The organism is Eoetvoesiella sp., from assembly GCF_035555955.1.
Lineage (GTDB): Bacteria > Pseudomonadota > Gammaproteobacteria > Burkholderiales > Burkholderiaceae_B > Eoetvoesia.
In genome coordinates, this window is the sequence record NZ_DATMGA010000067.1 from 1 (window position 1) to 57,383 (window position 57,383).

49 protein-coding genes and 1 tRNA gene (1 of these 50 running past the window's edge) are annotated in these 57,383 nt (G+C 63.5%); 40 read left to right on the plus strand and 10 right to left on the minus strand.

Translation table 11 applies throughout. The features are described 5' to 3' along the window. The 4 genes from sucB to VNT00_RS16320 form a co-directional block, all read left to right on the plus strand. The coding region (gene sucB, locus VNT00_RS16305; protein ID WP_325589388.1) for a dihydrolipoyllysine-residue succinyltransferase at positions 1–690 on the plus strand (690 nt) is incomplete at its 5' end. Positions 691–879: 189 nt separating this feature from the next. After that, complete coding sequence (lpdA, locus tag VNT00_RS16310; protein ID WP_325589390.1) at positions 880–2,307, plus strand: dihydrolipoyl dehydrogenase; 1,428 nt, start codon at positions 880–882, stop codon at positions 2,305–2,307. A 113-nt stretch (positions 2,308–2,420) separates the two neighbouring features. Beyond that, positions 2,421–3,512 carry a cell division protein ZapE gene (gene zapE, locus VNT00_RS16315; RefSeq protein WP_325589392.1) on the plus strand — a complete coding sequence of 364 codons (1,092 nt, stop codon included), beginning with the start codon at positions 2,421–2,423 and terminating at the stop codon, positions 3,510–3,512. A gap of 61 nt (positions 3,513–3,573) precedes the next feature. Then, positions 3,574–4,905 (plus strand): tryptophan--tRNA ligase, encoded by a 1,332-nt coding sequence (locus VNT00_RS16320; RefSeq protein WP_325589394.1) that lies wholly within the window; start codon positions 3,574–3,576, stop codon positions 4,903–4,905. Between the two features lie 140 nt (positions 4,906–5,045). Here the strand turns inward: VNT00_RS16320 and VNT00_RS16325 are convergent, their stop codons facing one another. After that, entirely contained in the window at positions 5,046–5,567 is a 522-nt protein-coding gene (locus VNT00_RS16325; RefSeq protein ID WP_325589396.1) for a hypothetical protein, read from the minus strand. Positions 5,568–5,572: 5 nt separating this feature from the next. After that, complete coding sequence (locus VNT00_RS16330) at positions 5,573–7,930, minus strand: Tex family protein (RefSeq protein WP_325589398.1); 2,358 nt, start codon at positions 7,928–7,930, stop codon at positions 5,573–5,575. Between the two features lie 119 nt (positions 7,931–8,049). Between VNT00_RS16330 and yoaA the strand changes: the two genes are divergently transcribed. Continuing rightward, complete coding sequence (gene yoaA / locus VNT00_RS16335; protein WP_325589551.1) at positions 8,050–10,131, plus strand: DNA repair helicase YoaA; 2,082 nt, start codon at positions 8,050–8,052, stop codon at positions 10,129–10,131. A 70-nt stretch (positions 10,132–10,201) separates the two neighbouring features. Here yoaA and VNT00_RS16340 read toward each other — a convergent pair whose 3' ends face one another. Continuing rightward, positions 10,202–10,996 carry an outer membrane protein assembly factor BamD gene (locus tag VNT00_RS16340; protein WP_325589553.1) on the minus strand — a complete coding sequence of 265 codons (795 nt, stop codon included), beginning with the start codon at positions 10,994–10,996 and terminating at the stop codon, positions 10,202–10,204. A 101-nt stretch (positions 10,997–11,097) separates the two neighbouring features. On the opposite strand from VNT00_RS16340, the gene VNT00_RS16345 reads away from it, so the two are divergent. The 9 genes from VNT00_RS16345 (at position 11,098) to VNT00_RS16385 (ending at position 19,691) form a co-directional block, all read left to right on the plus strand. Continuing rightward, on the plus strand, positions 11,098–12,060 hold the full coding sequence (locus VNT00_RS16345; RefSeq protein WP_325589400.1) for an RluA family pseudouridine synthase: 963 nt from the start codon (positions 11,098–11,100) through the stop codon (positions 12,058–12,060). Next, positions 12,057–12,869: a peptidoglycan editing factor PgeF gene (gene pgeF, locus VNT00_RS16350; RefSeq protein ID WP_325589402.1), complete on the plus strand. Its 813-nt coding sequence runs from the start codon at positions 12,057–12,059 to the stop codon at positions 12,867–12,869. Before VNT00_RS16345 ends, pgeF begins: the two co-directional genes overlap by 4 nt. Before the next feature lie 170 nt (positions 12,870–13,039). Beyond that, positions 13,040–14,674 (plus strand): class I poly(R)-hydroxyalkanoic acid synthase, encoded by a 1,635-nt coding sequence (gene phaC, locus VNT00_RS16355; protein ID WP_325589404.1) that lies wholly within the window; start codon positions 13,040–13,042, stop codon positions 14,672–14,674. Between the two features lie 69 nt (positions 14,675–14,743). Further along, positions 14,744–15,481, plus strand: coding sequence for an acetoacetyl-CoA reductase (phbB, locus tag VNT00_RS16360; protein WP_325589405.1), 738 nt, complete (start codon positions 14,744–14,746; stop codon positions 15,479–15,481). Positions 15,482–15,734: 253 nt separating this feature from the next. Continuing rightward, positions 15,735–16,304, plus strand: coding sequence for a polyhydroxyalkanoate synthesis repressor PhaR (phaR, locus tag VNT00_RS16365; protein WP_325589407.1), 570 nt, complete (start codon positions 15,735–15,737; stop codon positions 16,302–16,304). Between the two features lie 218 nt (positions 16,305–16,522). After that, positions 16,523–17,062 (plus strand): iron transporter, encoded by a 540-nt coding sequence (locus tag VNT00_RS16370; protein ID WP_325589409.1) that lies wholly within the window; start codon positions 16,523–16,525, stop codon positions 17,060–17,062. Continuing rightward, positions 17,062–17,406 (plus strand): cupredoxin domain-containing protein, encoded by a 345-nt coding sequence (locus VNT00_RS16375; protein WP_325589411.1) that lies wholly within the window; start codon positions 17,062–17,064, stop codon positions 17,404–17,406. The genes VNT00_RS16370 and VNT00_RS16375 overlap by 1 nt, the downstream gene beginning before the upstream one ends. Positions 17,407–17,419: 13 nt before the next feature. After that, positions 17,420–18,274, plus strand: a complete 855-nt coding sequence (locus VNT00_RS16380; RefSeq protein ID WP_325589413.1) for an FTR1 family iron permease — start codon at positions 17,420–17,422, stop codon at positions 18,272–18,274. A gap of 4 nt (positions 18,275–18,278) precedes the next feature. Next, entirely contained in the window at positions 18,279–19,691 is a 1,413-nt protein-coding gene (locus VNT00_RS16385; RefSeq protein ID WP_325589415.1) for a 4Fe-4S binding protein, read from the plus strand. A 39-nt stretch (positions 19,692–19,730) separates the two neighbouring features. Here the strand turns inward: VNT00_RS16385 and VNT00_RS16390 are convergent, their stop codons facing one another. Continuing rightward, a complete protein-coding gene (locus VNT00_RS16390; protein WP_325589417.1) occupies positions 19,731–20,888 on the minus strand; it encodes a GNAT family N-acetyltransferase in 1,158 nt (385 codons plus the stop codon). A gap of 131 nt (positions 20,889–21,019) precedes the next feature. Between VNT00_RS16390 and VNT00_RS16395 the strand changes: the two genes are divergently transcribed. Then, positions 21,020–22,117, plus strand: coding sequence for a CobW family GTP-binding protein (locus VNT00_RS16395; RefSeq protein WP_325589419.1), 1,098 nt, complete (start codon positions 21,020–21,022; stop codon positions 22,115–22,117). Between the two features lie 1,126 nt (positions 22,118–23,243). On the opposite strand, the gene VNT00_RS16400 is transcribed toward VNT00_RS16395, so the two are convergent. Then, a tRNA-Met gene (locus VNT00_RS16400) sits at positions 23,244–23,320 on the minus strand. Positions 23,321–23,387: 67 nt separating this feature from the next. On the opposite strand from VNT00_RS16400, the gene scpB reads away from it, so the two are divergent. The 10 genes from scpB to VNT00_RS16450 all read left to right on the plus strand — a co-directional run bounded on the left by scpB (position 23,388) and on the right by VNT00_RS16450 (position 36,980). Beyond that, positions 23,388–24,332, plus strand: coding sequence for an SMC-Scp complex subunit ScpB (gene scpB, locus VNT00_RS16405; protein WP_325589421.1), 945 nt, complete (start codon positions 23,388–23,390; stop codon positions 24,330–24,332). A 45-nt stretch (positions 24,333–24,377) separates the two neighbouring features. Beyond that, positions 24,378–26,108: a pseudouridine synthase gene (locus VNT00_RS16410; protein WP_325589423.1), complete on the plus strand. Its 1,731-nt coding sequence runs from the start codon at positions 24,378–24,380 to the stop codon at positions 26,106–26,108. A 363-nt stretch (positions 26,109–26,471) separates the two neighbouring features. Then, positions 26,472–26,969 carry a ribosome maturation factor RimP gene (gene rimP, locus VNT00_RS16415; RefSeq protein ID WP_325589425.1) on the plus strand — a complete coding sequence of 166 codons (498 nt, stop codon included), beginning with the start codon at positions 26,472–26,474 and terminating at the stop codon, positions 26,967–26,969. After that, positions 26,966–28,450: a transcription termination factor NusA gene (gene nusA, locus VNT00_RS16420; protein ID WP_325589427.1), complete on the plus strand. Its 1,485-nt coding sequence runs from the start codon at positions 26,966–26,968 to the stop codon at positions 28,448–28,450. Before rimP ends, nusA begins: the two co-directional genes overlap by 4 nt. Positions 28,451–28,515: 65 nt before the next feature. Then, positions 28,516–31,452 (plus strand): translation initiation factor IF-2, encoded by a 2,937-nt coding sequence (gene infB / locus VNT00_RS16425; RefSeq protein WP_325589429.1) that lies wholly within the window; start codon positions 28,516–28,518, stop codon positions 31,450–31,452. Between the two features lie 2 nt (positions 31,453–31,454). After that, a complete protein-coding gene (gene rbfA / locus VNT00_RS16430; protein ID WP_325589431.1) occupies positions 31,455–31,859 on the plus strand; it encodes a 30S ribosome-binding factor RbfA in 405 nt (134 codons plus the stop codon). Positions 31,860–31,896: 37 nt separating this feature from the next. Then, positions 31,897–32,652 carry a tRNA pseudouridine(55) synthase TruB gene (gene truB, locus VNT00_RS16435; RefSeq protein WP_325589433.1) on the plus strand — a complete coding sequence of 252 codons (756 nt, stop codon included), beginning with the start codon at positions 31,897–31,899 and terminating at the stop codon, positions 32,650–32,652. After that, positions 32,649–34,469 carry a translational GTPase TypA gene (typA, locus tag VNT00_RS16440; protein WP_325589435.1) on the plus strand — a complete coding sequence of 607 codons (1,821 nt, stop codon included), beginning with the start codon at positions 32,649–32,651 and terminating at the stop codon, positions 34,467–34,469. Before truB ends, typA begins: the two co-directional genes overlap by 4 nt. 182 nt (positions 34,470–34,651) lie before the next feature. Continuing rightward, complete coding sequence (locus VNT00_RS16445) at positions 34,652–35,440, plus strand: SDR family oxidoreductase (RefSeq protein ID WP_325589436.1); 789 nt, start codon at positions 34,652–34,654, stop codon at positions 35,438–35,440. A gap of 16 nt (positions 35,441–35,456) precedes the next feature. Then, complete coding sequence (locus VNT00_RS16450; protein WP_325589438.1) at positions 35,457–36,980, plus strand: flavin-containing monooxygenase; 1,524 nt, start codon at positions 35,457–35,459, stop codon at positions 36,978–36,980. A 70-nt stretch (positions 36,981–37,050) separates the two neighbouring features. Here VNT00_RS16450 and VNT00_RS16455 read toward each other — a convergent pair whose 3' ends face one another. Next, positions 37,051–38,052, minus strand: coding sequence for an AraC family transcriptional regulator (locus VNT00_RS16455; protein WP_325589440.1), 1,002 nt, complete (start codon positions 38,050–38,052; stop codon positions 37,051–37,053). 207 nt (positions 38,053–38,259) lie between these two features. On the opposite strand from VNT00_RS16455, the gene VNT00_RS16460 reads away from it, so the two are divergent. Together VNT00_RS16460 and VNT00_RS16465 are read left to right on the plus strand one after the other, a co-directional pair. Continuing rightward, complete coding sequence (locus tag VNT00_RS16460) at positions 38,260–39,042, plus strand: cyclase family protein (RefSeq protein ID WP_325589442.1); 783 nt, start codon at positions 38,260–38,262, stop codon at positions 39,040–39,042. 37 nt (positions 39,043–39,079) lie between these two features. After that, entirely contained in the window at positions 39,080–40,669 is a 1,590-nt protein-coding gene (locus tag VNT00_RS16465; protein ID WP_414650947.1) for a phytoene desaturase family protein, read from the plus strand. A 64-nt stretch (positions 40,670–40,733) separates the two neighbouring features. Here VNT00_RS16465 and VNT00_RS16470 read toward each other — a convergent pair whose 3' ends face one another. Further along, entirely contained in the window at positions 40,734–42,212 is a 1,479-nt protein-coding gene (locus tag VNT00_RS16470) for an NAD-dependent succinate-semialdehyde dehydrogenase (RefSeq protein WP_325589446.1), read from the minus strand. A gap of 55 nt (positions 42,213–42,267) precedes the next feature. After that, a complete protein-coding gene (locus VNT00_RS16475) occupies positions 42,268–42,894 on the minus strand; it encodes an LOG family protein (RefSeq protein ID WP_325589555.1) in 627 nt (208 codons plus the stop codon). Between the two features lie 55 nt (positions 42,895–42,949). Here VNT00_RS16475 and polA point away from each other — a divergent pair, with 55 nt between their 5' ends. Further along, positions 42,950–45,667, plus strand: coding sequence for a DNA polymerase I (polA, locus tag VNT00_RS16480; protein WP_325589448.1), 2,718 nt, complete (start codon positions 42,950–42,952; stop codon positions 45,665–45,667). A gap of 110 nt (positions 45,668–45,777) precedes the next feature. Next, the gene (locus VNT00_RS16485; protein ID WP_325589450.1) at positions 45,778–46,566 is read left to right on the plus strand and encodes a dienelactone hydrolase family protein; all 789 of its coding nucleotides are present in this window, start codon (positions 45,778–45,780) and stop codon (positions 46,564–46,566) included. Positions 46,567–46,572: 6 nt separating this feature from the next. Here VNT00_RS16485 and htpX read toward each other — a convergent pair whose 3' ends face one another. Then, complete coding sequence (gene htpX / locus VNT00_RS16490; RefSeq protein ID WP_325589452.1) at positions 46,573–47,457, minus strand: protease HtpX; 885 nt, start codon at positions 47,455–47,457, stop codon at positions 46,573–46,575. A 157-nt stretch (positions 47,458–47,614) separates the two neighbouring features. Between htpX and VNT00_RS16495 the strand changes: the two genes are divergently transcribed. Together VNT00_RS16495 and VNT00_RS16500 are read left to right on the plus strand one after the other, a co-directional pair. Beyond that, entirely contained in the window at positions 47,615–48,499 is an 885-nt protein-coding gene (locus VNT00_RS16495; RefSeq protein ID WP_325589454.1) for a DMT family transporter, read from the plus strand. A 90-nt stretch (positions 48,500–48,589) separates the two neighbouring features. Continuing rightward, a complete protein-coding gene (locus VNT00_RS16500; protein ID WP_325589456.1) occupies positions 48,590–49,459 on the plus strand; it encodes a sulfurtransferase in 870 nt (289 codons plus the stop codon). Positions 49,460–49,485: 26 nt separating this feature from the next. Here the strand turns inward: VNT00_RS16500 and VNT00_RS16505 are convergent, their stop codons facing one another. Beyond that, entirely contained in the window at positions 49,486–50,613 is a 1,128-nt protein-coding gene (locus VNT00_RS16505) for an aromatic ring-hydroxylating oxygenase subunit alpha (protein WP_325589458.1), read from the minus strand. 285 nt (positions 50,614–50,898) lie between these two features. Here VNT00_RS16505 and VNT00_RS16510 point away from each other — a divergent pair, with 285 nt between their 5' ends. The 9 genes from VNT00_RS16510 to VNT00_RS16550 form a co-directional block, all read left to right on the plus strand. Then, the gene (locus VNT00_RS16510; protein WP_325589460.1) at positions 50,899–51,198 is read left to right on the plus strand and encodes an exodeoxyribonuclease VII small subunit; all 300 of its coding nucleotides are present in this window, start codon (positions 50,899–50,901) and stop codon (positions 51,196–51,198) included. Between the two features lie 5 nt (positions 51,199–51,203). Then, complete coding sequence (locus tag VNT00_RS16515) at positions 51,204–52,121, plus strand: polyprenyl synthetase family protein (protein ID WP_325589462.1); 918 nt, start codon at positions 51,204–51,206, stop codon at positions 52,119–52,121. A gap of 5 nt (positions 52,122–52,126) precedes the next feature. Continuing rightward, the gene (gene dxs / locus VNT00_RS16520; protein WP_325589464.1) at positions 52,127–54,004 is read left to right on the plus strand and encodes a 1-deoxy-D-xylulose-5-phosphate synthase; all 1,878 of its coding nucleotides are present in this window, start codon (positions 52,127–52,129) and stop codon (positions 54,002–54,004) included. Positions 54,005–54,104: 100 nt separating this feature from the next. Continuing rightward, positions 54,105–54,911 (plus strand): GTP cyclohydrolase FolE2, encoded by an 807-nt coding sequence (gene folE2, locus VNT00_RS16525; protein ID WP_325589466.1) that lies wholly within the window; start codon positions 54,105–54,107, stop codon positions 54,909–54,911. A gap of 320 nt (positions 54,912–55,231) precedes the next feature. Continuing rightward, entirely contained in the window at positions 55,232–55,615 is a 384-nt protein-coding gene (rpsF, locus tag VNT00_RS16530; RefSeq protein ID WP_325589468.1) for a 30S ribosomal protein S6, read from the plus strand. A gap of 25 nt (positions 55,616–55,640) precedes the next feature. Next, positions 55,641–55,958, plus strand: a complete 318-nt coding sequence (priB, locus tag VNT00_RS16535; RefSeq protein ID WP_325589470.1) for a primosomal replication protein N — start codon at positions 55,641–55,643, stop codon at positions 55,956–55,958. A gap of 100 nt (positions 55,959–56,058) precedes the next feature. Next, positions 56,059–56,331 (plus strand): 30S ribosomal protein S18, encoded by a 273-nt coding sequence (gene rpsR, locus VNT00_RS16540; protein ID WP_113934181.1) that lies wholly within the window; start codon positions 56,059–56,061, stop codon positions 56,329–56,331. 16 nt (positions 56,332–56,347) lie between these two features. Further along, positions 56,348–56,803 (plus strand): 50S ribosomal protein L9, encoded by a 456-nt coding sequence (gene rplI / locus VNT00_RS16545; RefSeq protein WP_325589474.1) that lies wholly within the window; start codon positions 56,348–56,350, stop codon positions 56,801–56,803. A 183-nt stretch (positions 56,804–56,986) separates the two neighbouring features. Beyond that, positions 56,987–57,383, plus strand: the start of a protein-coding gene (locus VNT00_RS16550; RefSeq protein WP_325589476.1) for a replicative DNA helicase. Its footprint extends 983 nt past the window's final position; only the first 397 of its 1,380 coding nucleotides appear in the window; its start codon is at positions 56,987–56,989; its stop codon lies off the right edge, out of view.

A 57,383-nucleotide genomic window follows, 5' to 3' on the forward strand; every position in this document is an offset into this window, starting at 1 on the left:
CAGCGCGTTCCCATGAGCCGCCTGCGCGCCCGCGTGGCCGAGCGCCTGCTGCAGTCGCAGTCCGAGAACGCCATTCTCACCACCTTCAACGAAGTCAGCATGCAGGGCATCATGGATCTGCGCGCCCGCTACAAAGACAAATTCGAGAAAGAGCACGGCGTCAAGCTGGGCTTCACCTCGTTCTTCGTCAAGGCGGCCGTGGCTGCCCTCAAGAAGTATCCGGTGGTCAACGCCTCGGTCGATGGCAAAGACATCATCTACCACGGCTATTTCGACATCGGTATCGCCGTGGGCAGCCCGCGCGGCCTGGTGGTGCCCATTTTGCGCAATGCCGACCAGCTCTCCATCGCCGAAATCGAAAAGCAGATCGCCGACTTCGGCGCCCGCGCCCGCGACGGCAAGCTGAGCCTGGACGAACTCACCGGCGGCACGTTCTCCATTTCCAACGGCGGCGTTTTCGGCTCCATGCTGTCCACGCCCATCATCAACCCCCCGCAATCCGCCATTCTGGGCATTCATGCCACGAAGGAGCGCGCTGTGGTCGAGAATGGCCAGATCGTCATCCGTCCCATGAACTATCTGGCCCTGTCGTACGACCACCGCATCATCGACGGCCGCGAAGCCGTCCTGGCGCTGGTTGCCATGAAAGAGGCGCTTGAAGATCCCCAGCGCCTGCTGCTCGATCTCTGATCCCGCAGGCATCGACCAGGAACCGGGCCCCGGAAATCGTACCGAAGCATTCGCGTACCGTTTGCCGGGGCCTTTCATTCAGGCGTCGTCCAGGCCGGCATTGCCGGTCTTGTTCCGATGGCGCCTGCCTTGTTGCAGGGCGTGCGCCTCTCGTGCCGTCGCCCCAATTATTTATATCGAGTGAATACTATGGCTAAACAATTCGACGTAGTCGTCATTGGCGCGGGGCCCGGAGGGTACATCGCCGCGATCCGCGCAGCGCAGCTGGGCATGTCGGTAGCGTGCATCGATGCCTGGAGCACCGCCGACGGCAAGCCGGCGCCCGGGGGCACCTGCACCAATGTGGGCTGCATTCCTTCCAAGGCGCTGCTGCAGTCGTCCGAGCACTACGAACAGGTCAATCATCATTTCTCCGAGCACGGCATCGAAGTCAAGGGCGTGAGCCTCAAGCTCGACAAGCTGGTGGGCCGCAAGAACGCCGTCGTCAAGCAGAACAACGAAGGCATCCTGTATTTGTTCAAGAAGAACAAGGTCACCTTCTTCCACGGCAAGGGCTCGTTCGCCGCCTACGTGGACGGCGGCTGGAACATCAAGGTTGCCGGCGCGTCCGAGGAAGACCTGGTCGCCAAGCACGTCATCGTGGCGACGGGCTCGTCGCCGCGCGCGTTGCCGGGCCTGCCGTTCGACGAAAAGAAAATCCTGTCCAACGACGGCGCCCTGAGCCTGCCGTCCGTGCCCAAGACCCTGGGCGTCATCGGCGCCGGCGTCATCGGCCTGGAGCTTGGCAGCGTATGGCGCCGCCTGGGCGCGGAAGTCACCGTGCTGGAAGCCATGCCCGATTTCCTGGCCGTGGCCGACCAGCAGGTCGCCAAGGAAGCGCTCAAGGTTCTGACCAAGCAGGGCCTCAAGATCAGCACCGGCGTCAAGATCGGCGAAGTCAAGGCGACCGCCAAGTCGGTCACCGTGCCTTACACCGACGCCTCCGGCGCCGAGCAGTCGCTCACCGTCGACAGCCTCATCGTTTCCATTGGCCGCGTGCCCCACACCGAGGGCCTGGGCGTTGAAACCGTGGGCCTGAAGCTCGACGAGCGCGGCTTCATCGTGGTCGACGACGATTGCAAGACCAACCTGCCCAACGTATGGGCTGTGGGCGACGTGGTGCGCGGCCCCATGCTGGCGCACAAGGCCGAAGAAGAAGGCGTGGCGGTGGCCGAGCGCATTGCCGGGCAGCATGGCCACGTCAATTTCGCCACCATCCCGAGCGTCATCTACACTTCGCCCGAAATCGCCTGGGTCGGCCGGAACGAGCAGCAGCTCAAGACGGCCGGCGTGGACTACAAGGCGGGCAGCTTCCCCTTCCTGGCCAACGGCCGAGCACGGGCGCTGGGGGACACAACGGGCTTCGTCAAGATCCTGGCCGACGCCAAGACCGACGAGGTCCTGGGCGTGCACATCATCGGGCCCATGGCCTCCGAGCTGATCTCCGAGGCGGTCACGATCATGGAATTCCGCGGCGCGGCCGAGGACATTGCGCGGATCTGCCATGCTCATCCCACGCTGTCCGAAGCCGTGAAAGAAGCGGCCCTGGCTGTCGACAAACGCACCTTGAATTTCTGATGGACAGCCTGAATACCGCAGTGTGTTCGGGCGTTACAGGTGTATAGTCTTTGCAAGCCAGAAAGGGGCGGGCGCAAGCCCCCCCTTTTTTCATTCACGACAAGTCCGGGTTTATGAACGTTAGCGAGTATTACCAGCAGGCCCTGCAAGAGCGCGGCTACCAGGCCGATTCGGCGCAATTGGCGGCCATAGGCCGCTTGCAGCGATATTACGACGATTGGGTCGAGTACAAGCAGGCCCGTTCGACGACGTTGCGCAAATTGTTCCGTCGGCCCGACATTCCCCGCGGCGTTTACATGTGGGGCGGGGTGGGGCGCGGCAAAAGCTTCCTGATGGACGCGTTTTACGTGACCGTCCCGGTCAAGCGCAAGACCCGGCTGCATTTCCATGAGTTCATGCGCGGCGTGCATCACGAACTCGACGAGGTCAAGGGCATGGCCGATCCGCTCGACGAGGTGGCCAGGCGCATCGCCAAGCGCTATCGGCTGATCTGCTTCGACGAGTTCCATGTCTCGGACATCGCCGACGCCATGATTCTGTATCGTCTGCTGTTCAAGCTGTTCGAACTGGGAACGTCGTTCGTCATGACGTCCAATTACGAACCTTCCACGCTGTATCCCGACGGCCTGCACCGCGACCGCATCCTGCCGGCGATCAAGCTCATATACGAGCGCATGGACGTGCTCAACGTCGATACCGGCACCGACTACCGGCGCCGCACGCTGCAGTCCGTGCGCGTCTACCTGTCGCCGATCAACGAGTCCACCGATGTCGAGCTGCGCGGCATTTTCGAGCGCCTGTCCGACACCGCGGCCCAGAAGCCGGTGCTGACGGTCGAACATCGCGAGCTTCGCGCCATTGCGCTGGCCGGCAGTATCGTATGGTTCGACTTCGCCACGCTTTGCGCGGGCCCGCGGTCGCAAAACGACTACCTCGAGCTGGCCAACCGCTTCCAGACGGTCATTGTCTCGGGCGTGCCGCGCATGGAAGCGCGCCATGCCTCCGAAGCCAGGCGCTTCACCTGGCTGGTCGACGTGTTCTACGATCATCGCGTCAAGCTGATCATGTCGGCCGAGTGCGACGTCGAAGAGTTATATACTCAAGGGCCTATGGCCAACGAGTTCCAGCGCACCGTATCGCGCATCATGGAAATGCAGTCGCGCGAATACCTTGAATCCGAGCGCCGCGCAGCTGTAACGCTGTGAAGGCTCGGCCGGTTTCGTCCGCCCCCGTCTTGGCGGCTTCCATCATTTGCACTCAGAATCTATGACTACCCGCGTATTAACAGGCATTACCACTTCCGGCACACCGCATCTGGGCAACTATGCCGGAGCCATCCGGCCCTCCATCCAGGCCAGTGTGCAGCCAGGAGTCGACGCTTTCTATTTCATGGCCGACTACCATGCGCTCATCAAGTGCGACGATCCGCAGCGCATTGCGCGGTCGCGGCTGGAAATCGCCGCCACCTGGCTGGCGGCGGGCCTGGACGCCGACAAGGTGACGTTCTACCGGCAGTCCGATATTCCCGAGATCCCCGAATTGTGCTGGATGCTTACCTGCGTTACGGCCAAGGGCTTGATGAACCGCGCGCACGCCTACAAGGCCTCGGTCGACCAGAATGTCGCCCGGCAGGCCGAGCCGGACGACGGCATCACCATGGGGCTGTTCTCGTACCCCATTCTCATGGCGGCCGACATCCTTATGTTCAATGCGCACAAAGTGCCGGTGGGCCGCGACCAGATCCAGCACTTGGAAATGGCGCGCGACATTGCACAGCGCTTCAATTATCTGTATGGCGGCGGCAAGGACTTCTTCGTGATGCCCGAGGCGCAGATCGATGACGACGTGGCAACGCTGCCTGGCCTGGACGGGCGCAAGATGTCCAAGAGCTACGACAACACCATTCCCTTGTTCGAGGGCGGGGCCAAGGCCATGCGGGCCGCGGTGGCGCGCATCGTGACCGATTCACGCGAGCCCGGCGAGCCCAAGGACGCCGAGGGGTCGCATCTGTATACCTTGTATCGCGCGTTCGCCACGCATGAAGAATCCGGGCAGTTCCGCCGCGAGCTCGAAGAGGGCATGGGCTGGGGCGATGCCAAGGTGCGCCTGTGCGACCGCATTGAGCAAGAGCTGGCGCCCATGCGCGAGCGCTATGCCCAGCTCATCGCCGCGCCGCAGCGCATCGAAGACATCCTGCAGGCCGGCGCGGCCAAGGCGCGCCGGCTTTCGGCGCCGTTCATCGCACAGTTGCGCGAGGCGGTCGGCCTGCGCCAGACCGCGGCGCCCGTGTCCAAGCCGGCCAAGTCCAAGGCCGGGAAAAGAGCGCGTTTCGCCAGCTTTCGCGACGAGGCGGGCATGTTCCGCTTCCGTTTCGTGGGCGAGGACGGCGCCGAGCTGTTCCTGTCCGAAGGGTTCGAGAATCCCAAGGCGGCGGGGGATGCCGTCAAGCGGTTGCAGGCCGAAGGCCTGGATGGCTTTGTCGTCCGGCAGGACGGCCAGGCGTCGATTTGCGTGGACGGCGTGCTGATATGCCGTCTTGATGCGGACGCTCTGGAGCGGGTGCGCCAGGCCATCGCCGGCATGGCCGAAGAGGCTTAGTGGCGCCCCGTATGTCGGCTTTGAAGAGGCGAGCCGGCCGGTGGCCAATGTGAGCTAGCCGGAGCCTAGACGTTTCGGCGGGCTTGTATTCTTGTGGGTCATGAACAGGCCGGTGCATTGCGCGCCGGCCTTGTTTGTTTCTATTGGCAGGGTTCGGCTTCCAGCCCCAGCTCTTTGCACAGGGCCAGGAATTGGCCTGCTTTGTCCCGGTATATGAGCACGGTCTGGAAATCGTGGCTGTAGCTTTGTCCGAAATGGATCAGGCAGTATTTGGGGTGGTGGGCCAGCAGTTGCGCTTCCAGCCATTGGAAGTAGTCGGAGACGGTTTCGAAATTGTTGTCGTCGTAGGGGTAGTCGGGAAGCTCGGGGCTTTCGAACGCCGCGATGATTTGCTCATGAAGCTCGTCCACGGTGTCGGCGACGGCAAAGAAATCCTCCAGCTCGACGAAGATGATGAAGGCGGTAACGCCTTTTGGATCGTACTGCGCGACCTGGGCGGCGTCTTTGCCGTAATTGGACGACAGGATTTCAGCCGGGGCCTTCCGGGCCTGTAGGCACAGGTTTACGATTCGGGTGGTTTCGTGTTCGTCCAGGTCGCCGCAGCTCAGCGTATCGAGCACGCTGGCCAGCTTGAGTTCCAGGTCGGGAGAGGTGTCGGGCATGATGGCTATTTGTTGAGTTTGGCGAAGGCGGCTGCCATGGCGCCCATGCCGCTGTCGGGAGCCTGCCGGTTGGGCGTTCTGCCGGCGCCGGCGGATTTGCCGCCGCCCTGGCCGCGCCGCAGGGCGGGGCCGTCGTCGTTCAGGCGCATGGTCAGGCCGACGCGCTTGCGGGCGACGTCGACTTCCTGGACCTTGACCTTGACGGTTTGCCCGACCCGGACGACGTCGCGCGGATCCTTGACGAATTTGTCGGCCAGGGCCGAAATATGCACCAGGCCGTCCTGGTGCACGCCGATGTCGACAAAAGCCCCGAAGTTCGCCACATTGGTGATGACGCCCTCAAGAATCATGCCCTCATGCAGGTCGTTGAGCGAATTGACGCCTTCCTTGAAGGTTGCCGTCTTGAATTCGGGCCGCGGATCGCGGCCGGGCTTTTCGAGCTCGGAAAAAATGTCCTTGACGGTGGGCAGCCCGAAGCGCTCGTCGGTGAAATCCGCCGGCGACACCCCTTTCAGCGCGCCTTGCTGGCCCATGATCTGGCTCGCCTCGGCGTTGATCTTGGCCAGGATGCGCTCGACCACGGGATAGGCTTCGGGGTGAACGGACGAGGCGTCCAGGGGATTGTCGCCGTTGGCGATGCGCAGAAAGCCTGCCGCCTGTTCGAATGCCTTGTCGCCGAAGCGCGCCACCTTGAGCAGGGTCTTGCGGTTGGGGAAGGCGCCGTTCTCGTCGCGCCAGGCGACGATGTTCTTGGCGAGCGAGGCGTTCAGCCCCGAAACCCGGCTGAGCAGCGGCGCCGAGGCGGTATTGACGTCCACGCCCACGGCATTGACGCAGTCCTCGATGACGGCGTCGAGCGAACGGGCCAGTTCGCGCTGGTTGACGTCGTGCTGGTACTGGCCCACGCCGATGGCCTTGGGCTCGATCTTGACGAGTTCGGCCAGGGGGTCCTGCAGACGCCGTGCAATGGACACCGCGCCCCGCAGGCTCACGTCCATATCGGGGAATTCCTGGGCCGCCAGCTCCGAGGCGGAATAGACCGAGGCACCGGCTTCCGAGACTACGACACGTGTCAGGGCCAGCTCGGGGAAGGCCTGCAGCAGGTCGCCGACCAGCTTCTCGGTTTCGCGCGAGGCCGTGCCGTTGCCGATGGCGGCCAGTTGGACCTTGTGGCGGACCGCCAGGGCGGCCAGTGTCCGGATGGAGCCCTCGCGGTCGCGGCGGGGTTCGAAGGGATAGATGGTGGCGGTGTCCAGTACCTTGCCGGTGGCGTCGATGACGGCTACCTTGACGCCGGTGCGGATGCCCGGATCCAGGCCCATGACCGCCTTGGGGCCGGCGGGGGCCGCCAGCAGCAGGTCTTTGAGATTGGCCGCGAAGACGCGGATGGCTTCTTGCTCTGCCTCGTCCCGCAGGCGGCCGATGAGCTCGGTTTCGAAAGCCGTGATCAGCTTGACGCGCCAGGTCCAGCGACAGACTTCGCCCAGCCAGCGTCCGCGCGCGGGAGCGTCGAGCGAGAAGTCGGCGCCGACTTTCAGCGATTGCGCGATGCGGGCGACGCAGGGGTGGGGCGTTTGCGCCTCGAGTTCGGCCTTCAGGCCCAGGCGCAGATCGAGCGCGCCTTGCTGGCGGCCGCGCAGCAACGCCAGCACGCGATGCGAGGGCAGGGTGCGCAAGGGCTCCTGGAAGTCGAACCAGTCGCGGAAGTTGTCGCCGTCGTTCTCTTTGCCTTCCACCACTTTCGAGTACAACAGGCCGGTGTTCCAGAGGTGGTCGCGCAACTCCGCCAGCAAGTCGGCGTTTTCGGCATAACGTTCGGCCAGGATGTCGCGGGCACCATCCAGGGCGGCCTTGGCGTCGTTGATCGAGGCTTCGGCGTTGAGATAGCCTTGCGCCAGCTCGGCGGGATCGCAGGAGGCGTCGGCCAGTATGGCGTCGGCCAGCGGCTCCAGCCCAGCCTCGCGGGCGATCTGCGCGCGCGTGCGGCGCTTGGGCTTGTAGGGGGCGTAGAGATCTTCGAGGCGCTGCTTGGTGTCGGCCGCCTCGAGTTCTTTTTGCAGCTCGGGCGTGAGCTTGCCCAATTGGGTGACGGATTCCAGGATGGCGGCGCGCCGGCCTTCGAGTTCGCGCACATACAGCAGACGTACTTCCAGGTTGCGCAGCACGGTGTCGTCCAGCCCGCCGGTGGCTTCCTTGCGGTAGCGGGCGATGAAGGGCACGGTGGCCCCGCCGTCAAGCAGTTCGACGGCTGCGGCGACCTGGGTGGCGCGGACCCCCAGTTCGTTGGAAAGCAGGACGAGGATGCGGGCGGGGTCGCCGCCCTGGGTGGACGGAGACTGGGTCTGGACTGCGGAAGTGGTCATGGATCGATCAGGAAAAACGTCATTCAAGCGGGGCATTTTGCCACAAGCCGGGCCCAAGCATGCAGGCGGGGGGGTATCATTTACCCTTGATCCTCTATTATGACGACGTCATCGCCCGGATGCTGTTTCAAGAACTTTCCGATATTTTCTCGCCCAATGGCCCGATTGCTTCGGCCGTGCCCGATTTCCGGCCAAGGCCGGCGCAGCTCGAGCTTGCGCAGGCCATAGAAAAAGCGGTTCAGGAGCGTCAGGTTCTGGTGGCCGAGGCGGGCACGGGCACGGGCAAGACCTGGGCCTACTTGGTGCCCGCATTCTTGTGCGGGGGCAAGGTCCTGGTGTCCACGGGAACCCGCACGCTGCAGGATCAACTGTTCCGGCGCGACCTGCCGCGCTTGCGCGCCGCGCTGGCCCTGCCGATCACGGTGGCGCTGCTCAAGGGCCGGGGCAATTACGTGTGCCACTATCATCTCGAACGCCTGGCGGGCGACGACCGCGCGCTCAAGTCCCGCGCCGAAATCGGCCAGCTGCGCCATATACAGGTCTTTGCCCAGCAGTCCAAGACCGGTGACCGCGCCGATCTGGTCCAGGTTCCCGAGGACGCCGACATCTGGAACCGGGTGACCTCCACGCGCGAGAACTGCCTGGGCCAGGAGTGTCCCCACGTGCGCGACTGTTTTGTGCTGAAGGCCAGGCGCTATGCCCAGGATGCCGACCTGGTCGTCGTCAACCATGCCTTGTTCATGGCCGACCTGGCCCTGCGCGAGGACGGCATTACCGACCTGCTGCCGGCGGCCGACGTGGTGGTGTTCGACGAAGCGCACCAACTGCCCGATATCGCCACGCGCTTTCTGGGCACCAGCGTATCGTCCCACCAGCTTCTGGACCTGGCCCGCCAGGTCGAGGCCGCCGGGCTGGCCCATGCCCGCGAGTCCACAAACTGGAGCGAGGCGGGCAAGAAAATCGAGCATGCGGCGCGCGAGCTCCGGCTGGCGGCCGGCGCCATCGACAAGCTGCCGGGACGCAAGGCCATCTACGACGCCATTCCCAATGCCGAGCAGTTCGACAAGGCCCTGGAAGACCTGCTGCAGGTGCTGGATCGCAGTACACAGCTTTTGCACGTGGTGTCGGAAAAGCACCCCGACCTGGGCGCCGCGCATAAAACCTGCCTGGATCTGCGCGCCAAGCTTTTTCAATGGAGCCAGCCCGACAGGCAGGGGCGCAACGCGTTGGCGCCGGCGGATGCGGCGGCACGGGACGAAGCTGACGGATCCATCGCCATTGCGCCGGTCCCGTCGGCCTCGCTGGCCGTGCGCTGGGTAGAGCAAAGCCTGCATCACATGCGCCTGCACAGCGCGCCTTTGTCGGTGGCGCAGATTTTCTCGCGCTATCGCCGCGACGACCAGGCCTGGATATTCACTTCGGCCACCTTGTCGGTGGGCGGCAATTTCGGGCATTTCCAGAAGCAGCTTGGCTTGTGGGACGCCACGACGCTGCGCTGGGAGTCGCCTTTCGACTACGCGCAGCAGGGGGTCCTGTTCGTCCCGAAAAACCTGCCCTTGCCCAACGACGGCTTGTTCAACGAAAAATTCGTGGCGGCGCTGTGGCCGCTCGTCGAAGCCTCCTCGGGCGGGGTTCTGGTGCTATGCACGACGCTGCGCTCCGTGGAGCGCATTGCCGAGCTTCTGCAGGACGAGCTGGACTCCGCGGGCAGCGACCGCGTATTGCTGCGCCAGGGCGAAAGCTCGCGGCGCGTGCTGCTCGAGCGCTTCCGTGCTGAAAAGAACGCAGTGCTGGTAGGCAGCGCCAGCTTCTGGGAAGGTATCGACGTGCCGGGCGATGCCCTGACCCTGGTGGCCATCGACAAGCTGCCGTTCGCGCCTCCCGACGATCCCGTGCTCGAGGCGCGGCTGAAGCTGTGCCGCAACGAAGGGGGAAACCCGTTCATGGAATATCAGGTGCCCGAAGCCGCCATTGCCCTGAAGCAGGGCGCGGGCAGGCTGATACGTTCGGAAAGGGATTGGGGGGTGCTGATGGTGGGCGACAGCCGCATCGTCGACAAACCCTATGGAAAGCTGCTGTGGCGCGGCCTGCCGCCTTTCGCACGCACGCGCGACGTTGCGCAGGTGCTGGGGTTCTTCAATAGAAAACAGGCGCCCGGAGCGCCTGTGGAAGATGCCGAAGAAACCATGCCCTCGGCGTAATCGCCGATGAATTCCCGCCCGATCCTTGGGCTTTACGGCCTGTAGCTCGGGCTTCTCGCAGCGGAAACCTTTATAGCCAGTTCATCGGGTTCCAGGCGCTTTTGGGTTCGTTCAGTCCCTGCTTGTAGTATTTGCTGTTCGGGAAGTTCTTGTCCAGAACGCGCTTGGCGTCGTCCCGCAGCTCGGGCATGTTCAGCTTGTCGTACGACATGTACATGATGTACAGGGCTTTTTCGGCGGCGGGCACGCCCTGGAAGTCGGTGATGACCGTTTGTGCGCGGTTGATCGCGGCCAGGTAGGCGTGCCGTTCGTAATAGTATTGGGCGACGTGCACTTCGTTGTCGGCCAGCGTGCTGACCAGCCAGGCCACCCGCTTTTTCGCGTCGTCGGTATAGCGGCTGTCGGGGTAGCGCTTGATGAGCTCGTTGAAGGCTTCGTACGATTCGCGCAGCCCTTTGGGATCGCGCTCGCTGGGATCCTGGCGGGTGATTTTGGTGAATGCGGCGCTGGGGGGCGTGAAGGTGATCAGCCCCTTCAGGTACAGCATGTAATCGGTGCCCTCGTGGTTGGGGTATTGCTGCTGGAAGCGGTCGATGGCCGCCAGGGCCTGTTCCGGCTCGTCGTCACGCCAATTTACGTAGGCAAGCTCGATGAGCGCCTGCTGGGCGTAGCCGCCGAAGGGGTAGCGCGACTCCAGCGCTTCAAGGTGGGTGCGGGCTTCTTTCCAGTTGCCGTCGCTGACTTCGGAGTGCGCTTCTTTGTACAGCCGTTCGGCGCTCCAGCCGGCGGTTTTGTCGACGTCTCCCTTGAAGGCGCCGCAGCCGGCAAGGACAATGGCCGCAAGCAGGAAGACTGCCGGGCGGATAAGCCTGTTAAGGCGGTTGGTGCCGAGGGTGTTGAGGTTTGGGCGAGTCACAAAAGCGTCCTTGGTGTTAGCATTGCAGGCTGATTATATGATTAGTCGCCATGCCTGACACAGATATTGCCAAAGAAAGTTCAAACTCCGCTCAGCCCCTGGAGTTCGAGCTGCCGTTCAAGACCCGGCCCGAGCGTCTGGACAAGGTTCTGGCGCGGCTGATCCCCGAACATTCCCGCAGCCGTCTCCAGGCATGGATAGAAGGCGGGCATGTGCAGGTAAACGGCCAGGCCGCGCGTGTGCGGCAAATGGTCAATCCGGGCGACAAGCTTACCGTCTGGGAACAATTGCCGCCCGAGTCGCAGGCGTTCTCGCCCGAGCCGGTGCCGTTCGGCGTTGTGGCGCAGAGTCCGGACTGGATCGTGGTGAACAAGCCCGCCGGGCTGGTGACGCATCCGGGCGCCGGCAACTGGAGCGGCACCTTGCTGAATGGCCTGCTGTACCGGTTTCCCGAGCTGAAAACGGTGGCGCGCGCCGGCATCGTGCATCGCCTGGACAAAGACACTTCGGGCCTGCTGGTGGTGGCCCGCCACGAAAAAGCGCAAACTCACTTGATTCGCCAGTTGCAGGACAGAACCGTGAGCCGCGAGTACGTCGCGCTGGCGCATGGCAATATCGTCCGGGCGGGCACGGTGGACCAGGCCATCGGGCGCGATCCGCGGGTGCCCGTGCGCATGACGGTCGATCATCCCATTGCGCCCAAGCAGGCCATTACGCACTACGAGCCGCTGCGGATCGGCGAAACCACCGAAGGCCTGCTGGTGACCGAAGTCGTATGCCGCCTGGAAACCGGCCGCACGCACCAGATTCGCGTGCATCTGGCCAGCCTGCGCCATCCGCTGGTCGCCGACATGCTGTACGGAGGCAAGCAAGCCGGTGGCGCCACGCGCCAGTTGCTGCACGCGCGCGCCCTGCGTTTCGACGATTTTTCCACCGGGCGGCGCGTGGAGTTCCAGGCGCCCCTGGCCGACGATTTTCTCGAAGTGCTGCAAGGCATTGCGTGGCAGGCATGACTACGGACACGAGCATGGGCGAAGAAAACCTGGGATGCGTTACCGGCGGACCCTGGAGCGGGGTGCGCTATTTCTGCACGACGCGGCGGGGCGGCGTCAGCACAGGGGCGCGCGCTTCCCTGAACCTTGGCCGTCACGTCGGCGATGACGCCTTGCTGGTCGACGAGAACCGGCGCCGGCTGGCCCGTCGCCTGCCGGCCGCGCCGCTCTGGCTCGACCAGGTTCACGGAACGCAGGTCTTCGACGCGGACGCCGCCGGGGGTGAGGCTGGGGCTGCCGCCGGGCTGCCGCGGGCCGATGCCGCGGTCACGACGAGCGCCGGCCGGGTGCTGGCGATCATGACGGCCGATTGCCTGCCCGTGGTCATAGCCGATTTGGACGGCGCCGCGCTGGGTGTGGCGCATGCCGGCTGGCGCGGCCTGGCCGGCGGTGTGCTGGAAAATACCTTGGACAGCCTGCGTGCCAGGCATCCGGGGGCCTCGGCCTGGCGAGCCTGGATAGGCCCGGGCATCAGCCAGCCCCACTTCGAGGTCGGCGGCGAGGTGCGCGAGGCTTTTGTCGCCCAGGATCCGGATTGGACGGCTTTTTTTGCCGAGGGCGCCCGGCCGGGCAAGTGGCAGGCCGATTTGCCGGGCTTGGCCCGGGCGCGGCTGCTCAAGGCGGGCGTTCAGCAGGTGCAGGCCAGCGGCCATTGCACCTATGCCGAGTCCGACATGTTCTATTCGTATCGGCGCGATCCCGATGGGGGGCGCATGGCGACGGTCGCGTGGCTGGGGCCCGCCGGCGCACATCACGGCAGTCGCGTTTAGGCCGGAGCCGGCGGAACGCAAGGCGGCGCTTGCCGCGACAAGGCCGGATGCCTTGCGGGGATGGACAACACCGCGATATTCCATTCGTCCAGAGAGCTTACCCTGATTGACATTGCCGCAAATGATCAGCACCATGGCTTAAAAGTAGGTTTAAAGGCATAGGGTTCGATATGACTGCTCCATATCCAGTGCAATGGCCCTTTCCTGGCGGGGTTGCCCCCGACAAGCTTGCCGAAATCCAGGCCGAGTTTTCCCGGGAATGGGCACGTATTACAGAGCAGGCGCGACAAGGCGCGCTTCAGGCGCCGGCCGATCGTCGCTTCAGTTCTCCCGAATGGGCGGCAAGGCCCGATCATTTGCTTACCGCGCATGCGTATCTGCTTTCAAGCCGGGCCATGCAGCAAATGGTCGATGCCGCCCAGGTGCCCGAGCCGCTGCGGCGGCGCCTGCGGTTCTCCGTCATGCAGTGGGTCGAGGCCGTGTCTCCGGCCAATTTCCTGGCCACCAACCCCGAAGTCCAGAAGCTCGTGGCCGACAGCAACGGGGTTTCACTGGCGCATGGGCTGAACAATCTTCTTGGCGACCTGCAAAAGGGCCGCATGTCGCAAACCGACGAATCCCGGTTCGCGGTGGGCGGGAACGTGGCGGTTACCCAGGGGGCGGTGGTGTTCGAGAACCGCCTCATGCAGGTCATACAGTATGCCCCGGCAGCAGCGCGAACCTACAAGACGCCGCTGCTCATCGTGCCGCCCTGCATCAATAAATTCTATATCCTCGATCTGCAGCCCGAGAGCTCGCTGGTGCGCTATGCGCTCGAGCAGGGCTTCAATGTGTTTCTGGTTTCGTGGCGCAATCCGCTTGCTTCCGACGACGACGGCATCGATGCGGCCACCTGGGACGACTACCTGCAGGAAGGCGTGCTGGCCGCCACCCGGGTCGTGCAGGACGTCTCCGGCCAGGACCGCATCAACGCGCTGGGCTTCTGCGTGGGCGGCACCTTGCTGGCGTCGGCCCTGGCCCTGGCTCATGCGCAGGGCAGCCACCCGGTCCAGTCGCTTACCCTGCTTACCACCTTGCTCGACTTCAACGACACAGGCGTTCTCGATGTCTTCGTCGACGAAGCGCACGCGCAAACGCGCGAACGGCAGCTAGGGCAGGGCGGCCTGATGTCCGCGCGCGAGCTTGGCACCACGTTTTCGTTTTTGCGGCCCAGCGAACTGGTCTGGAACTATGTGGTCGGCAATTATTTGAAAGGCGAATCTCCTCCCGCCTTCGACCTCCTGTTCTGGAATTCCGACGGCACCAATCTGCCAGGGCCTTTCTTTGCCTGGTATTTCCGCAATACTTATCTTGAAAACAACTTGAAAGAACCGGGCCGCGTAAAAATAAGCGGGCACCCCATCGACCTCACCAGCCTTTCCATGCCGGCCTATGTCTACGGCTCGCGCGATGACCACATCGTGCCCTGGCACGCGGCCTATGCGTCCACGGCCATCCTGCGCGGGCCTACGCGCTTCGTCCTCGGGGCTTCGGGGCATATCGCGGGGGTCATCAATCCGCCATCCAAAAACCGGCGCCACTATTGGGCCGAGTCCCAGGGCGCGGCTGCCCAGCCGCTGCCGGGCGATCCCGAAGCCTGGTTCGAGCAGGCCGAGCGGCAGGCGGGCAGTTGGTGGCCCGACTGGGCCGCGTGGCTGGCCGGGCATTCCGGCGCGCTCGGCCGCCCTCCGGCCAGGCTGGGCAACAAACGTCACGCACCCATCGAAGAGGCGCCCGGCCGATACGTGAAGGTGCGCGCAGTATAGGCGGGGAGGGTTTCGTGCCCCGCCGCGCAACAGTAGTACCAAAGTAGCAACCCAGTCGAGGAGAAGAAGATGAGTGGCAAACTAGCTTATGTGACAGGTGGAATGGGTGGTATCGGAACGGCGATCTGCCAGCGGCTGGCCAAAGACGGATTCACGGTTGTAGCGGGTTGCGGGCCCAGCCGGGATTTTCAGCAATGGCTGGACGAGCAGGCGGCGCTGGGCTACAAGTTCCATGCGTCGGTAGGTAATGTATCCGATTGGGAATCCACGGCCCGCGCATTCGAGAAGGTCGTCAAGGAATTGGGGCCGGTCGATGTCCTGGTCAACAACGCGGGCATTACCCGGGATGGCGTTTTTCGCAAAATGTCGCTGGACGATTGGCGGGCCGTCATCGATACCAATCTGAACAGTCTGTTCAACGTCACCAAGCAGGTCATCGAAGGCATGGTCGACCGGCAATGGGGGCGCATCATCAACATCAGCTCCGTCAACGGCCAGAAAGGGCAGTTCGGGCAAACCAACTATTCCACGGCGAAGGCCGGGATCCACGGGTTCACGATGGCGCTGGCCCAGGAAGTCGCCAGCAAGGGCGTCACGGTCAACACGATTTCCCCGGGATACATCGGCACCGACATGGTGCGCGCCATCCGGCCCGACGTGCTCGAAAAAATCGTGGCCACCATACCGGTGAAGCGCCTTGGCACGCCCGAGGAAATCGGCGGCATGGTCGCCTGGCTGTCGTCGGACGACGCGGGTTTTGCGACCGGCGCCGATTTTTCCCTGAATGGCGGTTTGCACATGGGGTAGGCAAAAAGCGCCCCCTTTTTTGCCGTCTGGCCGCCCCAAGGCAAGAAGCTCCCCCTCGGGGGGGGGGGCAGCAAGCCGCGTCAGCGGTGCAGCGTGGGGGGCTTTTTTAGGGGGCGCGTTTTGCAATTCTTTTTCAGCGTGCTTATAGTCTTACAGTAAGCTACTGAATAATTCCAGCTTTCTTCGTGACAGGACACTGGAGGGTACGCGGGCATATCGCCCCTTTCGTTTTTTTACGCACTTGGTTGAACTCATGACGCAAGAACCATCCTCGGCAACAGACCGGCTGATAAAAAAATACCCCAACCGTCGTTTGTACGACACCAAGACCAGCGCCTACATCACGCTGGCCGACGTCAAGCAACTGGTGCTCGATAACGAAGCTTTCCAGGTCGTCGACGCGAAATCCGGCGAGAACCTGACCCGCAGCATACTTCTGCAGATCATCCTCGAAGAGGAAAGCGGCGGCGTTCCCATGTTCTCGTCGGTGGCGCTGGCGCAAATCATCCGGTTCTACGGCCATTCCATGCAGGGCATAATGGGAACCTTCCTGGAAAAAAACATCATGGCCTTCATGGAAATCCAGGAGCGCATGGCCGAGCAGTCCAAGGGGATGTATGGCGGCACGCAGTTCGGCCCCGAAACCTGGGCCCAGTTCATGAACATCCAGACCCCCATGCTGCAAAACATGATGAACAGCTACATCGACCAAAGCAAGAATCTGTTCGTCCAGATGCAGGATCAAATGCAGGACCAAACCCGCTCCATGTTTTCGGCGTTTCCCTTCAATCCCGTCTCGTCCAGCGAGCCCAAGAAAAAATAACCCCCTGGGTTTGCCGCCGGCACGCGCCAGCCTCGACCCGTCCCGGATCGAGGCTGGCTTGTTTTTTGATGGGATTCAGGTGCCAGTTAGCCTGGCGTGATAGATTAATGAGAATTAGACTCGTTTTTGTTTGTCCCGAAAGGCATTCAAGGCGGGCCGGTGCCGTGTGCGCCGTTTCTCGTATCACCGGCTGTTATTTTACCTGGAGCGTAGTAAAGATGATGAAACAAGTGCTAACGGCGGCAGTATTGAGCCTGGGCCTTGCCGTATCGGCGGCTGCCGCCGAGTACCCCATCGGCAAGCCGGTCGAGCAGGCCGGCATGGAAATCGCCGCCGTGTATCTGCAGCCCATCGAAATGGCTCCCGCCGGAATAATGCGGCCGGCCAAGGATTCCGATATTCACCTTGAAGCCGACATCCATGCCGTCGCCGACAATCCCAATGGGTTCTCGGAAGGTTCATGGATGCCGTATCTTGTCATCACCTATCAACTGCAGAAAAAAGGCAGCGACAAAATCATCAAGGGCCCGTTGATGCCCATGGTGGCCAACGACGGCCCGCACTACGGCGACAACGTCAAGCTCGACGGCCCTGGCAAGTACTCGCTTACCTTTTCCATTTCCGCGCCCTCGGCCGATCCCATGAATCACTTCGGCCGCCATGTCGACAAGGAAACCGGCGTGGCTGACTGGTTCAAGCCTTTCACCGTGCATTACGAGTTCGTGTACGCCGGCACCGGCAAGAAGGGCGGGTACTGATGCGCTGGTCCGCATTCGCCGTGCTTGCGCTATGCCTTGCCCTGGGAATGGGGGGCGGGGCCGCCCAGGCTGCCGAGCTGCCCACGTACACGCTCACGTTCAAGGCCGGCGGGCAGTTCGAGCCCGCCCGCCTCGAAGTCCCGGCCGGCAAGTTCAAGCTCATACTCGTCAACGAAAGCAATGAGCCCGTGGAGTTCGAGAGCCTGCCGCTGCGCAAGGAAAAAGTGCTTGGCCCCGGGGTCAAGTCCTTCGTGGTCATCACGGTTTCCCGGCCCGGCGAGTACCCGTTTTTCGACGATTTTCATCAAGATACCAAAGGCACCCTGGTCGTTACCGGCAAGTAGGGCGTAAAGCATTATGGAACAAGTGGCATTCATTGTTTGGCGGGAGAGCGTCGAGGCGCTGCTGGTTGTCGGCATCTTGTACAGTTGGCTAAGCGCCACACCCGATGGCCGCAAGGGCCTGCGCTGGCTTTGGGGCGGCGTCGCGGTGGGGCTTGCCGTGGCGTGCGCGCTGGCCCTTGTGCTGCTGGGCATTTCGTCCTGGCTTTCCGACAGCGGGCAGGAATGGTTCCAGGCCATCATGGGACTGGCGGCCTGCGTGCTGGTCGTGCAAATGGTGTTGTGGATGCGGGCTCATGGCCGGACACTCAAGCGTGAACTGGAAAGCGGCGTCACTCAGCAGATACGCCAGTCCAATTGGTGGGGCCTGCTGGTTCTGGTTGCCATTGCGGTGGCGCGCGAGGGCAGCGAAACCGTCGTGTTTTTGTACGGCATGATCGCCTCGGGGGAAACCACCGGCAAATCCTGGATGCTGGCCTTGGCGGGCGTCATCGGATTCCTGCTGGCCCTGCTTACGTTCTGGCTGCTGCAGCTGGGCGGCAAGATCATCACCTGGCGGCGCTTCTTCAAGCTTACCGAGGCCTTGCTGCTGCTTCTGGCGGGAGCTCTGCTGGTCAATGGCCTGGACCGGCTTATTTCGCTGGATGTCCTGCCGGCCTTGATGGATCCGGTCTGGGACAGCGCCTGGTTGCTGGACGACAGCCATGGCATCGGCAAGATACTGGCCGATTTCGCGGGCTACCGCGCCTATCCGGCTTTGTCCGAGCTTTTGATATGGCTGGCGTACTGGGCGGTCGTATGGTTTTTGCTGCACCGGGCCGGCACGCGCGCCGTGCGCGCCTCCCGGACGGCGGCATCGGCGGCATCGTAAGATCATGAGCATGGCCCTAAGCCGAGCGGCGGCGGCCGCCGCGGATTTCCTGCGCGATCATGCGCCATTGCTGCGCAAGCTGCAATGGTGCATCGTAGGGGTCTATTTTTTCCTGCTGATCGTTCCCGCGCTTTTGCCGCTGCCCGGCAATACCGCTTCCATCTTCAACAACCTGACCATCTTTGCGCAATTCGCCTTCTGGGGCATCTGGTGGCCGTTCGTGCTGGTATCCATGCCCCTGCTGGGGCGTGCGTGGTGCGGGCTGTTCTGTCCCGAGGGCATGCTGACCGAGTGGGCCAGCGAGCATGGACGAGGCAAGGCCATTCCTCGGTGGATACGTTGGGGAGGTTGGCCTTTCGTGGCCTTTTCGCTGACGACCATTTACGGGCAACTGGTCAGCGTGTACCAATACCCTCTGGCGGTGCTGGCCGTGCTGGGCGGTTCCACGGCCGGCGCCATTGTCATCGGCTGGATGTACGGCCGCAAGAAGAGGGTCTGGTGCAAATACCTGTGTCCGGTGAATGGCGTCTTCAATTTGCTGGCCAAACTGGCGCCGTGGCACTACAAGGTCGATGAAGATGCATGGCGCCACCCCGTGCGGCGCATCGAAAGCATCAATTGCGCGCCCCTGGTTCCCTTGCGCAATATGCAGGGCGCCGGCGATTGCCATATGTGCGGGCGGTGCAGCGATTACCGCGGCGCCATCCACTTGACGCCGCGCTCGCCCGAGGAAGAAATCGTGCATATCGCGGGCGGCGACCGCTGGCAGACGGCGCTCATCGTATTCGGCCTGATGGGGCTGGCGGTCGGGGCGTTCCTCTGGAGCGCCAGCCCCTGGTTCGTGACCATCAAGCAGGCCGGCGCCACATGGCTGGTCGATCACGACATCTACTGGCCACTGGCCCAGAATGCGCCATGGTTCATCCTGACGCATTATCCGGAAGTCAACGACAGTTTTTCCTGGCTGGACGGCGCCGATATATTGCTGTTCATCTTCGGTTCGGCCGTGGTGGTCGGTGGCCCTTTGTATGCGGCGCTTTGGCTGGCCGATTGCGTGCTGCCCGGCGTGCGCGCCCAGGACGCGGTCGCCGGGCCTAAATGGCTGGGCCGGCTTGGACGGCCCGGCGTGCACCGGATTGCGCAAGGCCTCATTCCCGCCGCCGGCGCGGGGGTGTTCCTTGGCTTGTCGGCAACCACGCTTACCCTTCTCAAGAACGAAGGCGTGCCCATGTTCTGGGAGACCAGCGTGCGTTTCCTGATTCTTGGCCTGGCTCTGCTGTGGAGCTTGCGCCTGGTCTGGCGCATTCTTGGCAAGCGCCGGGCCGATGTGGGCGTGCGGGTGTTCGCCACCGCCGTGGTCATGCTGGGGCTGCTGCCGTTTTGCGCTGCCTGGTACCTGTTTTTTGCGGTCTGGTAGGCAGCGGATCGCGCGCATGCCGCGTGCCTTGCGGCGTGGCTATTCCTGCCGTCCGGTTGCCGGTGCGCTCTGCCAGGTGCTTTTGAAGGGGCTGTGTTCTTCCAGGACTTCCACGTAGTCGTCGATCGCGGCGGTTTCCTGGGCGAGGAAGTCGGCGATGGCCTGGGCGTAGCGCTGGTCGCGTATCCAATGGGCCGAAAACGTCTTCACCGGCAGCATGCCGCGCGACAGCTTGTGCTCACCCTGCGCGCCGCCCTCGAAGGCATGCAGGCCGTGTCGGATGCAGAATTCGATGGCCTGCATGTAGCAGGTTTCGAAATGCAGGCCAGATACGAATTTCACGGCTCCCCAATAACGCCCGTAAAGCCTGTCCGCGCTGCGAATGTTCAGCGCGCAGGCAATGGGTTCGCTGTTTTGCTCGGCCACGACGAGCACCATGCTGCCGGCCATGGTGCGATGCAGTTGCGTGAAGAAGTCGAAGTTCAGGTACGGCGGGTTGCCGTGCTCGTAGTAGGTGCGGCAATAGCACTCGTAAAAGAACTCCAGGGCCTTGGCGTTGATGCCGTCGCCTTGCAGCCAGCGGAACGCCACGCCCGCCGCCTGCGTTTTCTTGCGGTCCTGCTTGAGTTTTTTGCGCTTCTGCTGGCTCATGCTGGCGAGAAAGTCGTCCATGTCCCGGTAGGCCCGGTTGTGCCAGTGGAATTGCACGTTTTCGCGGAACATGAAGCCGGCCGTGCGCAGCGCCTCGCAGTCCTCGTGCGATGGAAACAGGATATGCAGCGACGAGAGCTCGTTCTGCCTGGTCAGTTCAATGGCCTGGCGCGCCAGGAGCACGCGGTCGTCGTGGCTGGCGGCCAGCAGGCGCGGCCCCGGCACCGGCGTGAACGGAATCGATGCCAGCAATTTCGGGTAATAGTCCAGGCCATGCTGCATGAAGGCGCGGGCCCAACCGGTGTCGAACACATATTCGCCGCGCGAGTGCGATTTCAGGTACAGGGGCATGGCGCCCGCCAAGCGGCCATCGCGATGCAGCAGCAGGTAGTGGGGCGCCCAGCCGGTTTTCGCCGCCGCGCACCCGGTTTGATCCAGAGCAAGAAGAAATTCGTGGCGCACCAGGGGGTGGTCGCTTGCCAGACTGTTCCATTGCGCGGCGTCTATGTCGCGCAAATCGCGGAAAATCGAGAAGGTTTCGGACAAATCGGCGGGCCCTGGCTGTGGTGGGGATTAGAATGGCATGCAATGCGCGGATGGCTGCGTATATGAGCTGGCCGTCGGGCGGGCTCATCGCCTCATCTCATTGCCTCATTTTAGTGGATGAAATCGGATCGATGGAACAGGCAAGGAAAATTCCGGTTACGGTCTTGACAGGTTTTCTGGGCAGTGGAAAGACGACATTGCTGAACCGCCTTTTGCACACGGCGGGCCGGGTGTTGCCCGATCCGTCGAGGATCGCCATTGTCATCAATGAACTGGGCAGCGTGGCGCTGGATCATCACCTGGTTCGGCATGTCGGCAACAGCATAGCCATACTGGATTCGGGCTGTATCTGCTGCAGTGTGCGCGGCGAGCTGGTCGACGCCTTGCAAGAGCTGTTCATGGCGGCGCTGCAACGAAAGGTTCCGGTGTTTTCCCATGTGCTCGTCGAAACCACGGGCATGGCCGATCCTGCCCCCATCATGTACACCTTGAACTACCAGGCATTTCTGCGCGAACGCTATGCCTATGAAGGGTGCATCACGGTGGTGGACAGCGTCCACGCGCTACGGCAATGGCGCGAGCAGCCCGAGGCGCTGCGGCAGCTGGCTCTGGCCGACGTGGTGGTGCTTGGCAAGGCCGATCTCGCGGGGCGGGACCAACTGGCCCTCATCGAGCCGGCGCTGCGCGGCATCAACCAGGATGCGCCAGTGTATTCGTCGCAAGCCTTGCCCCCGCTGGGTGACTTGCTGCAGGCCGCCTCCCTGGGCCGTAAAGCGCTGCGCCCGCAGGGGCCGCGCCTGTTCGGGGATGAGCCGTGCGCGGTTTCTTCGCGGGAGCAGGCGCCGCCGGCTTTGGCGCATTCGGCGGTGTCCGTGTTTGTGCTGCGCTGGAGCGAGGCTCCGTCGCGTTCCGAATTCATCAAGGGCATGAGCGGCCTGCAGTCGGCCCTTGGCGCCCGTTTGTTGCGCGCCAAGGGCTTGCTGCGTTTTGCGGGCGAGGTGCAATATAGCGTGATTCACGGCGTTCACGAGCAGTTGTACCCATTTCAAAACCTGTCGCAGGATGGCAGCGCGGTGGCGTGGTCGGGCGAGGCTGGGCAGCCGGAGGGTTCGCCGCAAGCCAAGCCCTATGAGGCGGCAGTCGTCTTCATTCTGCGTGCGGCGACGTTGGACGAGTTCAGGGCCGAAGCCGCACAGTACCTGCCTTCGGCCGTGTGCAGCGAAACCTAGTGTCCTGTCTGGCTAATTCTGATCCTTATCTTCGGCGCCTGGGCTCGCCATGCGGCGTTGCTTGCCCACCTCACCGCTTGCAAGCAGTTCGGATTCGTCAGGCACGAAGCAGTCCGCAGGGACTGCTTCGTGTCCGGACTCATCCTCGCGATAGCTACGGCTATCGCTGTGGTTTGCGCCTTGCCTGACAAGCCCATGCATCCGAATTTAAGCGATCGAACTAACCAAACAGGACACTAGCGCCAGTCCGGTCCCAACGTGGCCTTCCTGATATATGTCGACAGGTCCGGGATCCTCCCTGAGCGGAGCGGGCGTTGTGGATTCGCCGCGCGGCCGCCCCGGCAGTCCTGTGAAATGTGGCGGCTTCCTGCCAGGAATGTTGCATTGGCGGCGTCGGGATGGTGTAATATGGCTTATTGAAGCAGGTAGGTTTGCCGCTGCTGCTTTGCTGTGGTGCCGTAATAGCTGTTATTTGGCTGTGTATTGGCTGTAATTTTAGCGCCGTGAAAACGCGGTCCGGCAGTGCAGGCAGTGGCGTAAACAACGGCGCAAAGACTTTTTCTTCGAACAAGCCGCCGTCAACGCCTATCGGCTTCGGCCCGGGAAGGTCCCGTCCCGCCGGCCGCCGCAATCCGAATTTAAAATTTTAAGCAAGCCCCAACCGCAAGCCAGGCCGTGGCATACCCGGCCCCAATGCACCCAGGCGGGGCTTGGCCGATTGAACCAAGAATCTTCTGCGCTGTGAATGCCATTGCCTGGTGTGCTGCTTGGCTGATGCCTAATATTCGAATCCTTTTCGCACTACTGACCTCGACGTGCCGTCGGCTTGCCGGATCAGGCCGGATCCGGTTGCGCGCGCTATTGTCTGCGTTATTGCCCGCGCTGGCGCCTGTATTGCCCTTGGGCCGGCTGATGGGGGCGGCGGCAAAGCGCGCTGCGGGCTTTCTTGGCGGCATCGCGAAACAGGCTGCTGGCTTCGGTGTTTTGCTTTCCCGTGGCTTTTTGTCGTGCTTGATGCCCGCTGCAAACGCCCAGGAACCGAAGCCGAAAAACCTCAGGGCGAAAAACTTGAAGGCCAAAATGAAAACTGGCCAATCGCTTGTGGCAATTGACCAGTCTTTGAATTTGGTTGCGGGGGCAGGATTTGAACCTACGACCTTCGGGTTATGAGCCCGACGAGCTGCCAGACTGCTCCACCCCGCGTCTGAAAGAATGAAACTATACACTAAATTTTTGACCCTTGCAACGCAAGGACTGTGCTGCCTAATCAATGACAGAATCTGAAATCACTCGAGTCCTGGAAACCGCGCTGTTGTGCGCGGATCAGCCCATGCAGCTGGCGGAGCTGCGCAAATTGTTTTCCGCGGACGATGTTTCCAATGACGACCTGAGGCGCTATCTGGCCGTGCTGCAGATGGACTGGTCCGAAAAAGGGCTGGAACTGGTCAATCTGGCCAGCGGCTGGCGGTTTCAAAGCCGCCCTGAAATGCAGCGCTACCTGGAGCGCCTGAATCCCGAAAAACCGCCGCGCTATTCGCGCGCGGTGCTGGAGACCCTGGCCATCATCGCTTGGCGCCAGCCCGTCACGCGCGGCGACATCGAAGATATCCGGGGCGTGTCGGTTTCGTCGCAAATCGTCAAGTCGCTGGAGGACCGGGGCTGGATCGAGGTTCTGGGGCATCGCGATGCCCCCGGGCGGCCGGCGCTGTTCGGCACGACCCGCCAGTTCCTCGACGACCTGGGCTTGCGGTCGCTGGACGAGCTTCCCGCTTTGGAGTCGCAGGACGCCATGGCGGCGCTGGCCGGCTTCGAGCTCGAGGAGCTGCCTGCGGACGACTCCGATGGCCCGGCGAGCGGGCAGGCCGAGGGCGAGGCCCCGCACGATTCGGCGGCGCTGGAAAACGGCGGGGCGGACGCTGCGGCGACCGATGCAGAAGAAAACCCGGACGATCTCGATGCCGAGAATGCCGCGTCCGCCGAGGGTGACGGGAGTGTTGCGGACGTCGTGGGGGGCGAAGAGGCCGAAGACGCCGGATATGTCGAGGATTCCGGGAGTGCCGAGGGTGCTGCTGAAGATGCCGAAAGCGCCGTGGATGCTGTCGGCGATGCCGCCGATTCCGATGCGGATCCCCCGAGAAATGGCGGCGAGGCAGGCGCGGAATTGAGCGCGGAAACGAATACGGAAATAAACGAGGCGGATGAGGACAGGCGCTAATGCCTCTCACCCGCAGCATGGAATGATACGGAGTGTCTTATCAATATGAATGAAATAAATCAAGATGGCCTACCGCTGGCCGCCGGCCCGGAAGCGCCCGCCAGTGGCGAGGCGGAAACTGGTTCTTCGCCGGCGCGGCGCGGCCGCAAGCTGAGGACGCCGTTCCGCCGCCGGCGCGGCGATGCCGCCGCCGATGGTGCGCCGGCGGCGGGGCAGCCCGGCGAGGCGCAGCCGCCGGCTCCCAAGCGGACACGCAAGCCTCGCGCCGAGGCGGCGCCGGACCAAGGTCCGGACCAGCCCGATGGCCAGGCCCAGCCGCAAGGGCAGGAACAGGGCCGCAGCCGCGGCCAGGGCCAAGGCAAGAACCGTTCGCGGCAAGGCAGGAAGCCGGGCCAGGGGCGTAGTCCGGGACAGCCTCAGGCTGTTCAGCAGGGCAGCGAAAAAGAGTCCGAGGTGGCTCTGGCCTACCTGGACAAGGCCGACAAAATGGAGCAGCGCCTGGGTAAATACCTGAGCAGCGACGCGGTAACTCCCAAGCTGCACAAAGTGCTGGCCGACGCAGGCATCGGCTCGCGCCGGGAAATGGAAGAACTGATCATTGCCGGCCGGGTGTCGGTCAATGGCGAGCCGGCCCATATCGGACAGCGCGTCGGCGCCAACGACGTCGTCAAGGTAAACGGCCGGCCCATTACGCGGCCCAATGCTTCCAAGCCGCCGCGCATCATTCTTTACCACAAGCCGGCCGGCGAAATCGTCAGCCACGACGATCCGGCGGGCCGGGCCACGGTTTTCGCCCGCTTGCCCAAGATCCGCGTCGGCAAATGGCTATCGGTGGGGCGGCTGGACTTGAACACCGAAGGCCTGCTCATTCTTACGACATCGGGCGAACTGGCCAACCGGCTCATGCACCCCCGCTATGGCGCGGAGCGCGAGTACGCGGTGCGGGTGCTGGGCGAACTGGGCGAGGAGCAGCAGTCCCAGTTGCTCAAGGGCGTCGAGCTCGAAGACGGCAAGGCCCAGTTCGGCTCGTTCGAGTATCTGGGTGGAGAGGGCAGCAATCGCTGGTATCGCGTCACCCTGCATGAGGGCCGCAACCGCGAAGTGCGCCGCATGTTCGAGGCCGTGGGCGTGACGGTCAGCCGTCTCATCCGGACGCGCTTCGGCGAAGTCGTGCTGCCCCGCAACCTGCGCCGCGGCCGCTGGGAAGAACTGGACGGCACGCTTGTGACCGCCCTGATGGTGCAATTGGGGCTGTTGCGCGACGATGGCGAGGCCGCAACGGGCGGGCGCCGCGGGCAGCGCGGCATGAACCAGCCCCTGTCCCACGACAGCGCCTTGCCGCCGGGTTTCGGCACGATGGAGCGCAATGGCCTGAACGGGGCCAAGATCAGCCGCCGCGGCAAGCTGTCGGGCGGCCGTGTCGGCAAGGCCGTGGTACACCAGGCGTTTCCGTCCGATCCTTTTGGAACCGGCATCATGTTCAGCGGCGGCCTGGCCAACGGGCATCCCGACGGCAACAAAGCCAAGGGCCGTGGCAAGGGGAAGACGCGCGGCCTGCACGCCGACGGCCAGCAGGCCGATGCGTCCAGAGGCCCTCGCGGCGGCGCCCGCAAGGACGGCCGGGGCAATGGTTCCAAGGGGGCCAAGGCCGGCAAGTCCAAGGCGGGCCGGGGCGGCAAAAACCCGGCTGCCAGCCGCGGCGACGACTGGCAGCCGCGCAGCGCCTCCGCCCACGAGTCCCACCTGGGCTTTCTGGGCGGCAAGGGGCGAGGCTAGGGCCCGCCACCCGCTGTCGGAACGCCGGTCCGTGTCCGGCGCGCGCGGCATGGCGCGGCGGCATTCGGCGGCCGGTGTTGCGCGGGCGCGTTTCCCGCGCATAATTTCTTGTCTAAGCTCGTGACGCAGCAGGTTTTTTTGTGAAAATCTGCTAGAATAGCGAGTTCAACAGTCATGTGCGTTTGTTATAGGCGCATGGCGGCGCATATTCGAAAGCGTTCGGCGGCTTATTGGTATTCATGCTGCAGGGGCCGGTTTTTTGGCGGCTTTTCCTGCATCGGCGGCAAGGTTCGCCGGCTGTACCGATAGGCTTGGGCGCGGCAACAATGGGCTGGGCATGCGCAGCCCTTTTTTTTTGAGTTTATGGCAGATATATTCGCATTGACGCAACAGGCATTGGCCGGCATGGATATCGAGTTGGTCGACGTGGAACGCGCGCCCCTGGGGCTGCTGCGTGTCACCATTGATCGCCCGGGCGGTGTGCGAATCGAAGACTGCGAGCAGGCATCCAGGCAATTGTCCCGGGTGTTCGAAGTCGAAAACATCGATTACAAGCGTCTGGAGGTCGGTTCCCCCGGCATCGACCGCCCGCTTAAAAAGCCGGCGGATTTCCTGCGGTTTGCCGATGAACGCATCGAGGTCCGGCTGCGCGAGGCCATCAACAGCCGCAAGGTGTTCACCGGAATGCTGCGGGTGCCGGAAAACACCGCAATAGACGATATAACACCTGATTTTGTCTTTGGCCTCGAGCTCGAACCCGAGGGCAAGGCTGGCAAAGCGGAAACGCTCAGCTTTACTTTCGAAGGCATAGATCGAGCCAAACTAGATCCCGTACTTGATTTCAAGGGTAAAAAGCGATGAGTCGCGAAATTCTTCTATTGGTTGACGCCTTAGCGCGTGAAAAAAACGTAGAGCGTGAAGTGGTTTTCGGCGCGCTTGAAAACGCGCTGGCTTCCGCCATGAAAAAACGCTTCAAGGAAGAGGCCGACATTCGTGTCTCCATCGACCGCAACACCGGCGAGCACGAAGGTTTTCGCCGCTGGCTGGTCGTGCCCGACGATGCCGGCCTGCAAGAACCCGATCAGCAAGAGCTCTACTCCGAGGCCCAGGACATCGTTCCGGGCATCGAGGTGGGCGAGTACATCGAAGAACCGCTCGAGCCCGTCGAGTTCGGCCGCATCGGCGCCCAGGCCGCCAAGCAGGCCATCCTGCAAAAAATCCGCGATGCGGAGCGCGAGCAGGTGCTCAACGACTTCCTCGACCGCGGCGAAACCATTATTTCGGGTACGGTCAAGCGCATGGACAAGGGCGATGCCATCATCGAGACCGGCAAAATCGAGGCCCGCCTGCCGCGCTCCGAAATGATCCCCAAGGAAAATATCCGGGTCGGCGACCGCATTCGCGCCTGGGTCCTGAAGGTCGATCACGCCGCGCGCGGCCAGCAGGTCATTCTGTCGCGCACCGCGCCCGAGTTCATCCGTCAGTTGTTCGAAAACGAAGTCCCCGAAATCGAGCAGGGCCTGCTCGAGATCAAGGCCGCGGCCCGCGACCCGGGCGTGCGTGCCAAGATCGCCGTGGTGGCGTACGATAAGCGTATCGATCCCATCGGCACCTGCGTCGGCATGCGCGGTTCGCGCGTCACCGCCGTGCGCAACGAGCTGGGCGGCGAGCAGGTCGACATCGTGCTGTGGGCCGAAGACCCGGCGGAATTCGTGATCGGCGCCCTGGCGCCGGCCCACGTCGATTCCATCGTCGTCGACGAAGACAAGCACGCCATGGACGTTGTCGTCGATGCCGAGAACCTGCCCAAGGCCATTGGCGCGCGCGGCCAGAACGTGCGGCTCGCCTCCGAGCTTACCGGGTGGCAGATCAACATCATGACGCCCGAAGAAAGCCAGAGCCGCCAGGACGAAGAGCGCGCCGAGCTGCGCCGCACCTTCATCAGCAAGCTGGACGTCGACGAGGAAGTCGCCGACATCCTCATCGACGAAGGCTTTACGGGGCTGGAAGAGGTCGCCTACGTGCCCATGCAGGAATTGCTGGAAATCGAGGCCTTCGACGAGGAAACCGTCAACGAGCTGCGCACGCGGGCCCGCAATGCGCTGCTCACCGAGGCCATCGCCAACGAAGAGCGCGTCCAGAAAACGGAACAGGCCTTGCTGGATCTGGAAGGCGTGACGCCGGAGCTGGTGGTCAAGCTGTCGGGCAACGATATCTACACGCTGGACGAACTGGCCGAGTTGTCCACCGACGAACTGGCCGAGATTACCGGGCTCGATCAGCAGGAAGCCAGCGATATGATCATGCGCGCCCGGGCTCACTGGTTTGACGACGAGGCCTGATTCAGGCCGATAAGCCGCCGAGCCGCGTTAACTGAAAATAGTAGTTGCAAGGAAGAGAGAGTCGAATGTCGAGTAACACCGTCGCCCAGTTCGCCATCGAGCTGAAAATGCCCGCAGACGTACTGCTGGAACAGCTACGTGCCGCAGGCGTTGAAATCAAATCGGTCGACGAGAACGTCACCGATGCGGATAAGGCGAAGCTGCTCGAATCATTGCGCCGTTCCCACGGCGGCTCAGACGGGCAGAAAATCACGCTGACCCGCCGCCAGACCTCCGAAATCCGGCAAGCCGACGGCTCGGGCCGTTCCCGGACCATCTCGGTCGAAGTGCGCAAGAAGCGCGTGTTCGTCAAGCGCGATCCGTCCGAGCTGGCCGCCGAGGCCGCCAAGGCCGCCGCCGAGCAGGCCGCCGCCGCGGCTGCCGCCGAACAGCCGAAAGCCGGCCAGCCCGAGCAGCCGGCCGCGCCGGCGGCTCCTGTCGAGGCCGCTCCCGCTGCGGCGCCTGAATCTGCCGCTGCCTCGGCCGAGCCTGAAGCTCCCGCGGCGGAACAGCCGCCCGCCGAGCAGCCGGCCGCCAGCCACGAGCCTTCCGTCCAGGACGAGCCCAAGGCCTCCGCCAAACCCGCCGCCCACGAGGAAGCTCCCGTCGGCGAGCCGGAGCCCGCATCCGAGAAAGCTTCGCAAGAAGCCGAAACCCAGGCAGCCGCTCCTGTTCAGCAAGCCGAACCCGAAGCCGCACAGGCCGACGCCCCGGCCGCCAAGGCCGCCCCTGAGGCCCCCGAAGCCGCGCCCGCCCCCGTCCGCAAGCCGGCCAAGGTGAAAGGCGCCGCGCCGGCCGCGCCCTCGTCCGGCGCCAACGAAGAGCGCGAACGCGCGCGCAAGGCGGCCGAGGCGGAAGCCGCGGCCCTGCGCCAAATGCTGAACCGGCCACGCAAGGTCCTGAAGGCGCCCGAGCCCGAAGAGGGCGGCAATCTGTCCGGCACCCTGCACAAGCCGGCAGGCAAGGCCGCCGGCAAAAAAGACGCCAAGGCGGGTTCCACTACCGAAGTCAAAAAGAAGGGCGAAGTCTCTTCGTGGGTCGACGACGGCACGCGCAAGAAGCCGGCGTCCCGCGCCGACGCCTCGCCCGGCAACTCCGGCCGCGATGGCTGGCGTGCTTCCGGCAAGGCCGGCAAGGGCGGCAAAGGCGGGCGCAACAATCGCAACGCCCAGCCCGAGCGCGCGGAACCGCAGGTGGCCGAATTCATCGCCCGCGAAGTGCACGTGCCCGAAACCATTACCGTGGCCGACCTGGCCCACAAAATGTCGGTCAAGGCTGCCGAGGTCATCAAGCATCTCATGAAGCTGGGCCAGATGGTCACCATCAATCAGGTGCTCGACCAGGAAACCGCCATGATCGTGGTCGAAGAGCTTGGGCATACGGCCATCGCCGCCAAGCTGGACGATCCCGAAGCCTTCCTGGATGCCGCCGACGAAGCTTCTTCCGAAGCCGAAGCCCTGCCGCGCGCGCCGGTGGTCACCGTCATGGGCCACGTCGATCACGGCAAGACCTCGCTGCTGGATTACATCCGCCGCGCCAAGGTGGCATCGGGCGAAGCGGGCGGAATCACGCAGCATATCGGCGCATACAGCGTCAAGACCGATCGCGGCATCGTGACCTTCCTGGATACCCCGGGCCACGAGGCTTTCACGGCCATGCGCGCCCGCGGCGCCCAGGCCACCGACATCGTCATCCTGGTGGTGGCCGCCGACGACGGCGTGATGCCGCAAACCCGCGAAGCCATTCACCATGCCAAGGCGGCGGGCGTTCCGCTGGTCGTGGCCATCAACAAGATCGACAAGCCCGACGCCAACCCCGAACGGGTCAAGCAGGAACTGGTGGCCGAGGAAGTCGTGCCTGAAGAGTACGGCGGCGACGTGCCATTCATACCCGTTTCGGCCAAGACCGGCCAGGGCATCGACGAACTGCTGGAAAACCTCTTGCTGCAAGCCGAAATGCTCGAGCTCAAGGCGCCCGTCGACGCACCCGCCAAGGGTATCGTCATCGAGGCCCGCCTGGACAAAGGCCGCGGCCCCGTGGCGACCATCCTGGTTCAAAGCGGCACCCTGTCGCGCGGCGACGCGGTGCTGGCCGGCGCGAGCTACGGCCGTGTGCGCGCCATGCTCAACGAAAACGGCAAGCCCATCAGCTCCGCCGGGCCTTCGACGCCCGTGGAAATCCAGGGCCTTACCGATGTGCCGGCGGCCGGCGACGAGGTCATCGCCATGGCCGACGAGCGCAAGGCGCGCGAAATCGCGCTGTTCCGCCAAGGCAAGTTCCGCGACGTCAAGCTGGCCCGCCAGCAGGCCGCCAAGCTCGAGTCCATGTTCGACAACGTCGGGGAAGGCGCGCAAACGCTGGCCCTCATCGTCAAGACCGATGTGCAGGGCTCGCAAGAGGCTCTGGTGCAGTCGCTGGTCAAGCTGTCCACCGACGAAGTGCGCGTGCAGGTCGTGCATGCGGCCGTCGGCGGCATCTCGGAAAGCGACGTCAACCTGGCCATCGCCTCGCGCGCCGTCATCATCGGCTTCAATGTGCGTGCCGAGCAAAGCGCCAAGAAGCTGGCCGAGCACAACGGCATCGACCTGCGCTACTACAACATCATCTACGACGCCATCGACGACGTGCGCAACGCCATGTCGGGCATGCTGGCCCCGGAAAAACGCGAAGAAGTCATCGGCACGGTGGAAATCCGCGAGATCTTCACGGTCTCGAAGGTCGGCAACATCGCCGGCTGCATGGTCACCGACGGTGTCGTGCGGCGCGATTCGCAAGTCCGCCTGCTGCGCAACCACGTGGTGCACTGGACAGGCTACCTGGATTCCCTGCGCCGCTTCAAAGACGACGTCAAGGAAGTCAAGGCCGGTTTCGACTGCGGTATCACCCTCAGGGGCAATAACGATATCCAGGTCGGCGACCAGCTTGAAATCTTTGAAATCAAAGAAATTGCCCGGACGCTTTAACGATGGGACGACATAGGTCCAAACCGAATCCCGGGCGCAATACCCGGCTGGCCGACCAGATCCAGAAGGATCTGGCAGGGCTCATCCAGCGTGAGCTCGATGTCTCGCGCGCCGGCCTGGTTACGCTCACGGGGGTCGACCTGTCGGCCGATTACGCGCATGCCAAGGTGTATTTTTCGGTGCTGGGCGCCGAGCCCGAGGCTGCGGCCGCCGCGCTCAACGAAAAGGCCGGCTGGCTGCACTCCTTGCTGTTCAAGCTTTTGCACATCCACACCGTTCCGACATTGCGGTTCATCCACGATGATCAACTGGCGCGAGGCATCGAGCTTTCCCAGATCATCGACCAGGCCAACAAGCCGCAAACGTATTCAGCGGTTCCTGACGACGACCCCGACGAACAGCCCTGAGCGGCTGTCGTTTTATTTTATTGAACGAGAATAGACGATGGCTTCCCGACGCGGGCAGATGCTCGATGGTGTCCTGTTGCTCGACAAGCCCGAAGGCCTGTCGAGCAACCACGCCCTGCAGCGCGCCAAGCGCGCGCTGGATGCGCGCAAGGCGGGGCACACCGGTACGCTGGATCCCTTCGCCAGCGGCCTGCTCGTCTGTTGCTTCGGCCGGGCCACCAAGATCTCGGGCAATATGCTGGATGCGGACAAGGTCTATTCGGCCACTCTGCGCTTCGGCGAGGAAACCGACAGCGGCGACCTGACCGGCAACATCACGTTCCAGGCGCCCGCTTCATTCCAGGGTGTGGAAAGGCACGAGCTGGAAGCGGCGCTGGCGCGGTTTCGTGGCGAAATCGAACAGATTCCGCCCATGTATTCGGCGCTCAAGCGCGACGGCAAGCCGCTTTATGAATACGCTCGCCAGGGAATCGAGCTGGAGCGGCCCGCCCGGCGATTGACGATTTACGAGCTGGAAATACAGAGTTTCACGGGGCGGGAAGCTCGACTTCTGGTGCATTGCAGTAAAGGCACCTATGTCCGGACGCTGGCGCAGGATATCGGCCGCCAGCTCGGCTGCGGCGCTCATTTGATCGCCCTGCGCCGGACCAAGGCGGGGCCGTTCGACCTGAAGGACGGCATCGCCCTGGACGCTTTGCAAACCATGTCTGCGCCTCAGACCACATTATTGGCACTGGATGCCATCCCTGCCGGCCTCTTGCCGGCGGGCTTCAAATTAAAGGACGAATTATGAATCGCGCTTTGCGCAACGTAGCCATTATTGCGCACGTTGACCATGGAAAAACCACGCTGGTGGATCAACTGCTGCGCCAGTCCGGCACCTTCCGGGACAACCAGCAGGTTTCCGAGCGTGTCATGGACTCCGGCGACATCGAGAAGGAACGCGGGATCACCATTCTTTCCAAGAACTGCGCCGTCGAGTACGAAGGCACCCACATCAACATCGTCGATACCCCGGGACACGCCGACTTCGGCGGCGAGGTCGAGCGCGTGCTGTCCATGGTGGACGGCGTGCTGCTGCTGGTCGATGCGGTCGAGGGCCCCATGCCCCAGACCCGGTTCGTGACGCGCAAGGCCCTGGCGCTGGGCCTCAAGCCCATCGTCGTGGTCAACAAGGTGGATCGTCCGGGCGCGCGCATCGATCACGTCATCAACGCCACGTTCGACCTGTTCGACAAGCTGGGCGCCACTGAAGAGCAGCTCGATTTCCCCATCGTCTACGCCTCGGGCCTGGCCGGCTACGCGGGCCTGAGCCCCGACGTGCGCGAGGGCGACATGCGGCCGCTGTTCGAAGCGATACTGAAGTATGTGCCCCAGCGGCAGGACGACAGCGACGGCGCTTTGCAATTGCAGATCATTTCCCTGGATTACAACAGCTACGTCGGCAAGATCGGCATCGGCCGGGTCAATCGCGGGCGCGTGCGCGCCGCCCAGGATGTCGTGGTCAAGTTCGGTCCCGACGGCGAGCCCATCAAGGGCCGCATCAACCAGGTGCTGCAGTTCCACGGCCTGGAGCGTGTCCAGGTTTCCGAGGCCGAGGCCGGCGACATCGTGCTGATCAACGGCATCGAGGAAATCGGCATAGGCTGCACCGTGACCGATCCGCTGGTGCAGGAAGCCTTGCCGATGCTGCGCATCGACGAGCCGACGCTGACCATGAACTTCATGGTCAATTCCTCGCCGCTGGCCGGCCGCGAGGGCAAGTTCGTGACCAGCCGCCAACTGCGCGACCGCCTGGAGCGCGAGCTCAAGTCCAACGTGGCGTTGCGCGTCAACCCCACAGCCGACGACATGGTGTTCGAAGTGCGCGGCCGGGGCGAGCTGCACCTGACCATCCTGCTGGAAAACATGCGTCGCGAAGGCTACGAGCTGGCCGTATCGCGCCCGCAGGTGCTGCTCAAGGAAATCGACGGTGTCCGCATGGAGCCGTTCGAACTGCTGACGGTGGACGTCGAGGACGGCCACCAGGGCGCGGTCATGGAAGAGTTGGGCCGCCGCAAGGGCGACCTGCAGGACATGCAGCCCGACGGCCGGGGCCGCACGCGCCTGGAGTACCGTATTCCCGCCCGCGGGCTTATCGGATTCCAGAGCGAGTTCCTGACCCTGACGCGCGGCACGGGCCTGATGAGCCATATTTTCGACGACTACGCGCCGATGCGCGAGGGCGGTGTCGGCGACCGCCGCAACGGGGTGTTGATCAGCCAGGACGACGGGGCCGCGGTGGCCTACGCCTTGTGGAAGCTGCAGGATCGCGGCCGCATGTTCGTCAGTCCCGGCGATGCCCTGTACGAAGGCATGATCATCGGCATCCACAGCCGCGACAATGACCTGGTCGTCAATCCGATCAAGGAAAAGAAGCTGACCAACATCCGTACCACCAGCAAGGACGAGCACATCGATCTGGTGCCGCCCATTCGCATGTCGCTGGAATACGCCGTCGAGTTCATCAGCGACGACGAGCTGGTGGAAGTCACGCCCAAATCCATTCGCCTGCGCAAGCGCCACCTGCAAGAGCACGAACGCCGCCGCGCCGCGCGCGAAGCCAGCTGATCGCGCTTCACGCCCCCAAAACGCAGCCTGCCCGGGCTGCGTTTTTTTTGCCTTGGGCCGGTGTTTTCCCTCCCTTTGCAGTTGCGGGATAGCGATTTGCAGGGCGGGGATAGTGGAATCCGGCCGGATGCTCATAATGGTCTCGACGATGAATAAAAAATACTCAACAGGAGACCATCATCATGAAAGGACTACAGGGCAAGACCGTCATCGTGACGGGGGCCGCTACCATCATCGGGGCGGCCGTCGCGCGGGAGTTCCATGCGCGCGGCGCGCGCGCGGTCATCGCGGACATCGATGAAGCAGGAGGCGAGGCCCTTGCCGGGGAATTGGGCGAGGGCGCGCTGTTCGTCAAGACGGACATCACCGACGACGGGCAGATCGAGCATTGCGTGCGCCGCGCCGTCGATATGTTCGGCGGCGTGGATTTTCTGGTCAATCTGGCTTGCAGCTATGTGGACAACGGCATCGAGGCGACGCGCGACGACTGGCTGGGCAGCTACAACGTAAACGTGGTGGGCGCGGTCATGATGATGAAGGCCTGCCGCCCCGAGATGATCAAGCGGGGCGGCGGCGCCATCGTCAACTTCAGCAGCATCAGCGCCAAGGTGGCGCAGACCGGCCGCTGGCTCTATCCCGTCAGCAAGGCCGCCATGGCCCAGCTTACCCGGAACATGGCCATGGATCTGGCTCCCGACAAGATACGCGTCAACTCGGTTTCTCCGGGCTGGACATGGTCGCGCGTGATGGACGAGCTCAGCCAGGGCAACCGGGCCAAGACCGACAAGGTGGCCGCACCCTACCATTTGCTGGGACGGGTCGGCGACCCCGAGGAAGTGGCGCAGGCAGTGGTCTTCCTGTGCTCGTCGAACGCCTCGTTCATTACGGGCACCGATCTGGCCGTCGACGGCGGCTATTCGGCCATGGGGCCGGAGCAGGCTGTTCCCGCGATCCCCCGTCTTTGCGAATGATTCCAGGAGCTTTGTCATGAAAATAGCGATTATCGGCGCCGGTTTTGCCGGCCTGAGCTCGGCCAAGGTGCTCAAGCAGTTCGGACACGATGTCATCGTCTTTGAAAAGACTCCGGACGTCGGCGGTGTGTGGAGCGCAACCCGCCGCTATCCCGGCCTGCGCACGCAGAACAATAAGGACACCTACTGCCTTTCCGACTTTCCCATGCCCAAGTCCTATCCGGAGTGGCCTTCGGGCCAGCAGGTGCAGGAATACCTGGCCGCCTATGCCCGGCATTTCGATCTCGAGCCCCTGGTTCAACTGAATACCGAGGTGCTGCAGGCCGAGCCCGTGGGTGAAAGCGGCTGGGTGCTGACGGTGCGCGATACGCGCACCGGCCAGACGTCCCGGCACAGCGCCGAGCATCTCGTGGTGGCCAACGGCATTTTTTCCGAGCCTTTCATTCCGCCTTATGCCGGCGCGGCGGAATACCAGGCGGCGGGCGGGGTGCTGTGCGCCACGTCGCAGTTCAACGACCTGGAACAGGCGCGCGGCAAGAACGTTCTGGTCGTGGGGTACGGCAAATCGTCCTGCGACGTGGCAGCGGCGGTGGGAGAGGTCGCGGCCTCCACGACCGTCGTGGCCAAGGAACTTATATGGAAGATGCCGCGCAAGATACTCAATGTTCTCAACTTCAAGTACCTGATGCTGACCCGGCTGGGCGAGGGGCTTTTCCCCTATATCGAGTTGCGCGGATTCGAGCGCTTTTTGCACGGACCGGGCAAGGCGGTGCGGAACAATATGCTGGGCAGCCTGCAGTCGGTCGCAACCCGCCAGCTCGGGCTCAAGAAGCTGGGGCTGGTGCCGCCAGGATCGTTCGAGCGCATCGCCCGCAGCACCGTAAGCCTGGCGACGGACGAGCTGTATGACCAGGTCGCCCAGGGCAGGACCCAGGTGGCCAGGGAGTGCGAGATCGTGCGCTTGCTGGCGCAGGACGGCCGCCCCGCCGCGCAACTGAGCGACGGGCGCACGGTCTATGCGGATTACGTGATTTGCGGAACGGGCTTCCGCCAGGTCGTGCCGTTTTTCTCCGAGGAGCTGCAAAAGCGGCTTACCGACGAGCGCGGCAATTTCGAGCTTTATCACCAGGTGCACCCGGTAAACGTGCCGAGGCTGTCGTTCTGCGGCTATAACTCGTCGTTCTTCAGCCCCTTGAGCGCCGAGGTCGCCGCGCTATGGACGGCCAACTACCTGATGGGACAGGCGCGCCTGCCGTCCCGCGACGAGATGCTGGCCCACGTGCAGAAACGCTTGCGGTGGATGGAGGAGCGCACCGAGGGCAAGCACGCCAGAGGCACGAACATCATTCCGTTCTCCATGCATAACGTGGACGAGATGCTGGGGGACATCGGCATCAATGTCAGCGGATTCAAGCGGTTCAAGCAGTGGCTCATGCCGCCCAGCGCCAAGGATTACCAGGTGATCACGAAGCGCCTGCTGCAAAGGCAGCAGTCCGGCGCGGCAGGGGCCCGCGTGGGCAGGCTGCAGCCTGGGGATTGATGCTGCGGGCCGGTGGGCGGGCAGTGCGGTGCGGTGCGACCCGCCCGGGCTGTTTCTACCGACTACGCTCCTAGCCGCGCAGGGTTTGCGACGGCAGTTCGTTGAATTGCTGGCGGTAGGCGGCGGTGAAGTGGCCAAGGTGCCCGAACCCCCAGGCCATGGCGATTTGCGTGACGCTGGCGCGGGAGCCGGTGTTGCGAGCCTGGACTAGAGCCTCGCGCACGCGCTGCAGGCGCACCAGGCGCAGGTAGGCCATGGGGCTCGTACCATGATGCTGCTGAAAGCCCGCGTACAGGCTGCGCACGCTTATCGCCGCATGCCGGGCGATGTCGCCCACGGTGATGGGCTGGTCGCAATGCTCGGCAATATAAGCCTGGGCGCGCTGCATATAGCCGGGAGCGGGCGTGGAGGCGCTATGTTGCAGTGCGCTGCTGTAGTTGTGAGGCTGGCCCAGGAGCAGGGACGAAACCAGTAGTTGCTCCACCTGGGCGGCAAGCAGCGGATGCTGCGCCGCATTATCGGTAAATTGGCTGCCGGCCAGGAAAAGCACCAGGTTGCGCCAGGCCTGCCCCTGCCCGTGGCGCAGATCCATGCCCAGTTCGAACTCCAGGGGCCTGGGCAGCGCATGGCCCAGCAAATTGCCGCAGGCGGCTTCCAGGGCGGAGCGTTCGATGCGTACGATGAGCTGGTCGCACTGGCCTTGCCAGCGCATGTGCAGCGGCAGCGACGGGGTGACGACCGACGCGCAGGAGGGGTCGGAAACAATGGTGCGCGTGCCGCACTGGATATGGGCCGAGCCTGCCAGCGGCATTTGCACGAGCAGGAAGTCGTCGAGGCATTCGGGTTCGATGGTGACGTCGGCGCCGTAGCGCAGGCGGTTCAGCGAGAGGCCGCCGATGGCCAGGTGGTCCATTTGCGCGTCCAGCCGCTGGCGCTTGCCGCAGACGCCCAGGGCGTGAGGCTTGAAGATGCGCCCGACGTTGCTGCGGGTTTCATCGAGATCCTGCGAATGGAAGAGCCGGTACGGAGCCAGGCCCGTGGCTGGTTGCGGCGTGGTAGGCAGGGTATTCATCGCGCCCTCGCTGGATTCGCGTCGCGCGCTTGGGGCGCTGCGACGAACACGAATTGATTGACTGATGCAGCGTTAGTGTATTAATTTAAGGTTAAAGCAACTGATTTGTAAAGAGGGGATAACACCGTGCTTCCCAGCGGACGTTGCGGTGCTAAAACCTGCATAATTCCCTTTGATTTTCCACATTGATAATCCACGGAGACTTTCATGAGCAACGCCGCTATTTCCCTTGTCGAACAATTGGCGCAGGGCAAGCTTCAGGTCATCGACCTCACCCATACCCTTTCCCCCGATTTCCCGCCTTTGCAGCTGCCTCCCCAGTTCGGCCAGGTTACCGCGTTCAAGATGGAAACCATTTCCCATTACGATGAAGCCGGCCCCGCCTGGTACTGGAACAACTTCACCTGTGGCGAACACACCGGCACGCACTTCGATGCGCCCGCGCACTGGGTTACCGGCAAAGACTACCCCCACAATACGGTCGACACCATCGAACCCGAAAACTTCATCGCGCCGGCCGTCGTCATCGATGCCAGCAAAGAAGTCGCCCAGAACGAAGACTGGCTGCTGACCGTCGATTTCCTCAAAAAATGGGAAGCCGAGCACGGCAAGATCCCGGCCGGGGCCTGGGTGCTGTTCCGCACCGACTGGGCGCATCGCCTGAGCAACCCGGCTTCTTACGTCAACATGAAGGAAGACGGCGCCCATACGCCCGGACCCACCCAGGAAACGGTCGAGTGGCTCATCAAGGAACGCAATGTGCACGGCTTCGGCGTCGAAACCATCAATACCGATGCCGGCCAATCCTATGCCTGGCCCGTTCCGTATCCCTGCCACACCCTCATGCACGGCGCCAACAAGTACGGCCTGCAATGCCTTAAGAACCTGGACAAGCTGCCGGCCACCGGCACCGTCATCATTTCGGCGCCCCTCAAGATCCAGAAAGGCTCGGGCAGCCCGCTGCGCGTGCTGGCCGTGCTGGGCGCCTGAGGCTCGAACCAGGACGTTTTCCTATAAAAGGATGGGTATGGCTACTTCGAATACACAGATCATCGTCATCGGCAGCGGCATGAACTCCCTGGTTTGCGCCGCCGTGCTGGCCAAGCGGGGCAAATCGGTGCTGGTGCTGGAGCGCAACGACAGGGCCGGGGGGTGCATACGCACCGAAGAGCTTTTCCCCGGCTTCCAGCACGAGGTCATGTCCTCCTGGTATCCGTTGTTCGTGTCCGGAGGCGCCTACCCTGAACTCAAGGACGACCTGGCCGCGGCCGGGGTCGAGTTCGTGTCCAACGGCTATTCCACGGGCATCGTCATGCCCGATGGCCGTTCGCTGGCCCTGCGCGAGGATATCGAAGACTCCGTCAAGCGCATCGAAGCCGTCGCGCCGGGCGATGGCCAGGCCTTCGGCGCCATGGCGTCGCAACTGTTCGGCAAGGACGCCGCGCTTACCTTCGGCCTGCTGGGCAACTCGCCCTATGGCTGGAAAATGGTTCGCCTGCTGTTTTCCGAGTGGCGCAAGCGCGGCATGGACGGCCTGATGGAGTTCGGCTCCGAGTCCATCGAAAGCTTTCGCCGCTGGGCCGAGCGCAGCATACAGTCCGACCTCGTGCGGGCCATGATCAGCCCCTGGGTGCTGCATACGGGCCTGGGGCCCGACGAGGCCAGTTCCGCCCTCATCGGCAAGCTTACCTTCGCGGCCGTGGTGGCGGGGGGCATGCCCATCGTGAAAGGCGGCAGCCAGAACATCGTCAAGGGCCTGCAGGCCATCATCGAAAAGCATGGCGGGCGCGTGCAAACCGGTACCAACGTCGATTCCATCCAGGTCGAGGGCGGCCGCGCCACGGGCGTGGTGGCGGGCGGCACCGTGTATTCAGCCTCGGAGGCCGTGGTGTGCAACGTGACGCCGCCCCAGCTGTACGGCAAGCTGCTGCCCGACGCTCCCGAGGCGCTGCGCGGCCGCGCCAAGGCGTATCGTTTCGGCCGGGGCTGCATGCAGATCCACTTCGCCCTGAACGCTCCGCCGGCATGGCGCGACCCCGAATTGCTGAAGATGCCGCTGGTGCACCTTACCGAAAGCATGGAAAACGTGTGCGCCTCGGTGGTGCAGGCCAACAACGGCCTGCTGCCCAGCCATTCCACCATTGCCATCGGCCAGCCGGTGGCCATCGATCCCTCCCGCGCTCCCGAGGGCAAGTGGATTCTGTGGCTGCAGTTGCAGGAAATGCCCAGCAAGGTCAGGGGCGATGCGCTCAACCAGATTCCGGCACCGGCCGACGGACGCTGGACCGAGGCGGTGCGCGAGGCGGTCGCCGACCGCATCCAGGCCCGCATCGAGACCGTCATGCCGGGGCTGTCGTCGTCCATCATCGGCCGGCGCGCCTATTCGCCCGGCGATCTGGAATCCATGAATTGCAACCTGGTGGGCGGCGATCCCTATTCGGGCGTGTGCTCGCCCGACCAGTTTTTCTGGCTCAGGCCGTTCGCCGGCGCAAACGGCGTGCGCGGCCACCGCACCTCGTGCAAGAACGTCTACCAGATCGGCGCATCCACGCATCCAGGCCCCGGCCTGGGCGGCGGCTCGGGCTATATGGTGGCTCAGCAACTGGCCCCGCGTTAGAGCCATTTCAGCTTAAACAAGGGTCCAGGTTCAAGCCAGTGTAAACACCTGAATCGAAATTGCTTTAGAACCCGCCCAGGCAGACGTATTTGGTCTCGAGGAACTCTTCGATGCCGTAGGTCGAGCCCTCTCGGCCCAGGCCCGATTGCTTCACGCCGCCGAAAGGCGCGACCTCGTTCGATATCTTGCCGGTATTGACCCCGACCATGCCGTATTCCAGCGCTTCGGCGACCCGGAAGATGCGGTGTATGTCGCGGCTGTAAAAATACGAGGCCAGGCCGTATTCGGTATTGTTGGCCAGCTCGATGACGTGGGCCTCGTCGGTGAACTTGACCACCGGCGCCACGGGGCCGAAGGTTTCTTCCCTCATGCACAACATGGTTTCGGTGACGCCGGCCAGGACGGTGGGCTCGAAGTAGCGCCCGCCCAGCGCATGCGGCTTGCCGCCAGTGACGGCCCTGGCGCCGTGCTGCAGGGCATCGTCGACGTGGCTGGCCACCTTTTTGACGGCATCGTCGTCGATAAGGGGGCCTTGCACGACCGAATCGGCGAAGCCGTCGCCCACCTGCAGTTCGCGCACCTTGGCGGCGAGCTTTTCGACGAATGGGTCGTAGATGTCCTGGTGGACGTAGAACCGGTTGGTGCAGACGCAGGTCTGCCCTGCATTGCGGTATTTGGAAGCCACCGCGCCCTCGACGGCGGCATCGACGTCGGCATCGTCGAAGACGATGAAGGGGGCCAGCCCGCCCAGTTCCAACGACAGTTTCTTGATGGTGGGGGCGCTTTGCTGCATGAGTATGCGGCCGACCGGGGTCGAGCCGGTGAACGTAAGCTTGCGCACCGTGGGGCTGTCGCACAGGGTTTTGCCCACGTCTATGGATTTCTGGCCGTCGGCGGTAATAATGTTGAGCACGCCTGCCGGCAGCCCGGCCCGTCCCGCCAGCTCGGCCAGGGCCAGCGCCGACAGCGGCGTTTGTTCGGCCGGCTTGAGCACCACGGTACAGCCCGCCGCCAGCGCGGGGGCCACCTTGCGGGTGATCATGGCGTTGGGGAAGTTCCAGGGGGTGATGGCGGCGCACACGCCGATGGGCTCTTTGAGGACCAGCATCCGGCTGGAGGCGCTGGGCGATGCAAGCACGTCGCCGCTGACGCGCTTGGCCTGTTCGGCGAACCATTCGATGAACGAGGCGCCATAGACGATTTCGCCGCGCGACTCGATAAGGGGCTTGCCTTGTTCCAGCGTCATGAGTTTGGCGAGGTCTTCGGCGTTTTCCAGCACCAGGTCGAACCATTTGCGCAGGATCTTGGCGCGGGTCTTGGCCGTGCTTGCTCGCCAGCCCTTGAGCGCCGTTCGCGCCGCTTCGATGGCCCGCGCCGTTTCGGCGGCCCCCAGATTGCTGACCTGGGCGATGATCTGGCCGTTGGCGGGGTTGTCGACGGCGAAGACGGCGCCGTCGTCCGCACTGACCCATTGCCCGTCCAGGTAGGAGCGGGTCTGGAACAGGGATTTATCGTTCAGATGAATGGGCAGATTGGTGGTCATGGCGGTATGGGTTCGATAAGTGGTTGCGGAATGAAAGCCGTGCGGCGGCCCGCGCTTATTCGGGAAGGATGGCCGTGTCGCCCAGCTGTTCGGAGTATTCGGCGCAAAAAGCCTGTATTTGGCGCATGATGAGGTCGACATCGTCGGTGACGGTGAGCATGTCCATGGAGTCGCCGTCGATGAGCCGGGCGGGCAGGAGCTGCTCTTTTACCCAGTCGATCATGCCAGCCCAGAATTGCGTGCCGACCAGCACCACGGGCACCTGGGGAATCTTGCGGGTCTGAATGAGGGTAAGCACCTCGAAAAGCTCGTCCAGCGTGCCGAAGCCGCCGGGCAGGGCGATGTAGGCGGCGCTGTGCATGAAGAAAGTGGCCTTGCGCGATACGAAGTATTCGAAATGCAGGCTATGGGTTTGATATAGATTGGGTTTTTTCTCGTGGGCCAGCTTGATGTTGAGGCCTATGCTTTTGCCGCCGGCGTTGAAGGCGCCCTTGTTGGCCGCCTCCATGATGCCCGGGCCGCCGCCTGCGATGACCGGCAGGCCCGCCTGAGCCAGGCGCCGGCCCAGCGCCTCGCTGATTTCGTAGTAGGGGGAATCGGGGGTGATGCGGGCGCTGCCGAAAATGCTGACGCCCCAGCCAATTTCCTGGAGGGTTTCCGCAGCCGTCTGCATCTCTGACATAATCACAGGAATCTGCTGGCTGGCCGGCGTACGAACTACTTTGTTGCTTATTGTCATGAAAAAAACCTTGTTGCTTGTTGATGGGTCGAGCTATTTGTACCGGGCCTACCATGCCTTGCCCGATCTGCGGAACGCCAAAGGCGAACCCACAGGTGCCCTTTATGGTGTCATATCCATGTTACGTAGACTGGTTCAGGATTACAAGGCGGACTATGCCGCCTGCGTGTTCGACGCCAAGGGGCCGACATTCCGCGACGACATCTACCCCCTGTACAAGGACAACCGGCCGTCCATGCCGGCCGACCTGGCCGTGCAAATCGAACCCATCCACCAGGCCGTGGCCGCCATGGGCTGGCGGGTGCTCAGTGTAACGGGGGTGGAGGCCGACGACGTCATCGGCACCCTGGCCCGCGAGGCAACCCGAGAGGGGGTTCATACCGTCATTTCCACTGGCGACAAAGACCTGGCGCAGTTGGTCAACGAAGACGTCGAATTGGTCAACACCATGAGCGGCGACCGTCAGGATATCGAAGGGGTGGTGCGCAAGTTCGGCGTCAAACCCGAGCAAATCGTCGATTTCCTCATGCTTACCGGTGATGCCGTGGATAACATTCCGGGTGTGACCAAGGTAGGGGCCAAAACCGCCGCCAAATGGCTCAACACCTACCATACGCTGGACAATCTGGTGGCCAATGCGCAGGAAATCAAGGGTGTTTTGGGCGACAACCTGCGCGCGGCCATTCCCAATTTCGAGCTTACCCGCAAGCTGGTCACCATCAAGACCGATTGCGACATCCCGTTCCTGTCCGACGACCTGTCCGACCTGGTGCCGGGGGAACCCGACCGCGAGGCCTTGCTGCGCCTGTACGACGAATACGGGTTCCGCACCTGGCTGCGCGAGCTCAGCGGCGATCCCGAGCGCGTGCCCACCCAGGACAGCCGCGTGGCGGCCGAGGCGCCCGCCGCCGTCACCGACGTCAATTACGAAACCGTGCAGGACTGGCCGGCGTTCGAGCGCTGGCTCGAGCGTATCCAGTCGGCGAAACTGGTGGCGCTCGACACCGAAACCACCTCGCTCGACCCCATGCAGGCCCGCTTGGTGGGCATCTCGCTGTCGGCGGAGCCGGGCATTGCCTGCTATATCCCCGTTGGGCATCGCGGCCCGGACCATCCGGCGCAGCTGCCCAGGCAAGAGGTGCTCGACCGTCTGCGTCCCTGGCTGGAAGACCCTTCCGCCGCCAAGCTGCTGCACAATGCCAAGTACGATGCCCATGTGTTCCTGAACGAAGGCGTGGCGCTGGCCGGCATTGCCGAAGACACCATGCTGCAGGCCTATGTGCTGGAGTCGCACCGGCGCGTCAACCTGCAAGAACTGGGCGAGCGCTGGCTGTCACGCACCGGCGTCACCTACGAAGACCTGTGCGGCAAGGGCGCCAAGCAGATCGGATTCGACGAGGTCGAGCTTGAAAAAGCCGGCTATTACGCCAGCGAGGACGCCGACTTCACCTTGCAGCTGCACAACGTGCTGCGGCCCAAGGTGGCCGCCGAACCCGGGCTGGAAGCCATTTACCAGCTCGAAATCAAGACTTCCGCGGTGCTGACCACCATCGAGCACAACGGCGTGCGCATCGACGCCCAGGCCCTGGCGCAGCAAAGCCACGAGCTGGGCCAGCAAATGCTGGAGCTCGAGCAGAAGGCCTACGAGCTGGGCGGCCAGCCTTTCAACCTTAACTCGCCCAAGCAGGTGGGTGAAATCCTGTTCCAGCGCCTGCAGTTGCCCACAGTGCGCAAGACCGCCAGCGGGGCGCCTTCCACCGACGAGGACGTCCTCACCAAGCTGGCGGCCGACTATCCCTTGCCGCAAGTGCTGCTGGACTACCGCGGCCTGGCCAAGCTCAAGTCCACCTATACCGACAAGCTGCCCAAGATGATCGACCCGCGCACCGGGCGAGTGCATACGCGCTACGCCCAGGCGGCGGTCATCACGGGGCGACTGGCGTCCTCCGACCCCAATCTCCAGAACATTCCGGTGCGCACTCCCGAAGGACGCAGGGTGCGCACGGCCTTCGTGGCGACCGACGGCAAGATCATCTCGGCCGACTATTCCCAGATCGAGCTGCGCGTCATGGCCCATGTTTCGGGCGATGCGAATTTGCAAAGCGCCTTCGAGCGCGGCGAGGACATCCACCGGGCGACCGCCTCGGAGGTGTTCGGGGTGGCGCTGGATCAGGTCACGTCCGAGCAGCGCCGTTTCGCCAAGACCATCAATTTCGGGCTTATCTACGGCATGGGCGAGTTTGGCCTGGCGTCCAGCCTGGGCATTACCCGCGATGCGGCAAAATCCTATATCGACCGCTATTTCACGCGCTACCCCGGGGTGGCGGCGTATATGGAGCAAACCAAGGCCAAGGCGCGTGAACTGGGCTACGTGGAAACTGTGTTCGGACGCCGCCTGTGGCTGCCCGATTTGCGCGGGGCCAAAGGGCCCAGGCAAGCGGCCGCCGAACGCGCCGCCATCAATGCGCCCATGCAGGGCACGGCCGCCGATCTCATCAAGATGGCCATGGTCGCCGTGCAGGGCTGGCTGGACGAGCGCAAGTTCAAGACCTTGCTGGTCATGCAGGTGCATGACGAACTGGTGCTGGACGCGCCCGCCGCCGAGGTCGACGAAGTGGCCCGGCGCCTGCCCGAGCTGATGTGCGGGGTCGCGCGGTTGGCCGTGCCCTTGCTGGCCGAGGTCGGCATTGGCGATAATTGGGAGCAGGCGCATTGAGGCTGTCGCCGGCGTCGCGGTGAGCCGCGGGCTCAGGGCCGCGCGGTACCGCCGCAGCATGACTATTTGCAACGAGACGGGTGTGCAAGCCCCGTCCTTCAGGAGATGAAATGACCGTTACACCTAAACCCGGAGAGGCCCCCACGACCATCCACACGCCGGCCGAGGGCCTGGAGCAGGGCGACTTCGACCTGGCGACCTTCGACGGCACGATCAAGGCCTATTACGCCGCACCCGCCGGCCAGTCCAATGTGCCCGTCATCCTGGTCATCCAGGAAATCTTCGGTGTGAACGAACACGTCCGCGACATATGCCGGCGCTTTGCCAAAGAGGGCTACCTGGCGGTTGCGGCCGAGCTCTACCAGCGCCAGGGCGACCCCTCGCCGTACACCGATATGCCCAAGCTGATCGGCGAAATCGTGTCCAAGGTGCCCGACCAACAGGTCATGGCCGACCTGGACGCCTGCGTCAGGTGGGCGGCCACCCGGGGCGCCAATGTGGCGCAGCTGGGGGTAACCGGCTTTTGCTGGGGCGGGCGCCTGACCTGGATGTATGCCTCGCATAATCCGGCCTGCAAGGCGGCGGTGGCCTGGTACGGCAAGCTGGCAACGGGCCATGGGCCCTTGCAGACGCGCAATCCCGTGGACATCGCGGCCGAGGTCCACGCGCCGGTGCTGGGCTTGTATGGCGCCCAGGACGCCAGTATTCCGGTGGACGACGTGCGCAGGGTCGAGGGCATTCTTGCGCAGGGCAACGAAGCCGCCAGGGCGTCGCAGATGGTCGTGTATCCCGAATCGGGCCACGCCTTTTTTGCGGACTACCGGCCCAGCTACCGCGCCCAGGACGCCAAGGATGCCTGGGCCAGGGCGCTGGAGTGGTTCCGCAAGTACCTGGCCTGATCCCGGTCAGGCGGCCTTGGCCGCCTGCAGGGCCTGGATGCGGTCGGCAATGGGGGGATGGGTGGCGAACAGCGCGCTTATCCCCTGGCCGCCCGAAATTCCGGCTGCCTCGAACGACTTGGGCAGTTCGCCCGGCTGCAGTCCGCCCAGTCGCGCCAGGGCCCGTATCATGGGCTGGCCCGAACCCATCAGTTGCGCGGATCCTGCATCGGCGCGGTATTCGCGGCGGCGCGAGAACCAGGCCACGATCACCGAGGCCAGGATGCCGAAGATGATTTCACATGCGATCACCGTCACGTAATAGCCGATGCCTATGCTGTCCCGGTCGTTCTTGAGCACCACGCGATCGACGAAGTAGCCGACCACCCTCGCCAGGAAAACCACGAAGGTATTGACCACGCCTTGTATCAGGGTCAGCGTGATCATGTCGCCGTTGGCGATGTGGGCCACTTCGTGCCCCAGCACGGCGGCGACTTCCTCTTCGTTCATGCTTTCCAGCAGGCCGGTCGAGACGGCGACCAGGGCGTCGTTGCGAAAGGCGCCCGTGGCGAATGCATTGGGTTCGCCCTCGTAGATGGCAACCTCGGGGCGGCCGATGCCGGCGCGGTCGGCCAACTGGTGCACGGTGTCGAGCAGCCAGGCTTCGCGCGCATTGCGGGGCGATTGCGGGTCGATGACCTGGGCGCCTGTGCTTTGCTTGGCCATCCATTTGCTCATCAGCAGCGAGATGATCGAGCCGGTAAAGCCCACCAGCGCCGAAAAGACCAGCAATTGACCAAGATCCAGCCCGTTGGCGGTCAGGAAGCGGCCAACGCCCAGCACGCTCATGGTGATGCTCAGCACCAGCATGACGGCCAGGTTGGTAAGCAGGAACAGGAAGATTCGTTTCATGATTTCAGTTTCCCCGACGAATTGAAGTGATTTTGTAGGAGTTATAGAGTCCGATATGAGGGCATAGTTCCGGGCTTAAAGGGCCGTGGCGGCAAATATGCCGGGAAGGCGGGTATAGTGTTGTCTTTTCCGGATCTGAACCCGCGCCTGGTGCATCATGCAGTCATTATGGATGTTGTTGGCAAGTGCCATGTTCGCAATCATGGGCGCCTGCATCAAGCTGGCGTCCGATTACGGCTCATCGCTGCCGCAAATCGTGCTGTTCCGGGGCATGCCCTCTATATTGCTGCTGTACGGCTGGGCAATCTGCACGCACCGGCGCATCGCGCCGAATAGCTGGAAGCTTCACATCTGGCGCAATTTGTCGGGCATCGCGGCCATGTGGCTGGGGTTTTACGCGCTGTCGCACTTGCCGCTTTCGACCGCGGTCAGCCTGAACTACACCTCGCCGCTCTTCATCGGCGTCGGCATGCTGCTTTGGGGCGGCTCGCAGCGCGATCCGGTGCGCATCCTTGCAGTGATCCTCGGCTTTCTCGGCGTCGTGGGCGTGCTTCGCCCCAGCATCGAGCACGAGCATTTCCTGGCGGCCCTGCTTGGCCTGGCGGGCGGGGCCATGGGCGCGGTGGCGATGATGCAGGTCCGGCAACTGGGGCGCGCCGGCGAGGCTGAATGGCGCACGGTGCTTATTTTTTCCAGCTTTGTCTGCCTCAGCAGCCTGGCGGGCCTGAGTCTGGAGGGCTGGCACGAGCTGGACGGCCACGCCTGGCTGGCCCTGGTGGGGCTGGGCACCTCCGGCCTGGTCGGGCAACTGGCCATGACCCGCGCTTTCGGCCTGGGCTCGGCGCTGCTGACCGCAGCCTTGCAATATTCGACCATTATTTTTGCTACCCTGTTGGGCATGGTGTTCTGGGGCGACCACCCCGATGCCGTCGCCTGGGCGGGGATGATCTGCATCATCGGCTCGGGCCTGGTGTCGGTCTGGCGCACGGTTGCCGTGGCCAAGGCTGCCCGCAAAGCCGCCTCGCGCGCCGCCGCGGGCTGAAAAAACGAATAGGCCGGGTGCGGTGCGTTTCGTGCGCGGGACGGCGCGAGACGAACGAATCGTCAGGCTCGAAATCACGGAGGAACGGACATGTTCGATTTACTGATCAGTGCGGCACAATTGCGCGAGGGCCTTGCCGGGCCGGGATGGCTGGTCTTCGACGTGCGCCACGACCTGGCCGATCACGCGGCGGGACGGCGCGCCTACGAAGCGGGCCACGTGCCGGGGGCCATTTATCTGGACCACGAACTTCAGCTGGCCGCGCCGAAAACCGGCAGCAACGGCCGCCATCCCTTGCCCGCGCTGGCCGATTTTGCCGCGCTGATGCGCGCCCAGGGCCTGAGGCCCGGCATCCAGGCGGTCGTCTACGACGCGGGCAACAGCATGTTTGCCGCGCATTTGTGGTGGATGTTGCGCTGGCTGGGCCACGAAAACGTGGCGGTGCTGGACGGCGGCTGGCAGGCCTGGCTTGCCGCTGGAGGCGCCGTCGAAACGCGGGTCAATACGGGTTCCGTCACCGAGGCCCAGGCCCTGCAGGATCGCGGCTATGGCTCCGCGCCGGCGATGCCGGCCGTGGATGCCGCGGCGGTGCTGGCAAACCTGGAAGCGCCGGCATTCACGGTGGTCGACGCGCGCGCGGCAAACCGCTACCGGGGCGAGGTCGAGCCCATGGATCCAGTTGCGGGGCATATACCGGGGGCGCTCAATCGCCCCAATTCGCTGAATGTGGAGTCCGACGGGCGTTTCAAGCCGCCCGCCGCACTGCGCGCCGAGTTCGAGGCGCTGCTGGGCGGCGTGTCCGCGGCCGACGTGGTGCATCAGTGCGGGTCGGGCATTACCGCCTGCCACAACCTGTTTGCCATGGAGCTGGCCGGACTGAAAGGGTCGAGACTTTACCCTGGCTCGTGGAGCGAATGGTGCAGCGACCCCGGCCGTCCCGTCGCCCGCGGCGCCGGCTGAAGCGGCTGGAAACCGCGCGCCAGGCCCTAGGCTGCGCCGTCCATCATGCGCCTGTACCATGAATGGAAGTGCAGCATGCCGTCTTCCATGGGCGACTGGTAGGGGCCGGATTCGTTGACGCCCCGCTGCATCAGGGCTTTGCGCCCGGCATCCATGCGCTCGGCGATTTCATCGTCCTCGACCGCGGTTTCCATATAGGCCGCGCGTTGCGCCTCGACGAATTCGCGCTCGAACGCGGCGATTTCCTCGGGGTAGTAGAACTCGACGACGTTCACGGTTTCCTGGGGGCTGACCGGGTGCAGGGTGGACAGCACCAGCACATGGGGGTAAAGCTCGATCATGTGGGTGGGGAAGTACGTGACCCAGATGGCGCCGAAATCGGGGGCCTGGCCCGAGCGGTATTCCAGCAGGCGTTCGTGCCATTGCTGGTACACCGCGCTGCCCGGCTGGCTCAGCGCATTGTGGATGCCCACACGCTGCAGGCTGTAGCTGTCCGAGAATTCCCAGCTCAGGTCGTCGCAGGTGACGAAGCGGCCCAGTCCCGGGTGGAAAGGCCCGACGTGGTAGTCTTCGAGGTAGACCTCGATGAAGGTCTTCCAGTTGTAGCGGCACTGGTGGACTTCCACGTGGTCGAGGACGTAGTCGGAAAAATCGAACTCGGGCCGCTGGAACAGGGGCGCCAGGTCGCTGGCGGGGTCGCGCGGACCCTCGAACAGCAAGCCGTGGCAGTTCTTGAGCGTGAACTTCTGCAAGTCCATGCCGGGTGTTTCGGGGAACTGGGGGGCGCCCAGCAACTGGCCTTGCCTGCTGTAGGTCCAGCGGTGCACCGGGCAGACGATGTTGCCTCCGGTTTCGCGCAGATTGCCGCAGCCCGGCTCGCCGAACCCCAGCATGACCGCCTGCCTGTGGCGGCATACATTGGACAGCAGCTCGACCCCCTGGTGGTTGCGGACCAGCACGCGCCCGGCGTTTTCATGCGCAAGCGTGCGCCAGTCGCCGACCTCGGGGACGAGCTTTTCGTGCCCGATGTAGCGGGCTGAATTCTTGAAGATGAGCGACTGTTCGCGAGCAAAGATTGCGTCGTCGAAGTAGCTGTCAACGGATAATTGCGCGTGCGCCAGCGCAAAATGCGCTTCCCGACCAATGTCGGTCATGGATTTCCCCCCCGCCTGGATAAAACCGGAAAAGCCCTGCAAAGTGCAAAAAAAGCCCCGGTGCGAAGAAAAACGGCCCTGGCCGGTGAAAACAAAGACAATGATTGTACCTTGTTTTTTCTTTATAAAACAAGACCTATCCCGTTCGGGGCCGGAGCCCGGGCGGGGTGGGGCGCCGGCGCGGAATGTGTCCGGTAGGCTGTCCGGGCGCGCATCTCGTACAATCTGAGTATGCAATGAAACCAGGGCGGCGTCAGCCGGCCGTTTTTTGGGAACACCCTACCGATGGTCGATAAACAAGACGCCGTCCGTTCAACAGAAAGTCCGTCCGCCAGCGGCGCCAAGGCAAAAAAAGAACCGCTGCCCCAGGATTTCGAAACGGCGCTTGCACAGCTCGAGGCGCTGGTCGCCCAAATGGAAAGCGGCTCGCTGCCGCTCGAGCAATCGCTGGCTGCCTACGAAAAAGGCGTCGATCTGGCCAGAATCTGCCAGAACCTGCTCGATTCGGCCGAGCAGCAGGTCAAGGTTCTGCAGGGCAACCTTCTCAAGCCGTTTGCCCAGACGCCCGATGGCGGCGAGGACTGACCGGCATGAGCGGGCAACAAAAGGATTTTTCCTCGTGGCTGGGTGAGCGCGCGCAGCACATCGAAACCGTGCTCGACGGCTTCCTGCCCGAGGCGTCGATGCAGCCGGCGCGCCTGCACGAAGCCATGCGCTACGCGGTGCTGGGCGGCGGCAAGCGGGTGCGGGCCGCCCTGGTCTATGCGGCCGGGGAGGCCTCGGCGGCGTCCGGCGGCGCCTTGTCGCCGGCCCAGAACATTGCGCTGGATCACGCGGCGGCGGCCGTCGAGCTCATCCACGCGTATTCGCTGGTGCATGACGACCTGCCGTGCATGGATGACGACGCCTTGCGGCGTGGCCGCCCCACGGTCCACGTGCGGTTCGACGAGGCAACCGCCATGCTGGCGGGCGACGCCCTGCAGCCGCTGGCCTTCGAGCTGCTGTCCCAGATGCCGATCGCGCCGGCGCTCATCGTGCAGGCCACCGAGGTGCTGGCCCGCGCGGCGGGCAGCCTGGGCATGGCCGGGGGGCAGGCCATCGATTGCGCCAGCGTCGGCATGGTTCTTACCCGCGAGCAATTGCAAACCATGCACAGCCTGAAAACCGGGGCGCTGCTCCAGGCCAGCGTCCTGCTGGGCGGAATCGTGGCCGGCGCCAGCTCGACCACGCGCGCCGGGTTGGAAAGCTATGCCCAGACCGTAGGCCTGGCTTTCCAGGTGGCCGACGACATCCTGGACGTAACGGCCGATACCTCCACCCTGGGTAAAACGGCCGGCAAGGATGCCGCCGACAGCAAGCCCACCTACGTTTCCTTGCTGGGGCTGGATGGTTCGCGTGAATTGCTGCACGCCTTGCGCGACGAGGCCCATGCGGCGCTGCTGTCGTTGGGCGCGGCGGGCGGCCGCCTGCTCGAGGTGGCCGATTTCATAGTAAAAAGAGACCGTTGATTCGTATGGCTATCGTCTCACTAGACCAAATTCATTCGCCGGCCGACGTCCGATCGCTCGATCGGCGCCAGCTCAAAGACCTGGCCGGGCAGTTGCGCGAATTCGTCCTGCAATCGGTGTCCAGGACCGGGGGGCATTTGTCCTCCAATCTGGGTACGGTCGAGCTTACCCTGGCCCTGCATCATGTTTTCAATACGCCCGACGACCGCATCGTCTGGGACGTGGGGCATCAGTCCTACCCGCACAAAATACTGACGGGACGCCGCGAGGCCATGGCCCATCTGCGCCAGCAGGGCGGTATTTCGGGCTTTCCAAAGCGCAGCGAGTCCGAGTACGACGCCTTCGGCACGGCGCATTCGTCCACGTCGATTTCGGCCGTGCTGGGCATGGCGGTGGCTTCGCGCAACCTGGGGCTCGATCGCCAGCACATCGCGGTCATCGGCGACGGCGCCATGACGGCGGGCATGGCGTTCGAGGCCTTGAACAATGCGGGCGTCACCCCCGGCGTCAACGTCCTGGTGGTGCTCAACGACAACGACATGTCGATTTCCCCGCCGGTCGGGGCGCTCAATCACTATCTGGCCCGCCTGATGTCGGGACGCTTCTACGCCGCCGCCAAGAACGTGGGCCGCGCCGTGCTGCAGCATGTGCCGCCGGTGCTCGAGCTGGCGCGCCGCTTCGAGGGCCATGCCAAGGGCATGATGTCGCCCGCCACCTTGTTCGAAGAGCTGGGCTTCAATTATGTCGGCCCCATCGACGGCCACGATCTCGACGCCCTGGTCCCCACGCTGGAAAACCTGAAAGAGCTGGGCGGTTTGCAGTTCTTGCATGTGGTAACCAAAAAAGGGCAGGGCTACAAGCTGGCCGAGGCCGACCCCGTGCTGTATCACGGTCCGGGCAAGTTCGACCCTTCGGTCGGCATCCAGAAGCCCGCGACACCGCCCCGGCAAACCTTCACCCAGGTTTTCGGGCGCTGGCTGTGCGACATGGCGCAAGCCGACGAGCGGCTCGTGGGCGTGACGCCGGCCATGCGCGAAGGCAGCGGCATGGTCGAGTTCCACAAGCGCTTTGCGCAGCGCTATTTCGATGTCGGCATCGCCGAGCAGCACGCCGTCACGTTCGCCGCGGGGCTGGCCTGCGAAGGCCTGAAGCCGGTCGTGGCCATCTATTCCACGTTTTTGCAGCGCGGCTACGACCAGCTCATCCATGACGTCGCCCTGCAAAACCTGGACGTCACCTTCGCCCTCGATAGGGCGGGCCTGGTCGGGGCCGACGGCGCCACCCATGCGGGCAACTACGACATCGCCTTCCTGCGCTGCATTCCCAATATGGTGGTGGCCGCGCCGTCCGACGAAAACGAGGCGCGGCTGCTGCTCAACACCTGTTACCAGCATCCTGGGCCCGCCTCGGTGCGCTATCCGCGTGGAGCGGGCCGCGGCGCCGAAGTCGCCGCCGGGCTCGAAACCGTGCCCATCGGCGAAGGCCGGGTGTTGCGCGAAGGGCGCCGCATCGCCATACTGGGTTTCGGCACGCTGGTTCCCGAAGGCCTGAAGGCGGCCGAGGTGCTTGACGCTACAATGGTCGATATGCGCTTCGTGAAGCCGCTGGACGAAAAACTGCTGCACACGCTGGCGCTTTCCCACGATGCGTTCGTCACCCTCGAGGAGGGCGCCGTCATGGGCGGCGCGGGCAGTGCCGTGCTGGAATATTTCAGCGCGCAGGCCATGACTCCCGGCGTGCTGCAGCTGGGCCTGCCCGACCGCTTCATCGATCACGGCGAGCAAGCCGCCTTGCTCAGGTCGCTCGGGCTGGATGCCGCGGGCATCGAAAGCGCCGTCCGGGCGCGCTTCATGGCCGTCCAGGCACAAGACAAGTGCGCCTGAGCCGGCGGGAATATTCCGGCGGCTTTCCGCATCAGATATAGTGTGTAGTGTTTGTTTTTGGTCCACGCCCGTAGTCATCCGGGCACACTCAGGTTGAATTATGAATTCCTTGATTGATTCGGCAGTCGCCATGCCCGACGTTCAAAGCAGCGAGGATACTCGCCACATGCCCATCCAGCGGGTCGGCGTGCGAGGCGTGCGCTATCCGATGCTGGTTGCGGCGGCGGGCGGCCAGGCGCTGCCCACGATAGCCACCTGGGAGCTCACGGTTGCCTTGCCCGCCCACGAAAAGGGCACGCACATGTCGCGCTTCGTGGCGCTGCTCGAAGAGCATCGCGCCAAGCCCATGACGCCGCAGATGTTCAACGGCATGGCCCGGGCCATGCTGGAGCTGCTGCATGCCGAGCAGGGCGATATGTCCGCCAGGTTTCCGTATTTCGTCAACAAAGCGGCTCCCGTGTCGGGCGTGACCAGCCTGATGGACTACGAGGTCAAATGGACGGCCCGGGCCGGGGCCGACGGCTCGGACGAGTTCGAGCTGGGCCTGCTGGTGCCGGTCACCAGCCTTTGCCCATGCTCCAAGGCCATATCCGAATACGGCGCGCATAACCAGCGTTCGCACGTGTCGGTCGACCTGGTGTTCAGCGACATCGGCGAGCTCGACGTCGACGGGCTCATCGGCCTGGTCGAGCAGCAGGCTTCGTGCGAGCTGTGGGGCCTGCTGAAGCGGCCCGACGAAAAATACGTGACCGAGCGCGCCTACGAAAACCCCAAGTTCGTCGAGGACCTGGTGCGCGACGTGGCGGTGCGCATCAAGGCGGTGCCCGGCGTAAGCCGCTTCCGCGTCGAAGCCGAAAACTTCGAATCCATCCATAACCATTCCGCCTACGCGGTGGTGGAAGGCTAAGAGGCAGCCCGGCGCCGAGCCTTCTGGAAGGCGTCGGCGTTGCGGCAGGCTTCGGCCGGCGTGCGCGCCTGGATTTTCTGCAGCGCTGGCTAGTTTTTGTCCAGCATGGTATTATTAGCGGTTTCTTGCTCGACTCATGTCTATGTTTTTGCAGCCGGAGTTGCGACAGTTGTTGCAACAGCTGTTGTAACAACAGGGATTGCAAAACAGGAATTGCAACAACAGGCATTGGGCGGGCTGTCCCTTTTGATGGCTTTTATTCGGGGTTTTTGCGAAGCCCCGTGCTTGCTGCCAAAAGATTTCCTCAAGGAGTGTAGTTTATGCGTCACTACGAAGTAGTGTTTATCGTGCATCCCGATCAAAGCGAGCAAGTGCCCGCCATGATCGAACGCTATCAGTCCCTGGTTACCGGCAACGGCGGCCAGGTGCATCGTCTGGAAGACTGGGGCCGCCGCCAACTGGCCTACCCGATCCAAAAGCTGGTCAAGGCCCATTATGTGTGCCTGAACATCGAATGCAACCAGGCCACCCTGGACGAGCTCGAGCATTCTTTCCGCTATAACGACGCAGTGCTGCGTCATCTGGTCATCAAGACCAAGAAGGCCGAAACCGGCGCTTCCGTGATGATGAAGTCGGTCGAACGCGAAGAGGCTCGCAAGACCAGCGCGGAAGCTGCCGCGGCCAACACCGGCAACCAAGAGTAAGCGCCGGGTCGCCCTGGGCTTTAGCGTGAATCAGCTTGCATTGACAGCAGCGGCCATCGAGGTCAAGCCTTTAAGGTATACCCCGGCCGGACTGCCAGCGCTGGAAATGCTGTTGAGCCACGAATCCGAAATCGTCGAGGCCGGAATCGCCCGACGCGTCGAGTTCGTCATTCCCGCCATCGCTCTCGGAGACATCGCCTTGCTGCTGGTTGACACCCCCTTGGGCGCGTCGCTGTCGATAGAAGGGTTTCTGGCCCCTGTCCGGAAAGGCGCAAGCAAGCTGGTGCTGCATATGCAGCAGGCGAATCGGACCTTTGCCGGAGGCGCAACCGCCACCGTCTAGCAAGGCCGTCGGTAAATTCGAATTGCTCGAGTCCGTATCAATCCGCTCGATGCATGAACCATATAGCGGGGGATATCCCCCAAATTCAAAGAGGCACATTATGGCTTTCTTCAAAAAAGGCAAAGAAAAACGCAAGTTCACCCAACAGAATCCGCTGTTCAAGCGCCGCAAGTTCTGCCGCTTCACGGCAGCCGGCGTCGAGCAGATCGACTACAAGGATCTGGACACCCTGCGCGACTTCATCCAGGAAAACGGCAAGATCATTCCTGCCCGCCTGACCGGTACCAAGGCTCACTATCAGCGCCAGCTGGACACCGCCATCAAGCGCGCCCGCTTCCTGGCCCTGCTGCCTTACACCGATAACCACAACTAATCCGAGGCCCTTCGTCATGCAAGTCATTCTGCTCGAAAAAGTCGTCAACCTGGGTAACCTCGGTGAAGTCGTTCGCGTGCGCGACGGCTATGCCCGCAATTACCTGATTCCCCAAAAAATCGCCCGCCGCGCCACGGATGCGGCCTTGAAGGAATTCGAAGCCCGCCGCGCCGAGATCGAAAAGGCCCAGGCCGAAAAACTGGCAGCCGCCCAGGCCGCCGGCGAGAAGCTCAACGGCCTGACCCTCAAGATCACCCAGAAAGCGGGTGTCGACGGCCGTCTGTTCGGCTCGGTCACCACCATGGACATCGCCGCCGCGCTGGCCAAGGAAGGTTTCGACATGGTCGCGAAGTCGCAGGTGCGCCTGTCCGACGGCGCCATCAAGGCTGTGGGCGAGTTTCCCGCGCAAGTCGCCCTGCACGCCGATGTCGTCTCCGACATCACCGTGGTCGTCGTTGGCGAAATGGCCTAAGCGTCCGCAGGGGCGTGGTACATTGCTGATTCTTGGCAGTGTCGGCGTCACGCTGTAAAAAAAGCCGGCCCGTGGCCGGCTTTTTCTTTTTGTATTCTGTCGGTGCAGAGGGCCTGAAGGCCCGCCGCATTCGCTGTTCTGGCGGTTTACCGCGCAAGACCGGGGGTAATGATTTTGGAAAGCATGCAACTGTCCGGCGACACGCAACTGGATTACCTGCGCGTGCCTCCGCACTCCATCGAGGCCGAACAGTCGGTTCTGGGCGGCTTGCTGCTGGACAATGCCGCCTGGGATCGCATTTCCGACGTCGTGGGCGACGAGGACTTCTATCGGTTCGACCACCGCATCATCTGGCAGCACGTCACCCGCCTCATCGGGCTCTCGCGCCCGGCCGACGTGGTCACTGTGCACGAGTCCCTTGCCATCGCGGGCAAGGCCGAAGAGGTGGGCGGGCTGGCCTATTTGAACGCCCTGGCCCACAACACTCCGTCCGCCGCCAATATCCGCCGCTATGCCGAGATCGTGCGCGAACGCTCCATGCTGCGCAAACTGGTCTCGGTGGCCGACGAAATCTCCGCGG

What these genes read in the sequence shown, in the direction of transcription:
- phbB (WP_325589405.1), top strand. Translation starts at nt 14,744, where the DNA reads ATGAGTGGCAAACTAGCTTATGTGACAGGTGGAATGGGTGGTATCGGA.
- VNT00_RS16330 (WP_325589398.1), bottom strand. Translation starts at nt 7,930, where the DNA reads ATGACCACTTCCGCAGTCCAGACCCAGTCTCCGTCCACCCAGGGCGGC.
- VNT00_RS16370 (WP_325589409.1), top strand. Translation starts at nt 16,523, where the DNA reads ATGATGAAACAAGTGCTAACGGCGGCAGTATTGAGCCTGGGCCTTGCC.
- VNT00_RS16385 (WP_325589415.1), top strand. Translation starts at nt 18,279, where the DNA reads ATGAGCATGGCCCTAAGCCGAGCGGCGGCGGCCGCCGCGGATTTCCTG.
- rpsR (WP_113934181.1), top strand. Translation starts at nt 56,059, where the DNA reads ATGGCTTTCTTCAAAAAAGGCAAAGAAAAACGCAAGTTCACCCAACAG.
- VNT00_RS16515 (WP_325589462.1), top strand. Translation starts at nt 51,204, where the DNA reads ATGAGCGGGCAACAAAAGGATTTTTCCTCGTGGCTGGGTGAGCGCGCG.
- VNT00_RS16380 (WP_325589413.1), top strand. Translation starts at nt 17,420, where the DNA reads ATGGAACAAGTGGCATTCATTGTTTGGCGGGAGAGCGTCGAGGCGCTG.
- truB (WP_325589433.1), top strand. Translation starts at nt 31,897, where the DNA reads ATGGCTTCCCGACGCGGGCAGATGCTCGATGGTGTCCTGTTGCTCGAC.
- folE2 (WP_325589466.1), top strand. Translation starts at nt 54,105, where the DNA reads ATGAATTCCTTGATTGATTCGGCAGTCGCCATGCCCGACGTTCAAAGC.
- polA (WP_325589448.1), top strand. Translation starts at nt 42,950, where the DNA reads ATGAAAAAAACCTTGTTGCTTGTTGATGGGTCGAGCTATTTGTACCGG.
- phaR (WP_325589407.1), top strand. Translation starts at nt 15,735, where the DNA reads ATGACGCAAGAACCATCCTCGGCAACAGACCGGCTGATAAAAAAATAC.
- VNT00_RS16345 (WP_325589400.1), top strand. Translation starts at nt 11,098, where the DNA reads ATGCCTGACACAGATATTGCCAAAGAAAGTTCAAACTCCGCTCAGCCC.
- infB (WP_325589429.1), top strand. Translation starts at nt 28,516, where the DNA reads ATGTCGAGTAACACCGTCGCCCAGTTCGCCATCGAGCTGAAAATGCCC.
- VNT00_RS16375 (WP_325589411.1), top strand. Translation starts at nt 17,062, where the DNA reads ATGCGCTGGTCCGCATTCGCCGTGCTTGCGCTATGCCTTGCCCTGGGA.
- scpB (WP_325589421.1), top strand. Translation starts at nt 23,388, where the DNA reads ATGACAGAATCTGAAATCACTCGAGTCCTGGAAACCGCGCTGTTGTGC.
- VNT00_RS16465 (WP_414650947.1), top strand. Translation starts at nt 39,080, where the DNA reads ATGGCTACTTCGAATACACAGATCATCGTCATCGGCAGCGGCATGAAC.
- rpsF (WP_325589468.1), top strand. Translation starts at nt 55,232, where the DNA reads ATGCGTCACTACGAAGTAGTGTTTATCGTGCATCCCGATCAAAGCGAG.
- htpX (WP_325589452.1), bottom strand. Translation starts at nt 47,457, where the DNA reads ATGAAACGAATCTTCCTGTTCCTGCTTACCAACCTGGCCGTCATGCTG.
- VNT00_RS16505 (WP_325589458.1), bottom strand. Translation starts at nt 50,613, where the DNA reads ATGACCGACATTGGTCGGGAAGCGCATTTTGCGCTGGCGCACGCGCAA.
- VNT00_RS16475 (WP_325589555.1), bottom strand. Translation starts at nt 42,894, where the DNA reads ATGTCAGAGATGCAGACGGCTGCGGAAACCCTCCAGGAAATTGGCTGG.
- VNT00_RS16410 (WP_325589423.1), top strand. Translation starts at nt 24,378, where the DNA reads ATGAATGAAATAAATCAAGATGGCCTACCGCTGGCCGCCGGCCCGGAA.
- VNT00_RS16320 (WP_325589394.1), top strand. Translation starts at nt 3,574, where the DNA reads ATGACTACCCGCGTATTAACAGGCATTACCACTTCCGGCACACCGCAT.
- VNT00_RS16460 (WP_325589442.1), top strand. Translation starts at nt 38,260, where the DNA reads ATGAGCAACGCCGCTATTTCCCTTGTCGAACAATTGGCGCAGGGCAAG.
- rplI (WP_325589474.1), top strand. Translation starts at nt 56,348, where the DNA reads ATGCAAGTCATTCTGCTCGAAAAAGTCGTCAACCTGGGTAACCTCGGT.
- VNT00_RS16510 (WP_325589460.1), top strand. Translation starts at nt 50,899, where the DNA reads ATGGTCGATAAACAAGACGCCGTCCGTTCAACAGAAAGTCCGTCCGCC.
- zapE (WP_325589392.1), top strand. Translation starts at nt 2,421, where the DNA reads ATGAACGTTAGCGAGTATTACCAGCAGGCCCTGCAAGAGCGCGGCTAC.
- dxs (WP_325589464.1), top strand. Translation starts at nt 52,127, where the DNA reads ATGGCTATCGTCTCACTAGACCAAATTCATTCGCCGGCCGACGTCCGA.
- phaC (WP_325589404.1), top strand. Translation starts at nt 13,040, where the DNA reads ATGACTGCTCCATATCCAGTGCAATGGCCCTTTCCTGGCGGGGTTGCC.
- VNT00_RS16455 (WP_325589440.1), bottom strand. Translation starts at nt 38,052, where the DNA reads ATGAATACCCTGCCTACCACGCCGCAACCAGCCACGGGCCTGGCTCCG.
- VNT00_RS16325 (WP_325589396.1), bottom strand. Translation starts at nt 5,567, where the DNA reads ATGCCCGACACCTCTCCCGACCTGGAACTCAAGCTGGCCAGCGTGCTC.
- VNT00_RS16500 (WP_325589456.1), top strand. Translation starts at nt 48,590, where the DNA reads ATGTTCGATTTACTGATCAGTGCGGCACAATTGCGCGAGGGCCTTGCC.
- VNT00_RS16470 (WP_325589446.1), bottom strand. Translation starts at nt 42,212, where the DNA reads ATGACCACCAATCTGCCCATTCATCTGAACGATAAATCCCTGTTCCAG.
- VNT00_RS16450 (WP_325589438.1), top strand. Translation starts at nt 35,457, where the DNA reads ATGAAAATAGCGATTATCGGCGCCGGTTTTGCCGGCCTGAGCTCGGCC.
- VNT00_RS16495 (WP_325589454.1), top strand. Translation starts at nt 47,615, where the DNA reads ATGCAGTCATTATGGATGTTGTTGGCAAGTGCCATGTTCGCAATCATG.
- typA (WP_325589435.1), top strand. Translation starts at nt 32,649, where the DNA reads ATGAATCGCGCTTTGCGCAACGTAGCCATTATTGCGCACGTTGACCAT.
- rimP (WP_325589425.1), top strand. Translation starts at nt 26,472, where the DNA reads ATGGCAGATATATTCGCATTGACGCAACAGGCATTGGCCGGCATGGAT.
- VNT00_RS16485 (WP_325589450.1), top strand. Translation starts at nt 45,778, where the DNA reads ATGACCGTTACACCTAAACCCGGAGAGGCCCCCACGACCATCCACACG.
- pgeF (WP_325589402.1), top strand. Translation starts at nt 12,057, where the DNA reads ATGACTACGGACACGAGCATGGGCGAAGAAAACCTGGGATGCGTTACC.
- VNT00_RS16395 (WP_325589419.1), top strand. Translation starts at nt 21,020, where the DNA reads ATGGAACAGGCAAGGAAAATTCCGGTTACGGTCTTGACAGGTTTTCTG.
- lpdA (WP_325589390.1), top strand. Translation starts at nt 880, where the DNA reads ATGGCTAAACAATTCGACGTAGTCGTCATTGGCGCGGGGCCCGGAGGG.
- nusA (WP_325589427.1), top strand. Translation starts at nt 26,966, where the DNA reads ATGAGTCGCGAAATTCTTCTATTGGTTGACGCCTTAGCGCGTGAAAAA.
- VNT00_RS16445 (WP_325589436.1), top strand. Translation starts at nt 34,652, where the DNA reads ATGAAAGGACTACAGGGCAAGACCGTCATCGTGACGGGGGCCGCTACC.
- yoaA (WP_325589551.1), top strand. Translation starts at nt 8,050, where the DNA reads ATGCTGTTTCAAGAACTTTCCGATATTTTCTCGCCCAATGGCCCGATT.
- rbfA (WP_325589431.1), top strand. Translation starts at nt 31,455, where the DNA reads ATGGGACGACATAGGTCCAAACCGAATCCCGGGCGCAATACCCGGCTG.